The sequence below is a fragment of the Flaviramulus basaltis genome, assembly GCF_900114265.1.
GTDB lineage: Bacteria > Bacteroidota > Bacteroidia > Flavobacteriales > Flavobacteriaceae > Flaviramulus > Flaviramulus basaltis.
The window spans coordinates 461,370-519,040 of sequence record NZ_FPKV01000001.1; the positions used below are offsets into that span (position 1 = coordinate 461,370).

Consider the following 57,671-nt stretch of genomic DNA (forward strand, 5'->3'; position numbering starts at 1 on the left):
GCATTGGTTAATTTAAAAGCCGTTGTGTAATAAGCTTCATCATTATTCCAAGTTGCTCTTGGGCTTAAAACACTTGTAGGAACACCAGGGCATTCTCGTGGTTGTGCTACCCCAAAAACAGAGTGTATATGGTAATTATCATAATTATACAATCCTAAATCACCATTTAAAACAGCATTAATCATGGCGCGTGTATATTTTAATTTCATTCTTGTTCCAACACCATAAGGTCCACCTGTCCAACCTGTGTTTACCAACCAAACATTAACGCCTGCATCAATCATTTTCTTGCTTAACATTTCGGCATATTTAGATGGATGCAATGGCATAAAAGGGGCTCCAAAGCAAGCTGAAAACGACGGCACTGGCTCTACAACTCCTGCCTCGGTTCCTGCTACTTTTGCTGTATAACCAGAAATAAAATGGTATGCTGCTTGACTTGGTGTTAACTTAGAAATTGGAGGTAATACTCCAAAAGCATCAGCGGTTAAAAAGAAAATATTTTTTGGATTTTCACCTATAGATGGAACTTGAATATTTTCAATATGGTTAATAGGATAACTTACTCTTGTATTTTGTGTGATTGAAGTATCTTCAAAATTAACATGACCATTTTTATCTAAAACAACATTTTCGAGAATGGCACCTTTTTTAATAGCATCAAAAATTTCTGGTTCATTATCTCTTGATAAGTTTATTACTTTTGCATAACAACCTCCTTCAAAATTAAAAACCGTATTTTCATTGGTCCATCCATGTTCATCATCACCAATTAAACTTCTATTTGGGTCTGTAGATAAGGTTGTCTTTCCTGTACCTGATAATCCAAAAAATATGGCTGTATCTCCATCTTTACCAACATTGGCACTGCAATGCATAGGTAATGTGTTTTTATATACAGGAAGTATGAAGTTTAAAGCAGAAAAAATACCTTTTTTAATTTCACCTGTATAACCAGTTCCGCCTATTAGTGCTATTTTTTTTGTGAAATTTAAAATCGCAAAATTATGTTGGCGTGTTCCATCCTCTTCCGGATTAGCCATAAAACTTGGTGCATTTACAACAGTCCATTCAGGAGAAAAATTCTCTAATTCTTTTTCTGTTGGACGCAAAAACATATTATAAGCAAACTGGTTACTCCAAGGATATTCATTAATAATACGAATATTTAACTTATAGTTTTCATCTGCACAAGCATAACTGTCTCTTACAAAAAGTTCTTTATTTGATAAATAATCTACAACCTTATTGTAAAGCTTATCAAACTTATCGGCATCAAACGGAATGTTTATATTACCCCACCAAACTTTATCTTTGGTAATATCATCTTTAACTATAAACCTATCTTTTGGTGAACGACCAGTAAACTCTCCTGTATTAACTGCCAAAGCACCAGAAGACGCTTCTACACCTTGTCCTTTATTAATAGCGATTTCGTGTAACTCCTCTGGAGATAATTGGTAATTAATTTTTGCGTTTTTTATGCCATATTGCTCTAACGAAATCGTTTTCGTAATCTGGTCGTAATTTCCCATAACTTTTATATAATTTTAATTATTCTGCAAAATTAAGATTTATTTTAGGTAAAAGTAGAATTAATAACGAAAATAAAACAACACCAATTCACCCATCTTCTTAATACCAATTGAGAGGTTACTTATTTGTTTTCCTTCATTTTCAAAAAATCAATAAGTATAAATACCCAAGCTAAAATTAAGAGCAAACCTCCTATTGGTGTTATAAAACCAATAATTTTAAAATTAAAACTTGTTAACGAATTTGTAGCTAATCCATAAATTGATCCTGAAAAAAAAATAACCCCAATTAATGTTAAGTAATAAACCATCTTTTTAGTTTTTTCATTTATTAAAGCTGTACTACCTACAAAAAGTAAAAAAACAGCATGATACATTTGGTACCGAACTCCAGTTTCAAAAGTTTGTATAGCTTCCGCTGTAATTAACTGTTTTAAACCATGTGCACCAAAAGCACCTAAAACAATACTTATAATTCCCAAAAGGGCTGCTGTGATTAAAATTTTTTTATTCATTATTATAAATTATTCTCAATAAAAACTTTTATTTTTTATTAATTTCGTAAAATCAAATACTAATTAAACAATTTAGCTAGTATTACACAAAATTACTCAACAAAACCCAATATGCGAAAGATTTTAATCATTGGTTCTGGAAAATCAACATCTTATCTTTTAAAATACCTACTAGATAAATCTGTTTTAGAAAATCTATTTATCACTATTGGTGATTTAAATATTGAAAACACTAAAAAGCTAATTGAGAATTATAAAAACACTAAAGCTATAGTATTAGATGTTTTTGATGAAACATCACGTAAGGAAGCCATTAAGAATTCAGACATCGTTATATCAATGCTACCTGCACGTTTTCATATAGAAGTGGCCAAAGATTGTATTTTATATAAAAAACATATGGTAACCGCATCTTATGTAAGTCCAGAAATGCAAGCTTTAAATGATGATGCTATTGCCAATAACCTCATTTTAATGAACGAAATTGGTGTTGATCCTGGTATTGATCATATGAGTGCCATGCATGTTTTAGATAGAATTCGAGATAATGGAGGTAAAATTATTTTGTTCGAATCTTTTACTGGAGGATTAGTAGCTCCTGAAAGTGACAACAACCTGTGGAATTACAAATTTACATGGAACCCAAGAAATGTCGTAGTTGCCGGTCAAGGTGGAGCTGCAAAATTTTTGCAAGAAGGCACCTATAAATACATACCATACAATCGATTATTTAGACGTACCGAGTTTTTAGATATTGATGGTTTTGGACGTTTTGAAGTTTACGCTAATCGTGATTCTTTAAAATACCAAAGTGTTTATGGACTAGAAAACATTAAAACTTTATATCGTGGCACAATGCGTCGCGTTGGTTTTAGTAGAGCGTGGAATATTTTTGTAACCTTAGGCATGACAGACGATAGCTACACCATAGATGATAGCGAAAACATGAGTTATCGCGACTTCGTTAATGCCTTTCTACCTTATAGTCCATCAGATTCTGTAGAATTAAAATTAAGATATCAAATTAAAATAGATCAAGATGATATTGTTTGGGATAAGCTTGTAGAACTAGATATTTTTAGTTCCACAAAAAGAGTAGAACTTAAAAAAGCAACTCCAGCACAGATTCTTGAAAAAATATTAATGGATAGCTGGACACTTGCCAAAAACGATAAAGACATGATTGTTATGTATCATAAATTTGGTTACGAAAAAGATGGTAAAAAATACCAAATAGATGCTAACATGGTAACTCTAGGCGAAGATCAAACTTATACTGCTATGGCAAAAACCGTTGGCTTACCTGTTGCGATTGCAGCTCTCGCTATTTTAAATGGCAAGATTAAAACGTCAGGTGTACAAATTCCTATCACTAAAGAAGTTTACCAACCTATTTTAAAAGAGTTAGAAACTTTTGGCATTACATTTAACGAAAAAGAAGTGCCATATTTAGGCTATAATCCTTTAAATAATTAGTTTTTGGGCGTTACCACAAGGGTCGCGCTTTCCGTTCCAATCTTTTTAAAACTAATTATTCTCATTTATCGTCATTACGAGAAGCAAAGCGAGGTGGTAATCTTATTAAACAGATTACCACAACATTTTATAAATGTTTCGCAATGACGAAGAGTTTTAAAAAGGATTTCCTCTATAATCGCTAACGCAAGCATTATAGTTTCAATTTAAAAGTAAATAGTTACTTTTATGTTTTAGATTAAAATAATATGTCAAGCCAAGGAATATTCAAGATTGAATGGTTAATAGAATTAATTAAAGAACAAGAACCTGATAGGTTAGATTTAATAAATCATTTAAAAAAATCGGAAATAAAAGAATGGTATAAAAGGGCTTATGTAGGATTAGTAAATGCAATTAAACCAAATCAACCTGGGTCTGAATGGCAATTTGAAGAAAATATAGAATTACATCATCCAACCGAAGGAACCATTATTTTAGATATTCTAAAAGGTGGTAGAGTTGGTGGTATTGAATTTTTAAAATACATACCACATTATTAAAATATAGATGAAGCAAAAAACAAAAGCGATAACCATTGATGGTATTGATAAAAAAATACTACGTGCATTAACTACAGATGCTCGAACACCTATTTTAGAAATTGCTCGTAATGTTGGTATTTCAGGAGCAGCAATTCATCAACGGTTACGAAAGCTAGAAAAATCTAAACTCATTTCAGGTTCCATGTTTATTATTGATCCTAAAGTGTTAGGCTATTCAACTTTAGCATTTGTTGGCATTTACTTAGATAAAGTTGCGAACTCAGAAGATATTATTAGGGCTTTAAAAAAAATCCCTGAAGTTCTAGAGTGCCATTACACAACTGGTGTTTATAGTATTTTTATTAAGCTACTTTGTTTAGATAACGCACATTTAATGTATTTACTTAGCAATAATATTCAAACTATAACCGGTGTTTTAAGAACCGAATCTCTTATTTCTTTAGAACAACAAATTGATAGACAAGTACATATATAATTCAACGAAATTAAAGTAGTTTCTTGCGCAACATTTTAATATTATTGTATCTTATAATTAATACTACACCAATCAATCTTTAAACAAACTTTTATGAAGAGAACTTTATTATTTTTACTCATCCCCTTTTTTGTGTCATCATCTTTATTTTCACAAGAAGTATCCACAGACAATGCTACAGAAGACAAAAATGAATTAAAAATAAACATGACAAATCTTATTGGTTTTAAATGGCTTGATGTAGGTTACGAGTATATTTTAAATGAAGAGTCTTCAATTGGGATAGGAATATTAACAAAAATTGGATCAGACAGAGATGACAGTGATGGTCTTGATGAATACAGAACATTTTCGTTAACACCCTATTACAGACATTTTTTTTCAAAAAAATACGCTCAAGGCTTTTTTGTTGAAGGTTTTGCCATGTTACATTCTGGAGAAGACGAATTTTATAATAACAACTCTGGCTCGTATTATGACGAAAAATATACCGATTTAGCCATTGGTGTTTCTGGAGGAGCAAAATTTGTTACCAAAAGAGGTTTTATCGCTGAAATATACTTAGGAATTGGTAGAGATATGCTTGATCAAAGTGATATTGAAGTTGTTGGAAGAGGCGGTATTGCACTAGGTTTTAGATTTTAATAAACTAACAAAAAAAGAAAAACCCAAGCAATTACTTGGGTTTTTCTTTTTTTGTTAGTCATGTTTGAAATGAGGAACGATTGATATATCACACACTGGAATATCTATCAAATAATATAATTTCTCCTATCGTCGAAATGACTTTAAACCTTGTTTCTATTTCATTTTCATTAACCAAGTGCGTACATCTACTTCTTGCTTAATAATATTTCGCAAATCTTCTATTTTAACACGTTCTTGTTCCATAGAATCTCTATGACGAATAGTTACTGTGTTATCTTCTAAAGTATCATGATCTACAGTAATACAAAATGGTGTTCCGTTTGCATCTTGACGACGATAACGTCTACCAACAGCATCCTTTTCATCGTAATCTACATTAAAATCCCATTTTAAATCTTCTACAATTTGTCGTGCTACTTCTGGTAAACCATCCTTTTTTACTAAAGGTAAAATAGCCGCTTTTACTGGTGCTAAAACACTTGGTAATTTTAAAACTGTTCTAGTCGTTCCATTTTCTAATTCCTCTTCAACTAAAGCGTTTGAAAATACTGCTAAAAACATACGGTCTAAACCAATAGATGTTTCTAAAACATAAGGTGTATAACTCTTGTTTTCTTCATGATCAAAATATTGTAATTTCTTTCCTGAAAATTCTTCGTGTTGTTTTAAATCGAAATCTGTTCTTGAGTGAATTCCTTCTAATTCTTTAAAGCCAAACGGAAATTTAAACTCTATATCTGTTGCAGCATCTGCGTAATGCGCTAATTTTTCGTGGTCATGAAAACGGTAGTTATATTGTCCCATTCCTAAACTTAAATGCCATTTCATTCTAGTTTCTTTCCAATGTTCAAACCATTCTTTTTGTGTTCCTGGTTTAATAAAGAATTGCATTTCCATTTGTTCAAACTCACGCATTCTAAAAATAAATTGTCTTGCAACAATCTCGTTTCTAAATGCTTTTCCTGTTTGTGCAATTCCAAAAGGAATTTTCATTCGTCCAGTTTTCTGTACGTTTAAAAAATTCACAAAAATACCTTGTGCGGTTTCTGGTCTTAAATATAAATCCATCGCAGATTCGGCTGAAGCACCAAGCTTAGTTCCAAACATTAAGTTAAACTGCTTAACGTCTGTCCAGTTTCTGCTTCCTGTTAATGGGTCTGCAATTTCTAATTCTTCAATAAGTGCTTTTACATCTGCTAAATCTTCATTTTCTAAAGATTTTGCCATCCGCGAAAGCGTAGTATTTATTTTTTCTTGGTATCCTACAACTCGCCCGTTTGTAGACACAAATTCTTCTTTATTAAAAGCATCACCAAAACGTTTTTCAGCTTTAGCAACTTCTTTGTCAATTTTTGCTTCAATTTTAGCACAATAATCTTCAATTAAAACATCGGCTCTATAGCGTTTTTTAGAATCTTTATTATCAATTAAAGGATCGTTAAAAGCGTCAACGTGCCCTGAAGCTTTCCAAGTTGTTGGATGCATAAATATTGCAGCATCAATACCTACAATATTTTCATTCATTTGCACCATGGCTTTCCACCAATAGTCGCGTATATTTTTCTTTAATTCTGCTCCGTTTTGCGCATAGTCATAAACTGCACTTAAACCGTCATAAATTTCACTACTTTGAAATACGTATCCGTATTCCTTTGCATGCGAAACTACCTTCTTAAATTGATCATCTTGATTTGCCATGGTGCAAAAATAAAAAACCGCTTCAAACTAATAGCTAGTTTATTAAAAAATAAGTGTTCTATTCTTTTATTTTTTATTTAAGTTTACAAGACCACTATTTTTATATAAATGATTAAACCCTTAGTAAATTTATTTTTTCCTAAAGTATGTTATGCGTGTCACAACTTACTTGACGATAATGAAAATACTATTTGTATGGATTGTAGGCACGATTTGCCTGTTACCAACTTTCATTTTGATAATAATGATGCTGTTAAAAAAGTACTTTACGGACGTGCAAAAATTGAAAACGGAACTGCTCTTTTCCGGTTTGAAAAAGAAGGCATTGTACAACAACTCATTCATAACCTTAAATACAAAGAGCATGAAACTATTGGTTTTTTCTTGGGAAACTGGCTAGGTAATGAATTAAAAACTTTAGATGCATACAAAGATATAGATTTAGTAATTCCTGTACCTCTTCATAAAAAGAAACTCAAAAAAAGAGGTTTTAATCAAGTTACTAAGTTCGGACAACAAATTGCCGAAGCTTTAAATGCTGATTATAAAGATGATGTACTAGTTAAAATTACAAATACTAAATCTCAAACCAATAAAGGAAGATTTTCACGTTGGACTAATACTGATGAATTATTTGCACTTAAGAATATGGAAAATATTAATAACAAACACATTTTATTAGTAGATGATATTATTACTACCGGCGCAACCCTTGAGGCTTGTATTAATATTTTAAATAAAGCTAAAAACATAAAAATAAGTATTGCTACTATGGCAATAGCATAAACAGTTACTCGTTATATCTCTAAAATTATGTAGGTTTGTAAAAATTTAAAATTGTTGATGAACAAAACCCTTTCAAATTTTATTTTAGCCTTAGTTATTGGCTTAATTTTTATAAACTGTGCTAATCGCGGAACTCCAGATGGAGGACCAAAAGATGATACGCCACCAATAATAACAGCATCTGAACCTGAAAATTTTTCTACTAATTTTAAAGGTAATGAAATACGAATTTCCTTTAATGAATATATAAAAATTAAAGACATACAGAAGCAACTCATTATTTCGCCTCCAATGAAAACGCAACCGGAAATTAAACCCCTTGGTGGCGCCAGTAAATACTTAACTATTAAAATTTTTGACACACTCCAACCAAACACCACTTATGCTTTTAACTTTGGAAATAGCATAACTGATAATAATGAAGGAAATCCATATCCATATTACCGTTACGTATTTTCTACAGGCGATTATATAGATTCTCTTTCTGTTAAAGGGAATATTGTTGATGCCTTAAAAAAACAACCAGAAACATTTATAAATGTTGCTTTATACGAAGTAGATTCTACGTTTACAGATTCTATTGTTTATAAAGATGTTCCTAAATACATTACCAATACTTTAGATAGTGTAACCACTTTTTCAATTGAAAATATTAAAGCTGGAAAGTATATGTTAATGGCTTTAAAAGACAACAACGCCGACAATAAATTTCAGCAAAAAACAGATCAAATTGCATTTTACAAAAGCTTTATTGAAGCTCCTACAGATTCTATTTATACACTTCGTTTATTTTCTGAAGAACTAGATTTTAAAGCAACAAGACCTCGATTAATATCTGGTGAAAAAATAGCATTTGGTTACGAAGGTGATTATGAAAATATGGCTATAAAAATACTTTCTGAAACTCCAGAAGATTTTGAATACCGTATTACAAAGGATGAAAAAGCCGACTCATTATATTATTGGTACAAACCAAGAATGGAAGTAGATTCTCTTCTTTTTAAAGTATCTCACCCAAATTTTGATAAAGATTTTACAGTAAGAATTAGCGAACAAAAAAGAGACACATTAGTTATAGCTAAATCACCTTCTGGTGCTATTGGTCTAAATGAAGATTTCAAAATTAAAGGTACTACACCTTTTGTTAGTTTTGATGCTTCAAAAGTCAGCTTAATTGATAAAGATTCTCTAAATATAGATTTTACAACAAAGTTTGACACCATAACAAATACCTACGCTTTAAGTTTTAACAAAACCGAAGAGAATGGCTATAAAATGCAGATATTACCTGAAGCATTAGTTGATTTTTTTGGTGATAAAAATGATACGTTAAATTTTTCAGTTAGCACTAAAAAGAGTTCTGATTTTGGTTATGCAAGATTTACGTTAGTAAATGCTCAATATCCACTTATTATTCAATTAACTGATAAGAAAGGTGACGTTAAATTTGAAGAATATGCTACTACTAATGAACCTGTAGACTTTTTAAATTTACCACCAAGCACTTATTTTATTAGAGTTATTCACGACACTAATGCCAATAGAAAATTTGATACTGGTAATTATCTTAAAAAAATACAACCTGAACGTGTGAGTCACTTTGATGAAATTGAAATTAGAGCAGATTGGGGATATCCTGAAACGCTTCAGTTTAATTAATACTAAAAGTATCTCTGTCGTTTAAAAACTTAAGTTTATTTCTGTAAGCTTGAATATGCCTTTTTTCTAAAGTTACTATTTGGTTTTGTTCTTTATTTAGTTGAAAAGAAGTGATTTCGTTTCCCAAAACATCATAAACAGCAGAATGTCCTGAGTATTCACTATTTACCCCATCAATTCCTACTCTGTTAACACCAATACAATAACACATGTTTTCAATAGCTCGTGCTTTTAACAAAGCATCCCAAGCAGAAATTCTTGGTTTTGGCCAATTCGCAACATATATTAAAACATCATAATCTTCAATATTTCTTGCCCAAACAGGAAAGCGTAAATCGTAACAAATTAATGGGCAAATTTTCCAGCCTTTATACTCTAAAATAACTTTTTTATTACCTGCTTTATACGTTTTATCCTCACCAACTAAAGTGAACGTGTGTCTTTTATCATAATACCCAAGTATTCCGTTTGGTGCTACAAATAGAAGTCTATTATAAAAGTTGTTGTTTTCTGAAATAACAAGACTACCAACAATTGCTATATTTTTATTTGAAGCTAAATATTTCATCCATAAAACCGTTTTACCAGTCATGGTTTCTGCAACGTTTTCAGCATTCATAGTAAAACCTGTTGTAAACATTTCAGGTAGCACAACTATATCGACTTCTTCTGAAAGACTTTCTATTTTTTTGGTAAAATCAATTCGGTTTTGTTCTGGATTTTCCCAAACCAAATCTGCTTGTATTAATGCTATTTTAAGTTTTTCGCTCATTTAAAGACACTTTTAAACGCCTAATTTATTTAGTAATTCCTGCTTATAAGTTCTTCCTATCGGAATTTTATGATTACTCACAAAAATGGTATTACCAGAAATCTTATCTACAAATTTACTATTTATTATGAAGGATTTATGAACTTGGATAAATTGATTAGCAGGAAGTTTTACAATCCAGTTTTTTAAAGAATCTATATATGAAAGTTTTTGTGTTTGGGTTGTAACAGTTATATAATTTCTATCTGATTCTATATACAAAATAGTATTTAAAATTATTTTATGATGTGTTTTATCAACGTTTAAGAACAAAACATTTTCACTTTCTCCTAATGTGTTTTTTGATGTTTCTAATCTATCCTTTGCTTTATTAATAGCTTTAAAAAACCTATCAAATGAAAAAGGTTTTACCAAATAATCCAAAATGGTATCCAGTTCAAAACTATTCACAGCATATTCTGAATACGCTGTTGTCATAATAATTGCTGGTGGATTTTTAATGGTTTTAATAAAATCTAAACCAGACATATCTGGCAAGTTTATATCCAAAAACACAACATCAACATCATTACCATTTAAAAATGAATTGGCCTCAATAGCAGCTTTAAAAGTACCAAGCAATTTTAAGTCTGGAATTTTTGCAATAAAATTCTTTAAGATTTTTTGTGCTGGAATTTCATCTTCTAGAATAATACAATTCATTTTAAATCTATATTTAATGTCACTTTAAAACTATCTCCTTTTTCAATACTAAATTTATAAGCACTATTATAAATAAGTTCTAGCCGCTTTTCAAGGTTTTGTAAGCCAATTTTTAAATCGGTAGCTGTTACTTTATTCTTATCAAAATCATTTTCGCAGACAAACTTTAAAAGGCCTTTTTCAACTTCAATATCCACTAAAATATCACTATTTAGAGTGCTGTGTTTAAAGGCATTTTCAATAATAGTGATTAATAGCAAAGGTGCTATTTGGTGTTGAAATGAATCTATCTTTTTGGTATAATGAATTTGCTTGACACCTTCAGTTCTAATGGTTTGAAATTTAATGTAATTATCAATAAATTGAATTTCTTTTTCAAGTGAAATAGTTTTCTCATTACTTTCATATAAAACATGTTTCAAGTTATCTGAAAGCATTAAAATAAGCTCTGGTGTTTCATTAGGTTTTTCAAGTGAATAAGAATAAATAGTATTCAAATTGTTAAACAAAACATGCGGATTTATTTGAGATTTTAAAAACTTAAGTTCCATTTCGGCATGTTCTTTTTTAACCTTTACGACCTCTTCTTGCTCATCAATAAATCGATATAAAATCCATATAAATGAAAAGAAAATAAGCGGCACCAAAGTTTGCCACAAATAATCACTTAAACATTTAAAAACAGTACATCCACATTGTGCAAAAGTGTAACAATATAATTGTGTTGCTAAAAAAGATATAATAGCAAATACAAAAACATAAAGTACATATAGCTTCTTTTTAACAAAAAATGGTAGCAGGAAAAAATTATTGAGATATACAATGGCTACCAAAAGTGAAACATATTGCAAAAACGGGTTTTCTTTCCAATAGAAATTTGAAAACAGAAATAATGACACAAATACAAAAAGCATCCAAAAAAGGATGTGCACTAAAACTTGAGAAATATTTTTATTAATTACAGTCATTTAATCTTTGAAAATAATTAGAAAAACTAAAACAGTCAAAGATTATGTACAAAAAGGTAGTTTGTAATTGCAAACAGCAATTATTTAAACAATATTCATTTTCTTCAGTAAGAAAGATGCATTCATATTTTTACAAATACCTACTTTTAATGTGTAATCAAAATGAAGCTCGTCGTTTATAATTTCGGCATCAAAATAATAGTTTTTTACATCTTCCAGTTCTTTCTCAATTTCACACAAACTCAAATCGTGAGTTGCTATAATTCCTGTGGCGTTTGAAGCCACTAATTTCTCAACAAACTTTCTAGATCCTATAGCTTTATCGGTGCTATTTGTGCCTTTTAAAATTTCATCTAAAACAATAAAATAAGGTTCTTTTTGAATGGCATCTACAATGTATTTTAAACGTGTTAATTCTGAAAAGAAATACGAACTATCATCTGTTAAAGAATCTGATGTTCGCATACTTGTAATTAATTTTACTGGCGAATATTCACTTGATTTTGCACAAACAGGTAATCCAACATTAGCCATAACAATGTGTAAAGAAACGGTTCGTAAAAAGGTACTTTTACCAGCCATATTTGCGCCTGTTACAATAAAAAACTGCTCGTTATTAATAGTTAAATCGCTATCAACACGTTTTTCCTTTTTTAACAACGGATGTCCTAAATGTTCAGCTTTTATAACTGAACCATTATTTACTATTATTGGAAACACATAATCTGGATGATTGTAAGCATAATTTCCTAATGAATTGTATGCATCAAAAAATGACACGGTTTCAAACCAATCGGATACTTTATTGCCGTGTTGTTTAATCCATTGTTCAATTCTATAACTATTTTTTATATCGGCTAGAAAATAACCATTTCCAAAAATGGCTCCAATAAGATTATTTCGGTTATCTAAGGCATCTAAAGATTTTGAAAATTCCTTAAAAACGATTGAAGCTTTTTTATTGTGAGACTGTATTTTCTGTTGCTTTTGTTGTAATAATTCTGATGAAAACTGCTCGTTTTCAATTAAATCTAGCAATAAAGCATATTGCCTAAACGTGTCTCTAACTTTATCTGTATTTGAAGCTAAAACACTTATTTTTTTAATATAAGTTCCTGTAATTCCTAAGCCAATTAGTAACCAATAGCCTATAAATGCTTGATTTGATATTAGGTTTAAAACAGTAAGCGTAAATATTAATAAAGAAAGTATGGTGAAAACCATTGGTAACCATTGCATTGCTTTTGGTAAAAATGCTTTGTGATTTTGTAACCAATGTATAATTTGTTTTGCTGGAGTTTCAACATGTACCAAACTTGATGTTGCTGTGTAATGTTGCCTCCAATTTATTTTATCCTTTAATTCTTTAATAGCCTCTTGCCTTAAAACAATATCGTTTACATCATTTGCTTTTAAAGTATCGGCTAGTTTTTGTGTGCCTTCATTTATAGCTGTTCTATTTATAAATTGAAAAAAAGAACCTCTTCCAAATAAATCTATATCTAAACTGTAAAAGTGATTTGGGTCTTGAAATTCCGAACCTCCCAATCTATTATGAAAATCGCCAGAAGCTATTTTAACCTCATCTTCATTAATATTAACAAGCGCTTTGTTTAAAGCTTTTGTTCCTTTTAAATTGGTGTATTTTGAAAGTAAAATAACAAAAATTATAATTCCAACAACAGCAATAACAACAGAAACTTGCCATTTTGAGAAAGCCATATAAACCCCAAAAACGGTTAGCAAAAAAACCGCTATTCTATACATGCTTAAAAGTGTCATTTTGTTCGTTAACCTTTTTACTTCGGCAGTGTAAGTTTCTATGTGTTTGTTATAATAATCTAAGGGGTTTTTCATTTTAATTTTTAATTTGATTCCGATTTCACAAGAATGATAATTTTAAAGGAAACCTCGAAAACATTTTTTCTAAAAGTTAATCTCAAGTAAAGAAACAAAAAAGCCCTGAAATAATTCAGAGCTTTTAAGTTGTGTTTTTATAATTTTAGTCTCTAGACATAAAAATATTTAATACATACCAAAACAATAACATTAAGGATGCAAATAAACCTAAAGCTGCTGGAATATATTGATCGTTTGAATAATTATGAACTAAGTTTGACGTTTGATATAAAATAGATCCTGCTGCTAATAAGCACATCCCTACAGAAAACCAAAGCCCCAAATTAAAGCCGAAAAGACTTCCAGCTATTATTAAACCAAGGGCTATAAAAAAGCCAACTGTTAAACCCGCTTTTAAAAACGAAAAGTCCTTTTTTGTAACAAATACAATTGCAGATAATCCAGTAAATAAAGCTAATGTTACTATGGCTGCTTGATTTAACAAATCAAAACTCTGAGTATAAGCAATAGCCATATAAATTAAAGGCAGAAAAATAAATGCTTCTGCTAAAATATACAAACCAAATGCTAAATATTGCTTATTAGTATCTGGTGTTTTTAAAGCCATTTTTTCAGCATAATTAGTGATAAACATAAAACCTCCTAACATGATTAACCAACGAAAGCCTTGCGTCATTGATAAAGCAAAATTCACAATGGTCTCACTTTGTAATAGTAAATATTCAAAAAGAACAAATACTAAAACACCACCAGCAACATGAGAGTACGTTTTTTTGTAAAATGCCACTTTTTCAACATCAGACAAATCGTTAACTACTAGTTTATTTTGAATCATATTTTCCATAAATAAAATCGTTTTAATTCTAAATAAATGTAATAAAAAGAAACCGAATTCCTAAGTATCCCATAAGAATTCGGTTTATATAAAGTGAGTTTTTAATTTTAATCTCTTCCTCCAAATACTTGAAGCGCCCAATATAATAATGAAGCTAATGCGCCAATAGCTGCAACAACATATGTTCTAGCTGCCCATTTTAAAGCATCTTCAGATCCTGCATATTCTTCTTGAGACACCATGTTTTTATTTTTCAACCAAGCTAAAGCACGATTACTAGCATCATATTCTACTGGTAAAGTAATAAAACTAAATAAGGTTGCAAACCCCATAAAAGCTACTCCAGCTGCGGCAACCCACCAACCTAAGCCTAAACCAGCAGCTCCACCAAGTACTAAACCACCAATAATTAACCATTGTGACATTCCAGAAGTTACACTAACAACAGGAACCAAACTTGAACGCATTTGTAACCAACTGTAAGCTTGTGCATGTTGTACGGCATGACCACATTCGTGTGCTGCAACTGCTGCCGAAGCTGCGTTTCTTTGATTATAAACCGATTCACTTAAGTTAACAGTTTTATTTTTTGGGTTGTAATGATCTGTTAATTGACCTGGTGTTGAAATAACTTCAACATCAGTAATACCATGGTCTGCTAACATTTTTTCAGCAATTTCTGCGCCACTCATTCCATTACGTAATTGCACTTTTGAGTACTTTTCGAACTTACGCTTTAAAGTATTGCTTACTAACCAACTAACCAATGCAATAGCACCAATTAATATATAGTATCCCATCATTCCATTCATAATTCTTTTAATTTTAATTGTTTAATATAAAGATAGCAAAAATAGCGCCAATTATATATTATGAAAGTTTGTCAGTTTTTAAACCTACAAATTGAAGGTTTCGGCAATTTCTTTATAAACGACTTTTCCTTTAACAATATTTAATCCTTTGGATAATGGAACACTATTTTCACAAGCTTTTTCCCAACCATCATTTGCTAATTTAATAACATAAGGCAATGTTACATTGGTTAATGCTACAGTTGATGTATATGGAACCGCGCCTGGCATATTGGCAACACAATAATGCACAACATCATCAATAATATAAGTAGGATCTTCGTGTGTGGTTGCTCTTGTAGTTTCAAAACATCCGCCTTGATCTACTGCAACATCAACAATTACAGTGCCTGGACGCATATCTTTAAGCATATCTCTTGTAATAAGTTTTGGTGCTTTTGCCCCTTTTATTAAAACACCACCAATAATTAAATCGGATTCTTTAATGCGATTTCTTATATTATATTCACTTGAAAACTCGGTTATAACATGATTTGGCATCACATCATTTACATAACGTAATTGCTTCATGTTTATGTCCATTATTGTGACATGAGCTCCTAATCCTGCAGCCATTTTAGCCGCTTGAATTCCCACAATACCTGCTCCTAAAACTAAAACTTTACCTGGTGGTACTCCAGGAACGCCACCTAATAAAACACCTCGACCTTTAATTGGTTTTTCTAAATACTTAGCACCTTGTTGAATAGACATTCTACCAGCAACTTCAGACATTGGAATTAATAATGGTAAGGATCCATCTGCATCTTCAACGGTTTCGTAGGCAATGCATACAGATTTGCTTTTTATCATCGCTTTAGTAAGTGTTTCGCTAGACGCAAAATGAAAATATGTAAACACTACTTGGCTTGGCTTAATTAAATGGTATTCCTCTTGTATTGGCTCTTTAACCTTTACAATCATATCGCTAGAAGCGTAAACCTCTTCAATCGTTTTTAAAATAATTGCCCCTGCTTCTTGATAATCTTCATCAAAAAAACCACTTCCAAAACCAGCACTGGCTTGTACATAAACAGTATGATTTTTTTTAGCAAGTTCAAAAACACCAGCAGGCGTCATTCCTACTCTATTTTCGTTGTTTTTAATTTCTTTTGGAACACCAATTTTCATAAAGATTATTTTAGGTTACATTCAATGCACAAATTACAACGAATAAATAAAATATTGGCTTACAAAATTAGGTTTCTAGATTTTTACGAACTTCTAGAAAATGGAAATATTATTTTATGAAACAGGGAATTTAGACTAAGAATTAACCTCTATAATTATGAAGTTGATTTATTCTTTACTGTATTTAATTTTGAAATATACCAATATAAAAGAAGATACGACAGTTATGCTATTAGCAAAAATCATAGATGGGCTATTTATTAAAAAACCATAAGCCAACCATAAAATAATGCCTATAAAAAACATTAGGAGCATGGGTAAAGACAAACTTGAAACATCTTTGGTTTTCCAGGTTTTATAAACTTGCGGAAGAAATGCTGCTGTTGTTAAAATTGCTGCTGCAAAACCAATGAGTTCCATATGCTAAATTACTGATCTAACAATTTTACAGAACTTGCTTTAAATCTATTATCTATAATCTCTCCTGTAACTTCTGCTTTTCTAATAACTTCACAAAATCCTGAATGTTCATCATGAGCATCGCCAAAATCATCGATATCTGCGCCATCAACAAAGTAAGATTTGTCATTTATACGAACTGCTAAATCGCAACCTTTTTGAGAAGTCATATCAAATTGACATTGTCCGCAAGACAATTCTACAATTTGTTTTTTGCTGCTATTGCTTGCGCAAGAAACCGCAAAAAAGAAAACATAAACTAAAAATATATTTTTCATAGGCTTATAATTAATCAAACTCACCATAAGGATCATATTTTATACCAGTAAACTCTAATAAATCTTTGTCACCATCCTCATCATAATCAACTTCTACTTGATATGTAAATCTTGTTTCGTTTACTTCAATTATAGTGTAAACGAGTACTAATTGTTCTCCAAAATAGAGGTTTATTTTATTCCCAATTAACTCCCATTCTAAACCAGTTTGACTTACGGCACATTCAGCACAATTAGAACAATTTAACACAACTCTTTCTTCAAAATCAAATTCCTTTCCTTCTGAATTGTAAAACTGAAAAAGGTCTCTTTCACAACCTTCAGTATGTTGATATAAATACGTTTCGCCATCTACTCTTACAGTTTCATAAGACCATGAGCCTACAATAGCTTCAAGAAAATAGGCTTCACGCGGATCTGGAGAAGTATCATCACTTTTTGAACATGATATTAATCCAAGTATAACAAAACTTAAAAGCGCTTTTTTCATAACGAATTTATTAGCCTACAATATTAACAATTTTACCAGGAACTACAATCACTTTTTTAGGCGTGCGCCCTTGCAATTGTTCTTGGGTTTTTTCGTGAGCTAAAACCGTTTTTTCAATCTCATCTTTACTCATGTCTAACGGTAATTCTAGTGTGAAACGCATTTTACCATTAAATGAAATTGGGTAATTTTTGCTGCTTTCTACTAAATGACTTGCATCAAATTCTGGAAAAGGAGCCGTTGAAATAGACTCGCTATTTCCTAACTGATTCCATAATTCTTCTGAAACATGAGGTGCATAAGGCGACAGTAAAACCAATAAAGGTTCAAGTATTTGTTTACTTGTACACTTTTGAACTGTTAACTCGTTAACCGCAATCATAAAAGTAGACACCGATGTATTAAACGAGAAATTCTCGATATCTTCTTGTACTTTTTTAATGGTTTTATGTAATGTTTTTAAATTATCTTTAGTTGGTTCTGCATCATTTACATTTAATCCTTCCTCTCCAACATATAACTTCCAAAGTTTTTTAAGGAAGTTGTGTACACCTGTAATACCAGCCGTATTCCAAGGTTTGTATTGTTCTAAAGGACCAAGAAACATTTCGTAGAGACGTAAGCTGTCTGCACCGTAATCTGCAACAATATTGTCTGGATTTACAACGTTGTATTTAGATTTAGACATTTTTTCAACTTCGCGACCAACCTTGTAAACACCGTCTTCTAAAACAAACTCTGCATCTTTATACTCTTCTCTCCAATTTATAAAAGCTTCAATATCTAATTCATCTGAAGAATTAACAAATGAAACATTGGCATGAATAGGTCTTGCTGGAAAAACTCCATTCAACCAAGCTATGGATATAAAACCTAAATTTCCAGAAGCAACTAAAAGACTATTATATAAATCTTTAACCTTTATAAAAGTTTCTTCATCAATTCGATAATTAGTCAATATTTCTGCTTTTGTTTGAGGATTACTTTTCCACAAATCATGAAATAACTCAAGGTGCTTATAAATAAGCTCAAGAGCTCCTTTGCTTATGATTAAATTTTTTGATGAGTCACTTTCAGAATCCGCTTCTTTACTTGCAAAACCACCATCATATATGTAAACAAAAGCACTAGTCCCCAAAATCATACCTTGATTAATCAGTTTTTTTGCAAACTCATCAACGGGAACTTCACCTTTATCAAATAAGAATTTTTGCCAAAAACGTGAGTACAATAAATGTCCTGTCGCATGCTCGCTTCCACCTATGTATAAATCGACATCTTTCCAGTAGTTTAGTGCTTCTTTACTTGCAAATTCCTCGGTATTATGCGCATCCATATAACGATTAAAATACCACGAACTTCCAGCCCAACCTGGCATGGTGTTAAGTTCTAGAGGATGAATAGTGGTGTTATTTATTTTATCGTTAGAAACTACTTGATTGGTTTCAGTACACCAAGCCCAAACTGTGGCGTTTCCTAATGGTGGTTCGCCAGTTTCGGTTGGTAAATATTTTTCTACTTCTGGTAGTTTTATTGGCAAATGTTCTGCTTCAATCATTTGTGGCATGCCATTTACATAATACACAGGAAATGGTTCACCCCAATAACGTTGGCGACTAAAAACGGCATCTCTTAATCTATAATTGGTTTTTCCTTGGCCATGACCAATTTTCTCTAACTCAAAAATAGCGCGTTTGGTGGCTTTTTTATAGTTCATACCATCTAGGAAATCACTATTTGCAATAACGGTTTTCTCTTTATCAGAAAAAGCTTCTTCCGAAATATCTTCACCTTCAAAAATATTAGGTATTGAAATGTTGAAATGTTTTGCAAAATCGTAATCGCGTTGATCACCACAAGGCACAGACATTACTGCTCCTGTTCCGTAACCTGCTAAAACGTAATCGCCAATCCAAACAGGAATTGGTTCTTTTGTAAAAGGGTGTTCTGCATACGCCCCTGTAAATGCTCCTGAAATGGTTTTTACATCGGCCATTCTATCGCGCTCACTACGTTTTGCAGTGGCTAGAATATAAGCCTCGACCTCAGCTTTTTGTTCTGGAGTTGTTATTTGTGATACTAATTCGTGTTCTGGAGCTAAAGTCATAAAACTTACTCCAAAAATAGTGTCTGGTCTTGTTGTGAAGACTTCTATTTTATGAGATTGATTTGCTTTGTTCGCAATGACGTTGAAAGTCACTGAAGCTCCAACCGATTTTCCAATCCAGTTACGCTGACTTTCCTTTAAAGAATCTGTCCAATCTATTTTATCTAAACCTTGAAGTAAACGTTCTGCATACGCCGAAATTCGCATACTCCATTGTGTCATTTTTTTACGAATAACAGAATGTCCGCCACGTTCTGAAACGCCATTTACAATTTCATCATTCGCTAAAACGGTTCCTAACGCTGGACACCAATTAACTTCGGTTTCTGCTAAATAGGTTAATCTATATTGTAATAATATTTCTTGTTGTTTTACAGTATCAAAACCATTCCAATCATCAGCAGAAAATGCTTCTACATCATCATCGCAAACTGCGTTTACATTAGCATTTCCTTCAGCAGAAAACACTGAAACCAAAGTTGAAATATCTTCGGCTTTATTACTATCATTGTTATACCAAGAGTTGAAAAGCTGAATAAAAATCCATTGTGTCCATTTGTAATAACTTGGATCACTGGTACGAACTTCGCGAGACCAATCGAATGAAAAACCTATTTGATCTAATTGACGACGGTAGGTTTTAATGTTTTCGGCAGTGGTAATAGCAGGATGTTGCCCAGTCTGAATTGCATATTGCTCTGCAGGCAATCCAAAACTATCATAACCTTGCGGATGCAAAACATTAAACCCTTGATGGCGTTTGTAACGCGCATAAATATCGGAAGCTATATAACCTAACGGATGCCCCACATGTAAACCCGCGCCACTTGGGTAAGGAAACATATCCAGAACATAATATTTTGGTTTTTCACTATTGTTTTCGGCTTTAAACGTTTTGTTTTCTGCCCAATATTTTTGCCATTTGGCCTCTATTTCGTTGAAATTGTATGTCATTGTAATGATTTCCGCTTATAAAAGCGCAAATTTACGCTTTATATATAAACTTAAAAACCTTTTGTATTTATTAGTTTATTAAGTAAAAAACCATGCTGTTTTAATAATATAAATTTACTTTTGATGCCTTAAAAACACAGTATTGAATTCAAATATTTACAAAGCTCATTTTGCGCTTCTTGGAGCTAATTTAATTTACGGTGCAAATTACATTATTGCGAAAGGCATTATGCCAGATAAAATTAGTCCGTCGGCTTTTGTTTTTATTCGTTTAGTTTGTTCTACAGCACTTTTTTGGGGTATTAAATTTTTATTTGTTAAAGAAAAAGTTGAACGAAAAGATTTTTTAAGATTAATACTTTGTGGCTTACTTGGTGCAGCGGCAAACATGATGTTTTTCTTTCATGGTATAAATTTAACATCGCCTGTAGATGCTTCAATAATTATGACAGCAACACCTGTTATTGTTCTTATTTTTAGTTTTTTCATCTTAAAAGAACGCTTAACCAAAAACAAATTAATTGGTATTACCATTGCTGGTATTGGAGCAGTATTTCTTATTGTTTACGGAAATAAAGCTGCAGGAAACAGTTCCTTACTAGGTAATTTGTTTGTTTTTTTTAATGCTAGCTGTTATGGACTTTACCTCGTTATAGCAAAAACATTAATGAGAAAATATAATGCTATAACTGTAATTAGCTGGATGTTTTTATTTGGACTCATTTTTATTTTTCCTTTTGGATTTAACGATTTCACCAATACCAATTTTGATGCTTTTACCACTAACACCTATTTGGTTGTAGGCTATGTTATACTTTTTACAACCTTTTTAACTTACTTATTTAATGTTTATGCGCTTAACTTTGTATCGCCATCTGTAGCTAGTAGCTATGTTTATTTACAGCCTGTAATTAGCTTTTTAATGGTAAGTATTTATGCTTATGTTTTAATGAAAGATGAATATGCTCAAGATATTGATAGTGTTAAAATATTAAGCTGCTTAATGGTTGTTATTGGTGTGTATATTATTAGCAAACGACCTAAAAAACTAGCTTAAAGCGATTAAAACACAACAATTTTAATATGTTTTAGTTAATATAAATGCAGATTGCAGATACTTTATTATTTTTACATTCGTTAATCCACATTATATGAGTTCATCATTTGAAAAGCACCAAAAACGCAGACTTATTTCTTCCTATTTTTCAGTTGTTTTAAGTATTGCTTTGGTATTATTTTTATTAGGATTATTGGGTATGCTTGTGCTAAATGCTAAAAAAGTGTCTGATCATTTTAAAGAGCAAGTAGTCGTAACTATCTATTTAAAAGATTCGGCTAAAGAAGTTGAAACTAAACAACTTGAAAAAAGTTTAGCTATGGCAGATTATGTAAAGTCTACCGAATATGTTTCAAAAGAACAAGCTGCCGAATTTATGAAGGCTGAAAACGGTGAGGATTTTATGGATTTTGTGGGTTACAATCCGTTACAAAACTCAATAGATGTTCATTTAAAAGCCGATTTCGTAACCTCCGAGCATCTTGAAAAAATTTCTACGGAAGCGTTAAATAAAAACTTTGTAGATGAAGTGACTTATGATAACGATTTGGTAAACCTTATGAATGATAACGTTAAAAAGATAAGTTTTTGGGTATTGGTTATAAGCGGCATTTTTACTTTAATTGCTGTTTTATTAATAAATAGCTCAATTAGATTATCGGTATATTCTAAACGATTTACCATAAAAACCATGCAAATGGTTGGTGCTACAAAGCAGTTTATTCGAAGACCATTTGTTTGGAAAAGTGTACGACTTGGTATGTTAGGCGCTTTTTTAGCACTTATTGGAATGGCTATTGTTTTATATTATTTAAATAAAACATTTTCAGATTTACAATTATTAAGCAACCCCGTTTTAGTGACTTTATTATTTGTTTTAATTTTTGCTTTAGGGATTGTTATTACTTGGATTAGCACCCACTTTGCAACACAACGTTTTTTAAATTTAAAAACAGACGAGTTGTATTATTGATTTTTTTAAATAAATCTTAAGAGTCATTTTTCAATAAATGTTTTACTTTGCACAATATTACTAGTAGTTATGGGAGAAAAAAAACGAAAAGAAGAATCAAAACCTGTGTTTGTATTTGGAAAGAAAAACTATAAATTCATGTTTATAGGTTTAGCTATTATTGCTCTAGGTTTTATTTTAATGTCTGGCGGTGGTAGCGACGACCCTAATGTTTTTAATCCTGATATTTTTAGTTGGAGACGCATTCGTTTAGCACCAATGTTAATCCTTATTGGGTTTGGTATTCAAGTCTATGCTATTCTTTTAAATCCTGATAAAAAATAGTTCTCAAAACTATTTCTCATACTTCAAAATCACTTGAATTCACATTTATTGGAGCATTAATAAGGTTTCAGCAAACTTTGTTGTCATTTTAGAAAGATATTTGCTACTGTTTTTCATGGCATCATCTAGATTTTTAGCTTGATTTATTACTGCATCTGAATACGAAATCCCTAGTTTTTTTGCATCTTCATTTAAAAGTGACACACTGCCACATAGAGCTGCTACAGGTATTTGATACTTTTTAGCAGAAGTTAACACACCTTGAATCGTTTTTCCTGAAAGTGTTTGATTATCTAATTTTCCTTCGCCAGTTATAATCCAATTAGCACCTTGAATTCTTTTATCAAAACCAATTAAATCCTTTACCAAATCGATGCCCGATTTTAACTCTGCATTTAAAAACACCATAGCGCCTGCTCCCATTCCGCCAGCTGCTCCAGAACCTTTTATATTTTGAACATCTTTACCAAACTGCTCTATAAACACATTAGAAATATTTTTTAAGCCTACATCTAATTGCTTTATTTCATTCTCTGAAGCACCTTTTTGTGGCCCGTAAATATATGCAGCGCCTTGTTCTCCATATAACGGATTAGTAACATCGCAAGCGACTTTAAAATCTATATCATTTAAATCTTCAATGACATTATCTGTATTTATATAATGAATTTTTGATAAATTTTCACCTATTGGACTCAGTTCAATTCCATTCTCATCTTCAAACTTATACCCTAAAGCAGTAGCCATACCAATACCACAATCGTTAGTTGCACTTCCTCCAATACCAAGAATAATGGTTTTAGCACCTTTTTTTATAGCATTCAAAATAACTTCGCCAGTCCCCAAAGTTGTGGTATGAAAGCAATTCTGTTCTTCTGGTTTTAAAAGAGCCATTCCAGAAGCTCCTGCCATTTCAACAAAAGCCGTTTTAATAGCTTCCATATAAAGATACGATGTATTAATTGGTCTAAATAACGGGTCGTTAACTTTTACATTTAAAAGTTGCCCGTTTAAATGGTATTCTAAAACTTCAATTGTACCATCACCACCATCAGAAAGTGGCAAGTTTATTATTTCAACATTTTGCAGCACTTTTCTTAAACTATCCTCAACAATATCACAAAATTGCATGCCTGTTAAAGAGCCTTTAAATTTATCTGGCGCGAGTACAATCTTCATAAATAAAATTTATTAGTACTTTTAGTTCTATCAAATATAAGCATTATGGAGATTTTAATTGCATTAGTAGTTGTTGTTGTATTAATGGTTATTGCGGCTTCAAAATATAAATTTCATCCTTTTTTATCTTTATTAATGGCTGGTATTGTTATGGGATTTGTTGGTGGGCTAACTGAAGAAGAAATCACAGCAACCCTAACTTCTGGTTTTGGAAAAACCCTTGGAAGCATAGGAATAATAATTGCTTTTGGGACCATAATTGGTGCTTATTTAGAAAAAAGTGGTGGCGCTAAAACCATGGCAAATTGGGCTTTAAATACTATAGGAAAAAGTAGGTCGGTTTTAGCTATGAATATTACTGGTTTTATTGTTTCTATACCTGTGTATTGCGATTCTGGTTTTATTATTTTATCTCCTTTAAATAAAGCAATTAGCAAAAGTACCAAAATACCATTAACGGTTTTAGCCGTTTCGTTGGCCGCTGGATTATATACTGCACATGTATTTGTGCCACCAACTCCTGGTCCTTTAGCCGCAACGGCTGCTTTGGATGCAGATTTAGGACTGGTTATTCTTTTGGGTCTTGCCGTAGCTTTTCCTGTATCTTTAGTTGGTTATTTTTGGGCAAAATACCTTCAGCGTCGCTATAAAAATATTGAAACTTCTACTGAGAATAAGGATGAAGTTTCTGAAACCGATTCACAACATCAAACTATTCCAAAAACGTCAAATACATTTATGCCAATCATTATTCCGATTGTATTAATTGCATTAAAATCTATTTCCGATTATCCAACACATCCTTTTGGAGAAGGTGTTTTTTCAAGAATAACTAACTTTATAGGAAACCCTATAATTGCTTTATTAATTGGTGTTTTTCTGGCTTTTAAATTGAAAAAAAACGTTAAAGAAGCGACGCATTTTAATTGGGTAACTAGCGGATTAAAAGAAGCTGGTATTATTATTTTAATTACAGGTGCTGGTGGTGCTTTTGGTTCTATTTTACAAGCAACAGGTATTGGAGATATTATTGGAAGTAAGTTTTCAAATTTAAACCTTGGTTTGTTTTTACCATTTATTATTGCGGCTGTTTTAAAAACTGCTCAAGGCTCATCAACAGTTTCTATAATCACAACTGCCGCTATAATTGCACCAATTTTAGAATCGTTTGGCTTAGATTCTTCTTTAGGTAGAGCATTAACTGTACTTGCAATTGGCGCTGGTGCCATGACAGTTTCACATTTAAACGATAGTTTCTTTTGGGTTGTGGCACAATTCTCGGGAATGGATACACCAACTGCACTTAAAACACAAACCGTTTCCACCTTAATTCAAGGCTTTTTTGGTATAATTTTAATTATGATTATTGGTTGGATTTTTATTTAATCGATTTAACATACTTTTTATACCTACTGTTATGTTTACTTTATGTTATTAGCTATTTTTGACGCATGGATATAATCGACTCAATCATTCTTGGTATCATTCAAGGTCTTACAGAATTCTTACCTGTTTCATCAAGCGGACATTTAGAACTAGGAAAAGCCATTTTAGGCGATAATTTAGTAGCAGAAGAAAGTTTATTGTTTACAGTAGTTTTGCACTTTGCAACAGCTTTAAGTACTATTGTGGTTTTTAGAAAAGATATTTTAGATTTGATAAAAGGCGCTTTAAAATTTAAGTGGAATGATGATTTACAATTCATTACTAAAATTGTAATATCCATGATTCCTGCTGTTTTAGTTGGTCTCTTTTTTGAAAAACAATTAGAACAACTTTTTGGAGGTAGCGTTTTGCTTGTAGGTTGTATGCTTATTGTGACTGCAATTTTATTGTTTATGGCAGATAAAGCTAAAGACACCAATAAAAAAGTATCCTTTAAGAATGCTTTTATTATCGGAATTTCTCAAGCTATTGCTATGTTACCAGGGATTTCACGCTCTGGTGCAACAATTTCTACATCGGTATTATTAGGAAACGACAAAACTAAAGCAGCTCGTTTTTCATTTTTAATGGTTGTGCCGCTAATTTTTGGAAAAATTGCTAAAGATGTTTTAAGTGGTGATTTAACTTACGATAGTGGAAATTTCACTTCGCTTTCTATAGGTTTTATAGCTGCATTTGTTGCTGGTTTATTTGCTTGTACTTGGATGATTGCCTTGGTTAAAAAAAGTAAACTTTCTTATTTTGCTATTTACTGCGTTATTGTTGGTTTAATTGCTATCGCATTTGCTTTATTAAATAAATAATATGCTTAGTAAAGACGATTATCTTTCTGGTCAGGTTTTATTAATAGACAAGCCTTTAAATTGGACATCTTTCCAAGTTATAAACAAATTGCGTTGGGAAATACGACAAGCATTTCAAATAAAAAAAATAAAGGTTGGTCACGCTGGCACTTTAGATCCTTTAGCAACTGGTTTACTAGTTATTTGTACAGGTAAAATGACGAAGCAAATAGATACCTTTCAAGGACAAATAAAAGAATACACTGGTACTATAACTTTAGGAGGCACTACGCCTTCTTTTGATTTAGAAACTGAAATAAACGAAACCTTCCCTACTGAGCATATTACAGAAGCCTTAATTAAAGAAACCACAAAACAATTTATAGGTGATATTCAACAATTCCCACCTGTATTTTCAGCTTTAAAAAAAGACGGAAAACGTTTATATGAATTTGCTAGAGCTGGCGAAGAGGTTGAAATAAAATCAAGATTAGTAAGTATTTCAGAATTTGAAATTACAAATATTGATGTGCTTAACGTAAGTTTTAGAGTAGTTTGCAGCAAGGGAACCTATATTCGATCATTAGCTAACGATTTTGGCAAAGCTTTACAATCTGGAGCGCATTTATCAGCTTTAAGACGTACAAAAATTGGTGATTTTCATGTTGATAATGCACCTTCAATTGATGACTTTATCAAGGACCTTAACATCTCTTAACAACTAAATTCCTTTATTTTACGTATATTTCATAAACCCAAACGATAATTAAAAAGATTTGAACTTCACAAATCAACATAAAGCCCTACTTATTACCTTCTTCCTTTCGGGAACCGTAGTACTATCTGTTTTTAATTTTGGACTTAAAAAGCAGAGCGAAATTGCATCTGAGAGTTACTACGAAATTGAGCCTGAAAAGGAACTCACTAAAGAAGAAATAAAGGTTCTTGAAGCTTTAGAAAGTTTAAATAACGCTAAGGCAGAAACTAATGATGCTTTTAATGAGACTCAAAAAAGCAAACAGTTTGCTCAAGCTTATAAAACCATTGCGCCACCAGAAGATTATGTTCCAAAATCGAGTAGTGTCTCAGATGGTCCAAATACTGCAAAACGAAATTATGACGATACTGAAGACTCTAAACTAAACGACGACGAGTTAACTAAATTCAGTAAAGTAAATGAGCTTTTAAAAAAACAACGCTCTGGTGGTAATAACTCTAAAAGTACAATTAGTTTTTCATTAAAAAATAGAACAAAAGTTTACATTCCTATTCCTGTTTATCTTTGTGAATTTGATGGCAAAATAACTGTAAATATAACGGTTAATTCTGATGGAAATGTTACTGATGCTTACGTAAACTCCTCATCAACATCAGATAACGAGTGTTTAATTGAACATGCTTTAGAATATGCAAAACAGTCGCTATTTAGCACAGATGCATCTAAAGAAACTCAAATAGGAACCATTACATTTTATTTTATAGGCAAACAGTAGGTTGTAATTGGCATAGTATTTTTGTAATATCTTCAATTATATTTTGCCCTTTGTTATCATTATACCAATGCTGTAAATCTTCTTTAAATTCTGGTGTTAATTGACCGTATTGTGCTTTAAACTTATTTACATAATTAGTTGCTTCACTAGGTCTTGGTCCGTATGTATTTGCAACTTCTCCTGTTTCATCATCAATCATAATTACCTTAGGAATTGCTCTAGCTCCTTGTGTTAAAAAAGCATCCATAAGTTCAGGATTTTCATCACGAAGCACCACTTTAAAATTAATAGATGAATTTAACTCTGCTATTTTATTTAAAACGGGCATAACATGAGCTGCATCTCCACACCAGCTTTCTGTAATCACTAACCAAGTTGTTTTTTGATTAAATTCTGAAATTTTTTGTTGAGCATCTCCATATATTTTTAAAGTTTTATCCCAACGTTTCATGCGTTTGTCATTGAGCTTGGTGTAATTGGCTAAAGCATCTGTTTTTTCTAATCCTGTATTCGAATTATCTAGAGCTAATTGTTTTACTAAATTACGATAAGCATCATAAGACATACTTTTTTCTATAGCAGATTTTATTATAACGTTCATTATAAATTTTTTTAAATGATAACACAAAATTAGTATCTTGTTTGTTTATTTATGATGACTTTTGTCATGTTTCACTATAAAAACTTACAACTCACAATAAGAGCAATTAATTATTAATTAGTACTTAAAAAAATTCCAAATGAAAAAACATAGATGTGGTTGGTGTGAAGGTGATGATTTATATGAAGCTTATCATGACCAAGAATGGGGCGTTCCTGTTTATGATGATGATACTCTTTTTGAATTTTTAATTTTAGAAACTTTTCAAGCGGGTTTAAGTTGGATTACCATTTTACGTAAACGTGAAAATTTTAGAGCTGCTTTTGATAATTTTGACTACAAAAAAATAGCAAACTACAAACAAGATAAAATAGACACTTTGCTTTTAGATGCTGGCATTATAAGAAATAAATTAAAAGTAAATGCTACCGTGACTAATGCTCAAAATTTCATGAAAATTCAAGAAGAATTTGGGAGTTTTAGTAAATACATTTGGGAGTTTGTTAATGGAAAACCAATTAAAAACAACCTTAAAAACTACAAGAACGCACCTGCTACTACAAATATTAGTGATGCTTTAAGTAAAGATTTAAAAAAACGAGGTTTTAAATTTGTTGGCCCTACAGTTGTTTATGCACATATGCAAGCTACAGGTATGGTTAACGACCATGAAGCTGAATGTTTTAGATATAAAGAAGTTTAATTGACTGGATTAACTAAAGTAGCAGAAATTTTCACAAAGTCAAACTGTTTGATTCTTCCAAATATTTTAAAAATAAATCTCTAGAAATCTCCTCTGCACCTAAACTCTCAAGATGACTGGTATACACTTGGCAATCTATAAGCTTATAATTCGTGTTTTGTATAAATGATATAAAACCCGCTTTACTTGCGTTACTTTCTTTAGTAAACATACTTTCTCCAGAAAAGACGTTGTTTCCTAAATCTACACCATAAAGTCCAGCAACCAACATATTATCACGCCAAACCTCAACAGACCTTGCATAACCTAGTTCGTGAAGTTTTATATAGGCATCAATCATACTTTGAGTTATCCAAGTTCCAGCTTGTCCTTCTCTTTTTGCTTTAGAACATTCAGTAATTACAGCTTTAAAATCTTTATTTACAGTAACGACATAATCCTTATTTCTCAAAACCTGTTTCATGCTTTTTGAGACTTTCAACTTTTCTGGAAACAACACAAAACGTGGGTTTGGAGACCACCACAAAATAGGCTCTTCATTTTCAAACCAAGGAAAAATACCCGATTTATAAGCAAGCAATAATCGCTTAACCGATAAATCGCCACCAATAGCTAATAACCCATCTGATGAAGCTTCGTTTACATTTGGAAAGGATATGTTTTGTGTTAGATATTTCATTTAACTAAATTTCTATAAAATTCAAATTTAAAGCGTTATTAGAAATAATTATTAGCAATCATGTAAAATAAAAAAACCTCAATGTTGTAGTAAACATTGAGGTTTTTTTATAAGATTTCTGCCATCGCAGTAATAACAATATTATTTAAAAATTTAAAAAGGAAGATCGTCGTGATCATCTTCATTTAAATCTCCTGCTGGTTCAAAAGCATCAGCAGGTGGCACTGGTGGCAAGTTTTCACCTCCAGCTTCACTTTGTGCAGCTTCTATTCTCCAACCTTGGATAGAATTAAAATATTTAGTTTCTCCTTGTGGATTTACCCACTCTCTACCACGTAAATTTATGCTAATTTTTACCTGTTGTCCTTCTTTGTAACTGTTTAACAAATCTGTTTTATCCTGCACAAACTCAACCATAATATGTTGTGGATATTGCTCCTCAGTCGTTACAACAATTTCTCTTTTCCTAAACCCATTACTTCCAAAAGTTTGAGTTTCTCCTACCATTTTTATTCTTCCTTGAACTTCCATGTTTACTATTTATATCTAAATTAATTACTATTCTATTTTAACTTAATAAAACTTTCCAAGCGCTTTCAATATCTCCAAAACTCAAATAATTACGAGCCAATTTATGTTTTTGCCTGTGAGTTACTGTTTTTATATTAGGATGACGCTCTCCAATATCAGCTATAAAATCTTCAACCATTTTCTTGGTTGGTAACGCCTCAATATTAGCAAGCATACCTAAATCGTTTCCTGTTAAAACCATACTGTTTTTAACATAATCTGGAAAACTATCTACACCTATCCCTAATGTGGAAAGTGGTTTTGGTATTTCAAAAAAACCTTTTTTCGCTCTACTATAATAACTACCTCCTGCTCTGGCTACTAAATCTAATTTTTTCTGATCTATAGAACCATCTTCATTTAAAACGTCATCATCAATATGAAATTTCACAACTTCGCAAATAATTAAATTTCCTGCACCGCCTTCAGTTCCAAGCTTTATAATATCATTCACCTTACATTCAAATTGTACTGGTGCTTCAGCTACTCGAAACGGTTTTACAATATCAGATTTTAACATTGTTAATCCTGCTTTTTCAAACTCATTAACCTTTTCTGGATATTCTGTACTGGTTAAAGACATTTGGTGAACCATATCATAATTCACCACATTAATAACCACTTCCTTTGTTGCCTCAACATTTTGCAAGGTGTGTTTTTCTGTATTGTCTCTAACACGTCTTGAAGGTGAAAAAATCAATATTGGCGGGTTAGCGCTAAACACATTAAAAAAACTAAATGGTGATATATTTGGATTCCCATCTACATCAACTGTACTTGCAAAAGCAATTGGTCTTGGTGCAACAGCACTTAGCAAATAACTATGTAATTTACTAGTTGATAATGTTTTTGGATCTATTGACGCCATTAAGCTTTTTTTAATTTCAACAAATGTAGCCATTATGTTGTTCATCTAAAAACAGATTTACTAACAACTTACGCAATAATATTAACAGTTTTGCATTATATTACAAGTCAAATTTAATTGTTAATGATTTTTACAAAGTATAGCAATGCATTTCGTTGGATTATTATTATTGCTTCGTTTGCTATTGTATCTCTTATTTTATGGAAAACATATGAGTTTTTTCAGCATTTTAAAGATGAAGAAAGAACAAAAATGGAAAATTGGTCTTTTGCACAAACCGATTTACTAAAAACTGATAATCTTAATTTTGATTTAGGAAATTTACCATTAAAGGTCATTACAAGCAATAAAACTACCCCAATGATTAAAGTAAATCAAGATGGTAGTTATGAGTATAATAATATAGAGGACAACAAAGTAAAGGATTCAATATCCCTAAATAAGCTAATCTTAAAATTTAAACAAGAAAATGTTCCTATTAAGGTGAAGCTTGACGGAAAAGTAATTAGCACAATTTACTATGGCAATTCTCCTTTATTAAATAAGTTAAAATACTATCCTCTAGCGTTATTTCTTATCATTTTTCTTTTTGGTGCTGTTATTTATTTCTTTTACAGAAGCAACAAAAACGCTACTCAAAATAAGCTTTGGTCTGGTATGGCAAAGGAAACTGCACATCAAATTGGCACGCCCTTATCTTCCTTAATTGGATGGACAGAAATATTAAAAAGTGAAGATATAAACCCAGACTATATTGTTGAAATTGAAAAAGATATAGACAGACTACAAACTATTACAGAGCGTTTTAGCAAAATAGGCTCAGTTCCAAAATTAGAAGTTCTAGATATTATTGAAGAAACCGTAAACTCTTATGATTACTTAAAAACACGCTCTTCAAAACTTATTGATTTTGAAATAAAAGTCCCAAATGATGAAATTCTCGTAAATTTAAATAAACAACTTTACAGTTGGACTATTGAAAATTTAGTCAAGAATGCTATTGATGCCATGAAAGGTAGAGGTAAATTAACTATTGAAATTTCACAATTAGAAAATAATGTAAAAGTTAGTGTGACCGATACAGGAAAAGGAATTCCTAAAAAGGATTTTAACAAAATATTCGACCCTGGTTTTACAACCAAAAAACGTGGTTGGGGATTAGGCTTATCGCTAACAAAACGTATTATTGAAGATTTTCATAATGGCAAAATAAAGGTTTTACAATCTGAAATAGGAAAAGGCAGTACCATACAAATAAATTTAACCCGAGCTTTCTAATTTATGCCAGATAAACTAATACACATAAAAGGAGTTGACTTAAAAAATAACTGTCCAGAATGTTACAGTACAGATGGTTTGCACTTAACTTTTAAGCAAAAAATAGTTGAAACCAAATTTTATAAATCCATTACCTCTGAAATTAATCATGAATTAGCATGTAAAAATTGTAATTCGATTATTTATCCTGAACAATGGACTGATGATATTGACCGTGTAGTTGAATATCAAAACAAAGCTTTTGCTCCAAAAAAGCCTTCAACTTATTTAAAAAAATTATCTTGGATTGTTATTATAACTATTGCTATAGTTGTTGCTGCAATAATATTCACAATACTTTACAACCAATTATAACTCTGCTTTTATAGCGTTGGCTACTTGCTGCAGCTCTTCCGAAGTTAATTTTTCTTTTTTAATAAAACGCGCATCTTCCATAGTGTGTAAAGGAATTAAATGCACATGAGCATGAGGCACTTCTAATCCAATTACTGTTAAACCAATACGTTTACATGGTATTGCTTTTTCTATGGCTAAAGCAACACGTCTAGAAAAACTCATTAAACCATTATAAGAAGTCTCATCCAAATCAAAAATTTTATCAACTTCTTTTTTAGGAATACAAAGCGTATGCCCTTTAGCGTTTGGATTAATATCTAAAAAGGCTAAAAACTCATCCGTTTCTGCCACTTTATAGCAAGGAATTTCTCCGTTAATTATTTTAGTGAAAATTGAAGCCATAGTTTTTGAGAGTTTTGAATAGTTGTAAATATAAAAAAGATTCCTAATCATATTTAATTAGAAATCTTTTTTATCCTTTTTTTAATGAACTAGATTATCTTGAAATTTCGATAATATCAAATTTCATAACGCCATTTGGCACTTGAATTTCTGCTACATCTCCAACAGATTTACCTAACAAACCTTTACCAATTGGTGAATTAACCGAAATTTTTCCTGAAGCCAAATCTGCTTCACCATCAGCTACCAAAGTGTATAGCATTTCCATACCATTGGTTTGGTTTTTTATTTTTACTTTAGATAACACTAATGCTTTAGTAATATCTAATTGCGATTCATCAATAAGCCTTGCTCCAGCTAAAGCATCTTCCAATTTAGCAATTCGCATTTCTAACATGCCTTGTGCTTCTTTAGCCGCATCGTATTCTGCATTTTCACTTAAATCGCCTTTATCTCTAGCTTCTGCAATTGCTCTAGAAGCTTTTACGCGCTCTACATCTTTTAATTGTTTAAGCTCGTCTCTTAATTTTTTTAATCCCTCAGGTGTATAGTATGATACTTTACTCATAACTTCATCGTTTTACTTAATAAAAGATGCTGAAAAAAATTCAGCATATAAAAAAATCCCGCATACACGAGATTGTACTACAAATATACAAAATATTTAACTCAATTTACTTTTTGTTGTAAATTGCCCATTAAATTCAAAAGTGCTATGAAATACGTTTTCAGTTTTTTATGTTTTATTTTTCTATACTCTTGCAGCAGTAATTCTATAGATAATAAAAACTGTAAATTTTTACTAGATATTGGTGTTAATCTTAATATAGACCTTAGTTTACCGCAATATAGCCAGTTAGCTTTTGCAGGAAATTCGATATATATTGCTAATGCAGGAAATGCAGGTATTATTGTAGCGAGTATTGGTGCAGATTTTTATGCTTGGGATGCTAGCGACCCAAACCATGTGCCTAATTCTTGTTCTGCATTAATTCCAAATGGTTTGTTTGGAACCTGTGGTTGTGATGATGGTAACACTTATAATTTTGTAACTGGAACACCCGAAGGAAATGATGGTTTAAGATGTGCTTTAAAAAATTATAGAGTTGAAAAAGCTGGCAATAATCTTTTAATTTACAACTAAAAAAAAGCCTCAACATAATGCCGAGGCTTTTAATATTGTTTCTATTCTTCTTAAAACTTAAGAGTAACTCCAACTAAAAAGTTAGTAGTTGCTTGCGGATAATAACCTGAATAATACCCAGTAGTTGTTCCAGTTGGACTTGATGTATCATCATAATCATATGAGCCAAAAAACCCATTAGACACATATTCTTTGTTAAATACATTGTTAACTAACCCAGATATAACAATTGACTTGAATGTTTTATTAGGTTTAATTTCATAATTGATATTGAAATCGTTTACAAAATAGCTGTCCAATTTAGAATCTTCATTATCTACATTTCCCATATATTGTTCACCAACATATTTGCTTAAAAAAGACAATTGTAGATTTTTTAAAGGATTAAAATTAAGTGCATTACCAATGACTAAATCTGGTGAAAAAGAAATATTTGTATTTCCTAAATCTACCAGTTCACCATTAATAGGTGAATTAAAATCTTGGTTTTTATTACTGCTTATTGCAATATTAGTTGAGATGTTAAATAGTTTATTAAACTGAATATTTGCATCAACCTCTAAACCTAATCTGTAACTTTTACCACTTGTTGCTCTTATAGGGCTTCCTACATCATCCAACTCGCCAGTTAATACCAATTGATTTTGGTAAAACATATAATACAAATTCGTATTTACACTTACTTTGTTTTTATGGTGTCTCCAACCTAATTCAATATCATTTAGCGTTTCGTTTTCTGTTACACCTGCTTTAAAATCATCACGATTTGGCTCTCTATTTGCTCGTCCGTAAGATGCGTAAAAGCTGTTAAAATCAGAATTTTTAAAAGTGAAACCTAATTTTGGATTAAAAAAACTAAAGTTTGCATCGGTTACAAAACTTACTAAATCTGAATTTATTCCATTAGTTTTATAGCTTACAAAACGCCCTTGTAAGTCCACAAAACCTGTTACTTTTTCAGCAAGTTTAAATGTTGCTTTAGAAAAAACACTAAAATCATTTTTAGTAGCGTCACCTTCATAATATCTATCTCTAATATTCGTATTTGGTGCTAAATCGCTTCCCCAAATAACTTCTCCAAAATGATCACCATCATAAGTACTGTAAGAGATACCCGAAATAATTTCTAAAGTATTTTTCTTATAAGAAACATTAGCATTTAGGACGTAAAAATTATTATCTAACCAACGGCGTACAATAACATCGGAATCATCTTCAATTAAATTATCAAAATCTGCAGCAGATTCTTCAGGTTTATATTGCTCATAATAGCCTTTTCCTTTGGTATAGTTTAAACCTAAATTAGTTGACCAGTTGTTATTGAAACGTTCATTCCAATGCAATTGATAATGGTCTTGCCAATAATTATCGGTTTCATTTTCATAAGTATATGGGTTTTGACGGCGGTTTTCCTGTAATTCATCTGCTGTTAATCCATACCATGCTTGATAAGTTTGCTCTTTTGCTCCAAATGTTAAGGCTTTAATTAAAGTATTTTCATCTTTGTAAATACCTTGTAAAAAGTATGAACCTAAATCTGTATAGGCACGGTCTATATAACCATCAGAATCAATTTTAGAGAAACGTCCAGAGATTTCAAAATGGTCATTTAGTAATCCTGTGCTAAGTTTTACGGTATGTTTTCTTGTATTATAGCTTCCAAAGCTATTAGAAATCTCCCCTGAAGCCTCATCTGAAAGCACATCTGTTAACACATTTAAACTTGCGCCAAAAGCACCTGAGCCATTTGTAGATGTTCCAACACCACGTTGTAATTGTAAACTCTCAATTGATGAAGCAAAATCACCTAAGTTTACCCAAAACGTTCCTTGACTTTCTGGGTCGTTATAAGGAATTCCATTTATGGTTACATTTACTCGAGTAGCATCTGTACCACGCACTCTAATACCCGTATAACCAATACCTGCTCCGGCATCACTTGTGGTTACTACCGATGGCAAATAATTTAAAAGCGCAGGAATATCCTGCCCTAAATTGCGTTTTTCCAATTGCTCTTTTGAAACGTTGGAATGTGTAATTGGAGAATCTGCATTTACACGAACTGCTTTTACTAAAACTTCGTCTAGTTTTTCGGTTTTAGTTGAATCTTGTTTTACTTGATTTTGTTGCGCATTGGCGCTGACTGATAACACGAGAAGTGTTAAAAAAAGAAAAATGTTTTTCATTACGATTATGTTTATAATCGAATAAAAAGAGGTAATTATTCTTAATTGTTAATAAATTAGTTTGTGTCATTACGAGGAGTTTTTACGACGCAGTAATCTATTCCTTTTAACAGATTGCCACAGTAATTAAAAATTACTTCGCAATGACGATAAAATTTAAATTCCTAAACAGCATTACCTGTTCTAGGTTCAATGGGTATGATCTCAGCCGATAATAGGCACCCCTTTTTTGAGAACGCTGCAAAGATATAAACAATTGATATTTACCAAATGATATTTGGCAATTTTTTTAATCGATATCTGGTTTTTTTCTATTTGCCTTTTTATCAGATAGGTTACGTTTATTTTTTAAACGTTTTTTAATAACTGATTTAGGCACTTTAGTAGGAATTCGTTTTTTAGGAACAATTAACGATACTTTAATTAGCTCTATAAATCGTTTTATAACGAGCTCTTTATTTTTATGCTGACTTCTACTTTCGCCACACTGCAAAATTAAAACACCTTCATTAGTTAGTCGGCTTTTAAGTTTTCTTTGAATGCGTTGCTTTTGAAAATCAGTTAAACCTTCTGATGCATTTAAATTAAAAGATAACTCAACTTTTGAAGACACTTTATTAACGTGTTGCCCACCAGCACCCGAGCTTCTAATGGCTTTAAAAGTTAGTTCTTGTATTACAGCATCTACGTTAAATCTCACTATGCTTGATGAACGGGTTTAAGTAAATCGTTAACCGTTTTTACAGGATTAAAAGTTTCTAATGGAATTTCAACAAAAATAGAATTCCAATACGCCATACTACCATTCCATAATCCTGGAAGTTCTAAGGCTTGAATATCTATACCGTTTTGTGTTTTCATGGTTATAAAAGCAGCTTCAGGATCTACATAATTCATTAAATCGAATTTTTCACCTTTATAATTCTTTACGCCACAAACCAAATCTGTTGGGTTAAAATGTGTGGCATTTTTTACAATATCCGCTTGTGCTGAATTATCAATATCTATTTGGGCAAACTCAACTATTTGAAGTGATGTATTGCCTTCTTCGTCTTTTACCCAAAATGGTCCGCCTCCAGGTTCTCCTTCATTTTTCACCATACCACAAACACGAATTGGCCTGTTTAACTTATCTTTTAAATACACTCTTTTTTCTGGTTGTGTAAAATCATCAAAACCATCATCAATAACAACATTCATTTTACTTGACAAAAATGAAGCTATTTCTAAAAGTTTAACTTCTTCAATCGCTTTATTATCTAATTCTCGTAAATAACCAAAAGCTTGTTCTTGAGCATTTACAAGTACGCCTGCAATAAGTTTTTTATAATTAGACACTTTTTTGTTTAATTCTAAAACCACAATATTATCCACATTTTTTATAAAAATAATGTCATTATTTAAGTCGTTTAAATTTTCTAATAACGCGCCATGACCTGCTGGTCTAAATAGAATTGAGCCATCTTCATTTCTAAAAATTTCATTATTGGTGGTTAAAGCTAAAGTTTCTGTCGCTTCATTTTGATATGAGTATGAAACATCAAAAACAGTATTGGTTTCTTTTTCTACAGCATCTTTAACCTTCTTCAATTCTGCATCAAAATAGCTGTGATGTTTTTCTGAAACTGTAAAATGTAAATTAGCTTTACCTTTAGATGAAGCATATAAAGTTGATTCTATTAAATGCTCTTGAAAAGGTGTGTTTGCTCCCGATGGATATTTGTGAAATGGCAATAACCCTTTTGGCAAAAAACTATAATTTAAACCATCTTCATTTAGAATGGTTTTAACTAGCTCATAATACGCTTCGCTTTCACTTAAACTGTCAAAATTTGGATTTATAGCTTGCGCTTTTGATAGAACTTCTTCATAAAACGGAAATTTTTCTAATCCAGAAATAAATATTTTTATAAGCTTATCATTTTGTCTTTCTGCATAACTCTCAATAGTATCTTTTTCAGGATTAAAATTATTTAAAAACTGAAATAAAAATTTAAACATTCGAGTAGCTGCACCAGATGCTGGAACAAATTTCACAATATTTAATTGGTTTTGTTTCGCTTCAAAACTTTTAATTAAATCTTCTGTTTCGCTTTCATTGTAGCTTTCAATACCACTTCCAATAGTAGCTGCAGATATTAAATTGGAATAAGACATTCCGTTTTTAATACGAGAAACTTGGGCTTCAACTTGCTTTAAAGTAATTCCTTTATTTTCTATTTGCTGAATATCTTTTTCTGTAAACATAATTACTTGTTTTTTAATAATTCATCAATGTGCTTCACAGCCGTTTCTAATCGTATTTTTTTATCTCCTTTTAACAAAACATAAGGGCGATTATTTTCAATCAAAGCCTTTTGAAAAGCATCAAACATCTCTTCCCTGTTTTCTGGTTTATCTCGCAAATCATCTGCTTCCCAAGGTGTATCAATATATGTTAGAAAATATAAATCGTAAGTGTTTTCTAAAGCATATTTTTCAAGAATTGGATCGCAACTTCCTAAATAGTACGTTTCGGAATAAACTTTAGTTTCTAATAAATCGGTATCGCAAATTAAAACAGTATCTGTTTTTTTAGCCAATTTATTTTCAAGTTTCATTTGCCCTTTTGCAATAGGCAACAAATCGTCTGGTTCGCATGTATTACGCTCGTTATTCCATTTATTTTGGAGATATTCTCGCGCATATTCTGGTACCCAAACTGAATTGTAATATCGAGCCAATTGTCGTGACAATGTTGTTTTTCCTGTAGATTCAGGCCCAAACAAAACTATTTTTACGCAGTTTGAAGGTTCTTGCTTAAATTTTTCTTCCATGCTAAATAACCAAAAATGGCAATAAATGTAAATCCTAAATATTGAAAACTCGTAAATGTAAATCCTTTATAAAAATACAATGGCACTGAAATTATATCTCCAATAATCCAGAATATCCAATTCTCAATTTTTCGCTTTGCCATAAGCCACATACCAACAAAAAATATTGCTGTTGTTATGGTGTCTACATAAGCAACCCAACTAGTCCATTTTTCAAAGGCATTGTAAACTAAATAAACAAATAATAGAGTAGCGAAAAATATAGCTATACTTATCTTTTTTTCGTTGAACGTTATTTTTGAAATGGGAGTAACATGTGTTTCATCAACTTTTCTAGTCCAAATATACCAACCATAAACGCTCATTATGAAGTAATAAGCATTTATCATCATATCTCCTAACAACCCCCATTTTAGTAATAAGTAAACAAAAATAACAGTACTAATCATACCTGTTGGGAATACTAAAATGTTATTCTTTTTTGAGTACCAAACCGATAAAAATCCAAAAATGACAGCAACAATTTCTAGAATAATATCTACAGTTTCATAATCTGAATATTGCCCGAATAAAAAATCAAAAATGAGGTTCATAATCGTGTCTGTCGGATTTTACAATTTTCATATAAAGCAAACCTCTTTCAATAAGTTCAAAAGCTTCCTTTATTTCTGTAGTTAGCAATTGCATAACGGCATCATAATCACCATAAACTTGAGTACTTAACGGATTTTCAAGAACCTTTAAATCTGAAGCTCTTAACTTTTTTATAAAATGAATAATTGCCGGTTCGTAATTGTCTTGTAATGGTGTTAAGGTTAATTCTACTGATATTTTCATTTCAAAATTTGGTTTCTTTTCCGCAAAAGCGAAAATATTTATTTTTTTATGTGATGCTAAAAACAATCTTTTCAACTTCGCTCAAGGTAGCATTTTTAGTACGACAATTATTTTCTTATATCATCAAAAAATGATTCATTTTCCTCAAAAGCTGTACCAATAACAACGAGATCTGCTCCAGAATTATAGGTGTTTTCTAACTCATTCTTACTTCTAATACCACCACCAACTATTAATGGAATTTTCAATTCTTTTTTTACTAATGAAATTATCTCGTGTGTTAATGGCTCCTTTGCTCCGCTACCAGCTTCTAAATACATAAATTGCATACCTAATAATTCCCCAGCTTTAGCCGAATCAATTATGAGTTGAATCTCATTTCTTGGCAAAGGCTTGGTTTCTGTAACTTCTTCAACCGCTGTTACTTTTCCGCTTTCAATTAACAAATATCCTGTTGGAATAACTTCAAGATTAGAATTTCTTAATTTTGAAACAGCATCAATATGCTTACCAATTAAATAGTCTGGATTTCGTCCTGAAATTAGTGATAAAAACAATATTGCATCTGCTTTATTTGTGATTTGCGACACATCTCCCGGAAACAATATTACGAGTAAGTTTGTGTGCTTTTTTATTTCAACAACTAAAGCTTCGGTTACATTTTCTTCAACAATACTTCCACCAACAAAAATATGAGTTGCTACAGAAGCATTTACCTTTTTAATAAAACTAGCTGTATTTTCAACATGAAATTTGTCTGGATCAATTAAAATAGCCAATAGTTTTTCACCATTTGAAACAGCTTCTAATATGTTTTCACAAACTCCTTTCATTTAAGCAATGGCGTAAGCACAGGTAAAGCCCTCAAATTCTAAAAAATGAATATTATATCGGTATTTTTTATTTTCATAATCTATCCAAGCTACAGTTTCATCTTTATGATCTGAAACAGGAATAACTAAACAATGCTGTTTAAAACTCAACACTGGTGTTGCAAAAAGTTTGTATAATGACTCTTTAACACACCAAATAGTTGTTAGTTTTTTAATATAAATTGAATCATTTTCATTTAAATAATCAAACTCATAATCAATAAATTTATGAGCTATAACAGTTATTTTATCACGTTGTTTTTCAATATCGATTCCAACAATACAATCGCTTACAATAACTGCCGAAAAATTAAACGAATGTGTAATTGATATTTGTTTACCATCTTTTAAATGAGGCTTACCGTTTTCGTCATAAAACAAATCGTTATCCTCATAACCAAAGGCAGCTAATAAATGCCTCACACTTAAAAAACCGCGCTGATGCAATTCACTTTTCATACCTAAAACCCGCTTTAAACTTCCTGATTTTAAGTTTATAGGCAACATTAAATCATCATAAGATTCTGAAATCTTCCAGATTTTAACAGTAGTTTGTGAATTTGGAGCAAGGGTTTTATAAAGTGGCATTTAATATTCTGAAAGTTATTGATTATCTTTGCACTGCTTAAAACAAATTAAACGTTTTGGTAAGCGAATTTAAGTATTTTAAGCGCTAATCACAACGAAGTTTGGTTATTAAAACAAAAAGAAAAATTGATATGAGTATAAAAACAATTCCTTACGTAGAGAGCAAAGTAAAAGATATATCTCTTGCAGATTGGGGACGAAAAGAAATAGAATTAGCCGAGGCAGAAATGCCTGGACTTATGAGTTTACGTGAAGAATACGGAAATTCTCAACCACTTAAAGGTGCGCGTATTGCAGGTTGTTTACATATGACTATTCAAACAGCAGTTTTAATTGAAACTTTACAAGCTTTAGGTGCAGAAGTAACTTGGAGTTCTTGTAACATTTTCTCAACACAAGATCAAGCTGCTGCTGCTATTGCTGCTGCTGGAACTTCGGTTTATGCTTGGAAAGATATGACTGAAGAAGAATTTGATTGGTGTATTGAGCAAACACTTTTCTTTGGTGAAGACAGACAACCACTTAACATGATTCTTGATGATGGTGGCGATTTAACCAATATGGTTTTAGATAAATATCCAGAATTGGTTTCTGGAATTAAAGGTTTAAGTGAAGAAACTACAACTGGAGTTCACAGACTTTACGAGCGTGTAAAAAATGGCACATTACCAATGCCTGCTATTAATGTAAACGATTCGGTTACAAAAAGTAAATTCGATAACAAATACGGATGTAAAGAAAGTGCTGTAGATGCGATTCGTCGTGCTACCGATATTATGCTTGCAGGAAAACGTGTTGTTGTTTGTGGTTATGGCGATGTTGGTAAAGGTACAGCAGCATCTTTTAAAGGAGCAGGAAGTATTGTTACAGTAACGGAAATTGACCCGATTTGTGCTTTACAAGCGGCTATGGATGGTTTTGAAGTTAAAAAACTAGAAACAATTGCTCCAAATGCAGATATTATAATCACTACAACAGGAAATAAAGATATTGTTCAAGCTAAACATTTTGAAGCTGTAAAAGACAAAACGATTATTTGTAACATTGGGCATTTTGATAATGAAATTGATATGGCTTGGTTAAACAAAAATCACGGTCATACAAAAAACACAATTAAACCACAGGTTGATAAATATACCGTTAACGGAAAAGATATTATTATACTTGCTGAAGGTCGTTTAGTAAACTTAGGTTGTGCTACAGGTCACCCAAGTTTTGTAATGAGTAACTCGTTCACAAACCAAACTTTAGCACAATTAGAGCTTTGGACAAATACTGATGCTTACAAAAACGATGTATATATGTTACCTAAACATCTTGATGAAAAAGTAGCAAAATTACACTTAGCTAAAATTGGAGTGGAGTTAACAGAACTTCGTGAAGACCAAGCAAAATACATTGGTGTAAAACAAGAAGGTCCTTTTAAACCTGAGTATTACAGATATTAAAACCTAAACGTCATGCTGAACTTGTTTCAGCATCTTATCAAATATTTAAATCCCAAGCAGTTTCTGTTTGGGATTTTTTTTATCATTTCAACAAAAGAGCAATCGCTCTAATTATTCTACTTGTGTGATTTCTCCTTTGTCGAAATGACTAAATTATTTTTGTACAGCATTAATATTACAATCAATCCACCATATCCTCCTCAAAATACCACCACAAACTAGAATCTATAGAATTTTTCATTTTAACAATATCCACATTTTCTTTTAAAAAAACAGTGATACTTTCATTAGCTCTATTTTGCTCAACACAATCACATATTTCTATAGTCTCAATTTCATTAAAATGTTCTAAATGATTTTTAATCTTAACGTCTAAAGACTCATCACTTAAGTAAATCTTAATGCTTGGTTGCGATGGGGAATTTCTAATTTCTGATCTAAATGGTAGCATACTATCTAATTTTACGTTAGACAATTTTTTATTGCAGATGCAATTCATTAAAGTTACGGATTTAATTAATATCTTTTACAATTAAATTTTGTAATGAACAGCAAACGCATAGCCATTTTAAATAAGCAAATATCTAAACTAGAAGCGTATATACCTCTATTTGATGAAGAAAACACTACAGTTTCTAAATCCACAATAGGTTGGCAATTAGACCATGCTTTAAAAGTTTTTAATATGACTAGCGAATGGACTGAAAACTCCAACCCAAAGAATTATAAACGAAAATTCAATTTTTGGCGCAGTGTTTTATTCCCTATAAATTATTTTCCAAGAGGTAAAGTACGAGCTCCAAAAGTTGTACAGCCACCACAAATTATTTTAATTGAAGATATAAAAAGCCAAATACATGCAGCTAGAACTCACATTGAAAATTTAAACAAACTACCTAAAACTGCTTATTTTAAGCATTTTATTTTTGGTGATTTATCAAAAAAACAAACCTTGAGGTTTTTGCAAATGCACACCCATCATCATTTAAAAATTATAAGTGATATTTTAAAAAAATAAAAAACACTTCTATTAAACTTATTTTTTGATTTTTTTATTATTAATAAAGCTAACAATTTAATAATATGGATTACACTTGGCATTATACTATTAGTAACTTTGCTTTTAAAGTAAAAACTTGAGTAATACTAAACCCATACAAGAAAATAAAATTTCAATAAATAAAAAGAATCGAGCTATAAAAATAGTAGGTCGAATTGTATTGGCATTTGTAATACTTTTTATTCTATTAGTCTTATTTATAAGAAGTCCGTGGGGGCAAAGTCTTATAAAAGATCAAGTTGTTTCTTATATTTCTGACAAAACTAAGACCGAAGTATCAATAGACAAATTATTTCTAACTTTTAGTGGTTCTCTTCAGTTAGATGGCCTTTATTTGGAAGACAAAAAAGGTGATACCCTTATATATTCTAAAACGTTAGAAGCCAATATTGCTCTTTTAAATATAATTAGAGGCAATAGTGTTGGTGTGGATGCATTATACTGGGAAGGTGTTGTCGCTAAAATAAAGAGAAAGGACACCATTTCTAGTTTTAATTTCAACTTTTTAATTGATGCTTTTACTTCTCCACAAGAGAAAAATATTGCGATTGATAGCACAGAAACCGCAATGCAATTCATTTTAAAAAATCTAGATTTTAAAAATTTTGATGTTGTTTATAACGATGACGTTACAGGTATAGATAGCCATTTTGTTTTTGAGAATTTAAAGCTAGATATGGAAACCACTAATCTTGAAAGCATGGAGTTTTACGCTTCAAATTTAGAATTGAAAAATGCTAAAATTAAATATATACAGAAACCGGTAACTAAAATTCTTGATGAAGAAAGCTCTCTTTTACCTTCAATTTCTGCTGAAACATTTTCACTTAACAATGTTAAAGTGAATTATCAATCGTTGGCAGATGATGTCGCTATGGATGCTAATATTGTTAATCTTTATGCTGAAATCCCTACAGCAAAGCTATCTGAAAACACGATAAATATTGATGCTTTTAAACTTTCAAATTCATCTATTCTACTTTACACACAAACTAAAAATAATGTTGTAACAGAATCTGTAAACAATGTTAGTAAAGACATTGAAAAGGATATTATTAAATTTGAATGGCCAAACCTAAGAGTCGCATTAAAAAATTTAGATTTAGAGAACAACAAATTAGGCTACTTTGTAAATAATGAAAAGTCTAACAAAAACATATTTAATGCTAACACCATTGAACTGAACAATTTTAGTTTAAAAGGAGAATCTGTTTTTATTAAAGATAAATCTGCTGGCTTAATTATAAAAAGTGGAAGCTTCAAAGAAACCTCTGGTTATCAACTTAAAGAGTTTGAACTAGATGTAAATGTTACCGATACAGATTTTATTATTAATCAGTTTAGTTTAGCAGTAAACCAAAATTATGTTACTGGTAAAATGGAGATGCAATATCCAACACTTTCTGCTCTTTTTGAAGCTCCAGAAAAATCAAAAGTTAGCCTCAACCTTTCAGATTTTAGATTTGATCTTCATGATGTATTTCCCTTTCAACCAGACTTAAGCAATAACCCTACTTTTGTTACTTTAAGTAACAAAGCCATTTCTGGCAATATAAAAGGTTTAGGAAATTTATCTGAAATTAAATTTCCAAAACTAAATGTCCTTTGGGGAAAATCAACACAGATTTCTGCAAACGGAACTATTTTCAACATAACAAATCCAGACAAACTAAGATATAATATTCCAAGCTTTAAAGCCATCACGATATATGAGGATGTAGCTAAGTTTATTGAAGTAGATTCGCAATCTATAAATCTTCCCAAAAACATATCGCTTATAGGCTCTATAAATGGTAATGAAAATTCTATAGAAACAAATAGTGAACTAAAAACCGAACAAGGTATTGTTGCAATTAATGGTGATTTTACAAGTTCAGAAAATCTAGTTTTTAATACAGAAATTAGTATTAACAATTATCAAATAGGACAACTTCTTAAAAACCCAAAACTAGGTAATTTAACAACCTCTATTAAAGCTAGTGGTAAAGGGGAAAACTTAAATTCGCTAAATGCAGATTTGGAGACTACCGTTAATAGCTTTAATTTTAATAATTACGCCATAAATAACCTTAAACTAAATGGCCACATTGAAAATGGTGAAGGAAAAGTGACTTCAAAATATAAAGATGAAAACATCAACTTAAACCTTATTGCTAATGTTTTATTAGATTCTATAGCTCCAAAAGTTAATTTAGAACTTGATTTGATAGGTGCAAATTTACAAGCACTTGGTTTAATGAATCGAGATATTAGGACTGGCTTAAAACTTTATGCAGATTTTAAAGGTAATGCTACCAGTTATGATGTCTCTGCTAATGTTAATGATGGTGTTGTGGTTTATGATAATAAGAGCTATTTAATTGGTGATTTGGATGCCAAAGCCCATATACGAAGTGATACCACTTCGGTATCTGTATCAAATAAAATATTGAATATGCAATTAGAATCTAACACAGATCCTAAAACTTTTAGTGAATCATTAAAAAATCATATTCTGAGTTATTTTTATAGAGAAAACAAGTTACCAGATTCACTTAACAAATCAGTAAAATTAAAATTCAAAGGAGATATTGTGGATGCTCCTTTACTAACTGATGTCTTTCTGGTAAATATTAAAGATCTAGATACTGTTAATATTTCGGTAGATTTTGATGAAGCTGAAAGAAAATTAAAGGGTAACATTACAGCTCCCAAAATTAATTATAGCGATTATATTATGGATGGTCTTGCCCTGTCCATAGACACAAATAAAGATAAATTTATTTTCGATTTAGGTTTTAATCAAATCAAAGCAGGCCCATTATTTATTCCTCGTTCCATTATAAAAGGGGAACAATTGAATAATGAATTATCACTTGATTTTATCGCTTATGATAAAGAAGAGGAAATGATGAATGTAAAGGCTGAAATTACGGGAGATAGTGAACGTCTTCGTTTTCATGTAATACCAGAAAATCTGACTTTAAATAAATCTAAATGGATAATTCCTTCTGATAACGAAATAATAATTACGGAAAAGAAATTAGCTTTTAATAATTTCAAAATCAACAAGAACAATCAATCCATTCAAATAACCGACAAAGATCCCTCAATAGAGAAAAATCATATTGCTTTAAATTATGCTAATTTTAAAATAAGTGAGTTTTTTAATTATTTAAATCCAGAAAAAAAATTAGCTACAGGAAATTTAAATGGGAATTTTATTCTAGAAGAACCTTTCAATAATACAGGTTTCCTTGCAAACCTTACTATTTCTAAATTATCATTAATGGATGTTGATATGGGAATATTAAGCGTCGATGGAAAATCGCTTGGTGGCAATAGCTATAACCTAAATGCTTCTTTAAAAGATGGTGATGTTAATCTAGATCTTAAAGGCAATTATACAAGTGATACAAAAGATGCCAAATTAAATTTAGACTTAATCATTAATGAGTTTAAAATGAAAGCTTTAACAGGATTTTCGCAAGGACTTATCACAGGAACTGATGGAAACTTTAGTGGGAAATTTGGAGTAAATGGCACAACAGTGAATCCCATATATAATGGAAATATAAATTTCAATAATGCTCATTTTGAAGTACCCATGTTAAATAGTGCATTTACATTGAAAAATGAAAAATTAAATATAGATAATGATGGTCTTAAACTAAACAACTTTACTATTCTTGACGAAAGTAATAATACGTTTGTAGCATCTGGGAATGTAGGCACTGAAACATTTTTAAACCCTACTTTCGATTTAAGTTTAAAAGCTGATAATTTCAGTTTTATAAACGCCTCCAAAGAGGATAATGAATTTCTTTACGGAAAAGGTGTATTTGATGCCGATGCTAAAATAACTGGAGACTTACAAATACCAAAAATCGATATGACCCTTAATGTAGGGTCACAAACAGATTTAACATACGTTTTACCATCAGCGCAAGTAAATGTAGAAGAGCGAGATGGTGTTGTTATTTTTGTAAATCGAGAAAACCCAAATGCCATTCTAACAAAAACAGAAGAGCAGACAGCTACTTTAAAAGGATTTGATATTACAGCAAATCTCAATATTGGTAAAGAAGCAGCCGTAACAATAATTATAGATGAGCAAACAGGTGATAATTTTAAAATTTCGGGTGAAGGTGAATTAAATTTTGCTATGAATCCAAACGGACAAATGAATCTTGTTGGAGTATATAATGTTTCAAGTGGCCACTACGAAATGAATTTATACAACCTTGTTAATCGTCGTTTTGAGATAGCAGAAGGCAGTCGTGTAAGTTGGTCTGGCAATCCGTTTGATGCAAAATTAGATGTGAGAGCTACATATAAGATAGAAACTTCAGCATCAGGACTCATGGCTCCTGCTTCTTCTGGTATTGATGCATCAGCTAAAAACAAGTACAAACAAGTATTACCTTTTTACGTATATCTAAATATAGATGGCGAGCTTATGGCTCCAAAAATTTCCTTCAATCTTGATATGCCAGAAGACGAACAAGGCTCTATAGGTGGTCAAGTTTATGGTCGTGTACAACAAATAAATCAACAAGATGATGAATTAAACAAACAAGTGTTTTCATTATTAGTCTTAAATCGTTTTTATCCAGATTCAGGAAGTGATGGTAGTTCTGGAGGTTTTGCTTCTATGGCAAGAGATAATTTAAATGATGCAGTTTCAGATCAACTTAATACGTTTTCTGATAAATTATTAGGAAAAACAGGTTTTGAATTAGATTTTGGTTTAGATAGTTATACAGACTATCAAGGTAATGCTCCACAGGACAGAACGCAATTGGATATTGCTGCACAAAAAAAATTGTTTAATGACCGTTTGGTTGTTCGTGTAGGTAGTGAAGTAGATATACAAGGCAGTAGCTCAACTAACGAACCTACTCCTTTAATTGGGAATGTGAGTTTGGAATACCTTCTTACAGAAGATGGTCGTTATAAAATTAGAGGTTTTAGAAGAAATGAATTTGAAAATGTAATAGACGGACAAACCATTGCTACGGGTATTGCATTAATATTTACTCAAGAGTTTAATAAATTTAATGAACTCTGGGATGCTATGTTTAAAGGCAAAACTCTTAAAGAAGAACAACAAGAGGAAAAAGCAAAATCAGTCGAAGAATCACAAGAACAGAAAGAAGAGAACGTAAGCAAAAGCTTAGATAAAAAGAAAACTAATTAAATAGAATTTTTACCTTGAGATATAAATTGAAGCATATAGTTTTAATATTTTTTTGTGTTAGTCTTTTTTTTGGATGTAGTATAAATAAATACATACCAGAAAACGACCGCCTTTACACAGGTGCAAAAGTGTCTTTAGAAATGGACTCTATTCTAAAAAACAAAAGCCTTTTAAAAGACGAACTTGAAAACGTATTACAACCAGAACCAAATAGTAAATTTTTAGGCATGTATCCTGGTTTATATTTTTACTATAAAAATCAGAAAGAAAAACCAGGTTTTATTAATAAATGGCTGTACAAGCGCTTTAATGAAAAACCTGTTTATCAAAGTGATGTTGAACCATCCCAAGTAGAAGAAATTTTAATAAACAGATTAGAAAATAGAGGCTTTTTTTACAGTAAAGCAAATTCAGAATTTATTGAAAAAGACAAAAAAGCTTCCATAACTTATACCGTAAAAGCGTCAAAGCCTTACACGATGGCAAGCTATAATTTAGACACACTATCCTATCCAATTTATAACGATATTAAAGAAAGTGTTGCCTCTACAAAATTTAAAGAAGGTATGCGATTTGATCTCTCTAATATGAAATTAGAGCGATTACGTATTGATAATAATCTTAAAAAAAAGGGCTATTATAATTTCAATGAAAGCTTTCTAATTTTTGAAGCAGACACCAATCAATACAAAAATAAACGCTTCGATTTATTTTTAAAATTAAAAAAAGAGGTTCCCGAGCGTGCTGTAGTGCCGTATAAATTATCTAAAGTTAATATTTATGCAAACTATAGTGTAGAAACAGATTCTATAAATACGAGCATAACACAATTTGAAAATAAAAATTTTATACAGAAAGAGCTTTTCTTTAAACCTAAACATTTGTCTCCTTTTGTTACGCTTGAAAAAGGACAATATTATAATGCTGAAACTTCAAGAAATACAGCAAGGCGATTATCTACCATAGGAGCTTATAAATTTGTTAATATAAAATATAAAGAAATAGACTCATTACTTACAGATAGTTTAGGGTATTTGGAAACCAATATTTATTTATCGCCACTCAATAAACGTGCTATTAAATTTGAATTACAAGGCATTACAAAATCCAATAATTTTGCTGGCCCTGTATTGGCATTAACCTTTTCTAATAGGAATTTATTTAAAGGCGGAGAAACTTTAAATATAAGTGCAAAAGTTGGTTATGAAACACAATTAGCTAGTGGTGCGAATGCTGGATTAAGTAGTACTGAATTAGGATTAAAAGGTGAGCTTATTTTTCCTAGAATGATTTTTCCTTTTAAAATTAATGAAGATTTTTTTAAATATGCTATTCCTAAAACAAAAACGTCTTTAAGTTTAGATTATTTAAACAGAAGTAAACTCTACCAATTAATCTCTGCAACAGCTCTTTTTGGTTATAGATGGGATGCCAATAGATTTATCACACATGAAATAAACCCTATATCTGTTAACTACACACAACTTTCTAATACCACAGCAGAATTTGAACAGATACTGAATGAAAATCCCTTTTTAAGAAGTAGTTTTGACCAGAAATTTATTTCCGGACTTACCTACTCTTTTACTTATAACGGTATGGTTGATACACAGTCTAAGCATCAACTGTTTTTTAATAGCACCATAGATATTGCTGGTAATAGTATTAGTCTTTTAGATAAAGAAGAAGCACCTAATGAACCTAATACTTTTTTAGGATTGCAATATGCTCAATATGCTAAAGCAGATATTGATGTGCGTTATCACTTAAAATTAACTAAAAACCAAATATTAGCAACGCGATTGTTTGCTGGTTATGGTTTGGCGTATGGCAACTCGGAAGTTATACCCTATGTTAAACAATATTTTTCTGGCGGTCCTTATAGTGTACGTGCATTTAAAACACGCTCTTTAGGCCCAGGTACTTATAATGCAGATGATGATAACAATGGTGCTTTTTTCGATCAGACTGGGAATATTAGGTTAGAAGCAAATATTGAATATAGGTTTCCATTGTTTGGTTTTGTTAATGGTGCTTTATTTGCTGATGCTGGTAACGTTTGGAATTCCAAAGAAAACACATCTTTACCAGGTAGTAAGTTTTCTGGAGATTTTTTAAATGAATTAGGTATGGGCGCAGGGTTTGGTGTTCGTTTAGACTTACAAGGTTTTGTAATACGTCTAGATCTTGCAGCTCCATTTCATGACCCTTCAAAAGATGAGGGTTATAATTTTGATGTTACTTCCCCCATCTTGAATTTTGCTATAGGATATCCATTTTAAAAAATTTCTTTACTCTAACAATTTAAGCTTTGATAAATCATGAAAAAAGAAATCTTTTTCATCATTCATGGATACAAATAATCCGTTGGGAAACTTAACGCCTAAAGCTATAGTAGTAACATCACAACCATCGGTTTCCAGAGTTCCTAAATTAATTTCTTTTATAAAAGCATTTGTATCTACATCAAAAACATTAAAGGTATGTTGCTGTTGATTGGAGACTATTAAAAAAGCTTTATCTTGATATCTAGCAATAGCCATACCCTCTATATCATCTCTAAAATATTCACCTCCAAAACAATAAATTTCTTTATCTCCCTTTGATGGATCTGCGTGATATTTTCGTATACAATGGCCTTCATCTGCATAATAAACAACACCTGTTTCATCATCAACAGCAATGGCTTCTATTTCTTTGTTTCCGCTAAAAACGCCTAATTTTCTTAGTAAATTTGTATGTACTCCCAAAGAATCTGAAACCAATTCATATTGATATAAATAGCCTTGTGTTGGTCCAAATTTTCTACTTACAAAAACCGAAATACCACCAGTTTCTGGATTTTTATAAAATGAAACGCCCATTGGACGTTTCATTTCTAAATCAGTTTCATCAGTAAAAACTTTAAAACCACCATTGTCTAATGGCTTCATATCTGGAACAGAAAATAATCGTATTTGGTTTTTTTCTCTTTCAGAAAACACCATAATATCCGTTGAAGTAGAATCGGTTAAAGCAAAATTATATCCAACATCAACATTATTTGGATAGCTAATATTGGTAATACTTTTTTCCTTTATAATTTTTCCATCTAAATCAAACGCATACACTCCGCCATTTACCTCATCTTTATCGGTACCAAAAACAATACTTGCTTCTGGATTGTTATTATTAATCCAAATAGCAGGATCATCTGTATCGTGTGGTGTTTTTTCTGTAACAACATCTGCAACTATTTCTGGCAATTTGGTAGCACAGGCTAATAACAAAACGGTAATTCCAAAAACAATATTTACTTTAAGTTTATTCATGTTTTATTTTTAATTCTTTTTAAATAAATCATACTTTAAACCAAAAGTAAGACGCCTTCCGTAGTATTCTCTTTGCATGGTTCTGCTTTTAACACCTTGGTAATAACGCAAAGGTTGATCGGTAATATTATTTAAATCTAAATAAATACTCAAACCTTTATTAAAAGCAAACGAGGCATTAAAATCTAAGAAAAATTGCTCATCATAATATCTATCTTCAAAAGCGCGTCCTCCAATTTCATCAACATAAGCATCAGAGAAATTACTTGACAAACGTAAACTTAATCTTTTGCTTGCATAGCCTAAAGAGGCATTAAACATGTTTGGGGCTGTATTTGGCAAATCTAAATCTGTACGCTCATCACCATCTTCATTTCTAATACCGTTAGCATCAGATTTTAAATGTGTATAATTTAAATAAATACTGAAGTTTTTAGCAAAACCAGGTAAGAAATCTAACTTACGTTGAAAAGCAAATTCAAAGCCTAATACAGAAGCATCATCTCCATTTAATGGTTGAAATAAATCAAACCCTGTAGTACCTGTACCAAAAGAATCATCAGTGGTTTCTGTTTGAAATGTGTAAACAAAGTCATTTATTTTTTTATAAAATACACCTCCCGAAATGATTCCTATACTTTTAAAATAATGCTCTGCCATTAAATCAAAATTCATAGATGTTGTTGGATCTAAACCTGCATTTCCAACAAAAATTTCTTCGTCTCCTAAAACAACATCTAATGTAGGAACTAAATCTGCATAATTTGGCCTTGCTAAAGTGTTTGTCCAAGCAAATCTTAAAACTGTGGCATCTGTTAAGTCATATTTAAAATGAACACCCGGAAGCACATTTGTATAAGAACTCTCTTCTGTAATTTCTCCAATAATATTCTCTTCATCTTCTATTTGGTTCCCGGTTGCTGTAATTTTAGTTGTTTCAATTCTTAGTCCAAAAAGTGCACTAAGCTTATCTGATAATTTTTGATTAGCCATTATATAACCAGCAAAAACATTTTCTTCTACATCAAAATTTGCTCTTAAATACTCGTCTGGCACATCTTCGCCTTCAAACTGTGAAGCATCATTTAAATTAAGACTTCCAATAAATTCTGGAGTTGCAAAAGAACCAACTAAGTATTGGCTTCCTGCTAAAAAATCTGAATCTGAATAATCACGAGTAGGAACAGTTCCTAAAAGATTAAAAGCAGAGGTTTCTGGAGAATACTCCATAAAATTATTATCTCTATTTTTATTTTTAAATCTGGCACGAGCACCAAATTTTAAGAATCCTTCCTCTTGGTTAAATAAGTTTAATGGTAATTTAAAATTCACAAATACATTAAAATCTTCTTCTTCTGTATATTGATTTTCTTCAGTTAATTCTCCAAATTCAAAATCATTATAAGCAGCATCTGTTGCACTTACTGGTGTGTATAAAGGATATTCAGAATCATTATTATAAGAAATAGCGTACTCACTTTCATATTCTAAATAACGCTCGTTTAAACGCTCTTCTGATGCTTTTGCAAAAGATGCCATCCAGTCTATTTGTAAAGCATTAACCAAGTGCTCACCACCTAAACTGAAATTAAACATACGTTGATCTTCTAAACGCCTGTTTTTGTTACGGTTATTATCAACACCTCCTTTTGATTGTCTTTTTACTTCTACAGGAAATGAGGTTAAATTTCCATTTTCATCCACAGTAAAATCTCCTGGCTCAATATCTTCTCCATCTAAAATTTCATGTTCTAAACGAAATCGGTTTTCACGGTCATCTCTCCAGTTATAGATAGATTTGAAATAAATATTATTATTGTCGTTAAACTTATAGTCAAAATTAGCTGAAAAACTGCGACGTATACGCTGCACTAAATACTCTCTAATTTCAAATGTTTTTGCATATGGATTTACGTCTACTTCCTCTAAGTTATCTTCATCATCATTAGCATTATATTCAAATTCATCTTCCCATTCTGCTTCAATATTATCACTTCCAAAATCTTTATCATTAAATGACACTGAAAGCATCCATCCAAATTTTCCGTCATTAGATCTATCGCCTACTAAAAGCGATCCGTTAATAATTCTCTTATCTGTAATGTAATTAACTCCAGAACCTGCAGTTGCAGATAACCTAAAACCTTGTGGAGAGGTTCTTGTTATTAAGTTTACAGAACCACCAAGAGCATCGGCATCCATATCTGGAGTTACTGCCTTATTAACCTCAATAGTTTGAATCATATCTGATGGAATTAAATCCATTTGAACATTTCTATTATCGCCTTCGGCTGAGGGAATTCTACTCCCATTTAATGTTACAGAGTTTAGTTGTGGAGACAAACCTCTAACAATAATGTTTCTAGCTTCTCCTTGATCTACTTGCATTGTAATTCCTGGAATACGTTTTACAGCATCTCCAATATTTGCATCAGGAAATTTACCAATTTGATCTGTAGACACAATGTTGGTTATGTTCGTTTTGTTTTTTTGAGTATTTAAGGCTCGTGCTTGCCCGCCAATACTATATGCTGTTATTTGAACTTCATTTAACTCTGTGCTTTGAGAAGCTAAGACAATATTAACAAATGCTGTTTGAGAAGCAGATAAAGTAACCTCTTCTTCATAATCGGAATAACCCAAATACTGAATTAAAAGCGTATAAGTTCCTTCTGGAATATCTACAATGGTGAATTTTCCATCAAAATCTGATACTGCTCCTTTTTTAAGTTGTTCAATTAAAACTGTTGCTCCAGGAACGGTGATACCATTATTATCGGTTATAATACCTTGAATATTTCCGTTTTGTGAGAATACAAAAGATGAAAACATTAAGGCAAAGAATAAAATTACGTAGTGGTTTTTCATTGTTATTTTGTTGATTAGTTATGTAAACACTAAATAACAAAACGTATAAATGAAGCGTTTTAAGTACTTTTTAAATTAAGGTTATCTATTAACTAAAAATACTTAGATTTTAAACTTACTTAACATTAAATAAAACTTTAGATCACATTTTATTTAATTCCATAAAAAAACCCTTTCTGGAAACAGAAAGGGTTTTTATTCTTGTTAAGAAAATTATTTCTTAAGCCTCAAAAGGCTCAATAGAAACATAAGATTTGTTATCTTTTTTCTTTGTGAATTTTACAACACCATCAACATAAGCGTGTAAAGTGTGATCTTTTGAAGAATATACATTCTCACCTGGGTGATGTGTATTACCTCTTTGTCTTACGATGATATTTCCAGCTAAGGCAGCTTGTCCACCAAAAATCTTAACGCCTAAACGTTTTGATTCTGATTCTCTACCATTCTTAGAACTACCTACTCCTTTTTTGTGAGCCATTGTCTTAAGTTTTTATATTGTTAATATTAAGTGTTGTAGAATTATTTTTCTACGCCACCATCTAATCTGTCTTGTAATTCTTTTAACTCATCCCATTTACCATCAGCAGCTAATTGCGCTTGCTTTGGCCAAGTATCAGTTACTAAGTGTGCTAATCTAGAGCTTGCTTCTGTTAAGATTTCACTTAACTTAGCAGCATCTGTTTTTGCAACTTTAGCGAAAGTATCTATACCTGCAGCTACTAATGCTTCAGCAGCTTTTGGTCCAGCACCTTCAATTTTTTTTAAATCATCTGCTTTTGCAGCTGATTTTTTTGGAGCAGCTTTCTTTGCTTCAGCTTTAGGAGCTTCAACTTTTGGTTCTGCTTTTTTCTCTGCTTTTACTGGGGCAGCTTTTTTAGCTCCAGAAGCAGCAATACTTTCAATTACAATTTCCGTTAAAGATTGACGGTGACCATTTTTAACACGGTAACCTTTACGTCTTTTCTTTTTGAAAACTATAACTTTATCACCTTTAAGGTGCTTTAAGACTTTTGCTCCTACTTGAGCTCCGTCTATAGCTGGGGCGCCAACAGTTATTGTATCACCATCTCCTAAAAGAAGAACGTTATCGAAAGAAACTTTCTTACCTTCTTCAGTTTGTAAACGGTTAACAAAAACTCTTTGATCTTTAACAACTTTAAATTGTTGCCCTGCTATCTCTACAATTGCGTACATAGCGTAACGTTTTTATTAATTAATTTGTTCAAAAAATGAGTGCAAATATACTGCTAATTAATTAATCTACAAACGTTTTATTGTTTTTGAGGAATATTTCCGCTTTTTTTAAAAAGTTGCATTACTGTTAGTGTTGAAACCACTGTTGTTGCAAACCCCATTATAGCCACTACAAAAGTTACCAAACCTACATCTGCACCCAAACCACCATTCATTAATTTAAGTAATTCTGGCAAAAAATTTGGATTAAATTCGGTAGCATAAAACAAAAAGAAAATAGTAAATAACAAAGTAGCAACAGTACCTGTAATGAGTCCTGTTTTAAAACCTTCACCATAAGAGAAATCATCAGAATTTTCAAGCTTTTTAAAACGTATGGCTTCATAAATCCCAAAAGCTGTTATTAAGGCATTAAAAAAACTAAATGCTGGATTAGTGTGTTTATGGAATAGTGCTAAAACTAAAAAATAGGCTATTAAAACGGCGCTAGTAACCAAACCAAAACGAATAGGAAGAGATATTTTATTCATAATAATAGGTTGAATTAATTCATTTAAATTTCGTAAAAAAAAATGACTTAAAATAATTAAATCATAAATTTCCGACAAACAAGCTAAAAAAAGCCATATGATTTATTATTTTTGAGAAACTGTAACTTTTTTTAAAAATACAGACATACTTTACTATAAGAAACAATACAAACAAAAACTCAAAATGAAAAAAAGACTAT

General features: G+C 31.2%; 57 protein-coding genes (2 of these 57 cut by a window edge). 22 read left to right on the forward strand and 35 right to left on the reverse strand.

What is annotated here, in order from left to right:
• Both pckA and BT151_RS02150 read right to left on the reverse strand, forming a co-directional pair.
• Positions 1-1,535 carry the 5' portion of a phosphoenolpyruvate carboxykinase (ATP) gene (gene pckA, locus BT151_RS02145; protein WP_072400118.1) on the reverse strand. 82 nt of this gene lie to the left of the window's left edge, so the window shows 1,535 of its 1,617 coding nt (coding positions 1-1,535); the start codon lies at positions 1,533-1,535; the stop codon falls past the left edge of the window.
• Between the two features lie 122 nt (positions 1,536-1,657).
• Positions 1,658-2,050, reverse strand: a complete 393-nt coding sequence (locus BT151_RS02150; RefSeq protein WP_072400119.1) for a DUF423 domain-containing protein — start codon at positions 2,048-2,050, stop codon at positions 1,658-1,660.
• A gap of 111 nt (positions 2,051-2,161) precedes the next feature.
• Between BT151_RS02150 and BT151_RS02155 the strand changes: the two genes are divergently transcribed.
• The 4 genes from BT151_RS02155 to BT151_RS02170 all read left to right on the forward strand — a co-directional run bounded on the left by BT151_RS02155 (position 2,162) and on the right by BT151_RS02170 (position 5,191).
• Positions 2,162-3,526 (forward strand): saccharopine dehydrogenase family protein, encoded by a 1,365-nt coding sequence (locus tag BT151_RS02155; RefSeq protein ID WP_072400120.1) that lies wholly within the window; start codon positions 2,162-2,164, stop codon positions 3,524-3,526.
• Between the two features lie 248 nt (positions 3,527-3,774).
• Positions 3,775-4,068, forward strand: coding sequence for a hypothetical protein (locus tag BT151_RS02160; protein ID WP_072400121.1), 294 nt, complete (start codon positions 3,775-3,777; stop codon positions 4,066-4,068).
• A gap of 7 nt (positions 4,069-4,075) precedes the next feature.
• Positions 4,076-4,546 carry an Lrp/AsnC family transcriptional regulator gene (locus tag BT151_RS02165; protein WP_072400122.1) on the forward strand — a complete coding sequence of 157 codons (471 nt, stop codon included), beginning with the start codon at positions 4,076-4,078 and terminating at the stop codon, positions 4,544-4,546.
• Between the two features lie 93 nt (positions 4,547-4,639).
• Positions 4,640-5,191, forward strand: a complete 552-nt coding sequence (locus BT151_RS02170) for a DUF3575 domain-containing protein (protein WP_072400123.1) — start codon at positions 4,640-4,642, stop codon at positions 5,189-5,191.
• Positions 5,192-5,347: 156 nt separating this feature from the next.
• On the opposite strand, the gene BT151_RS02175 is transcribed toward BT151_RS02170, so the two are convergent.
• Positions 5,348-6,892 carry a glycine--tRNA ligase gene (locus tag BT151_RS02175; protein ID WP_072400124.1) on the reverse strand — a complete coding sequence of 515 codons (1,545 nt, stop codon included), beginning with the start codon at positions 6,890-6,892 and terminating at the stop codon, positions 5,348-5,350.
• Between the two features lie 108 nt (positions 6,893-7,000).
• On the opposite strand from BT151_RS02175, the gene BT151_RS02180 reads away from it, so the two are divergent.
• Complete coding sequence (locus tag BT151_RS02180) at positions 7,001-7,678, forward strand: ComF family protein (RefSeq protein WP_072400125.1); 678 nt, start codon at positions 7,001-7,003, stop codon at positions 7,676-7,678.
• Positions 7,679-7,735: 57 nt separating this feature from the next.
• Entirely contained in the window at positions 7,736-9,337 is a 1,602-nt protein-coding gene (locus BT151_RS02185) for an Ig-like domain-containing protein (RefSeq protein WP_072400126.1), read from the forward strand.
• Here BT151_RS02185 and BT151_RS02190 read toward each other — a convergent pair.
• The 11 genes from BT151_RS02190 to BT151_RS02240 all read right to left on the reverse strand — a co-directional run bounded on the left by BT151_RS02190 (position 9,330) and on the right by BT151_RS02240 (position 20,744).
• Positions 9,330-10,109: an amidohydrolase gene (locus tag BT151_RS02190; RefSeq protein WP_072400127.1), complete on the reverse strand. Its 780-nt coding sequence runs from the start codon at positions 10,107-10,109 to the stop codon at positions 9,330-9,332. The two genes, BT151_RS02185 and BT151_RS02190, sit on opposite strands and share 8 nt — an antisense overlap.
• A 12-nt stretch (positions 10,110-10,121) precedes the next feature.
• Positions 10,122-10,811, reverse strand: a complete 690-nt coding sequence (locus tag BT151_RS02195; RefSeq protein WP_072400128.1) for a LytR/AlgR family response regulator transcription factor — start codon at positions 10,809-10,811, stop codon at positions 10,122-10,124.
• Complete coding sequence (locus BT151_RS02200; protein ID WP_072400129.1) at positions 10,808-11,779, reverse strand: sensor histidine kinase; 972 nt, start codon at positions 11,777-11,779, stop codon at positions 10,808-10,810. The genes BT151_RS02195 and BT151_RS02200 overlap by 4 nt, the downstream gene beginning before the upstream one ends.
• An 84-nt stretch (positions 11,780-11,863) precedes the next feature.
• Entirely contained in the window at positions 11,864-13,636 is a 1,773-nt protein-coding gene (locus BT151_RS02205) for a MutS-related protein (RefSeq protein WP_072400130.1), read from the reverse strand.
• A 145-nt stretch (positions 13,637-13,781) separates the two neighbouring features.
• The gene (locus BT151_RS02210) at positions 13,782-14,483 is read right to left on the reverse strand and encodes a Bax inhibitor-1/YccA family protein (protein WP_072400131.1); all 702 of its coding nucleotides are present in this window, start codon (positions 14,481-14,483) and stop codon (positions 13,782-13,784) included.
• A 98-nt stretch (positions 14,484-14,581) separates the two neighbouring features.
• Positions 14,582-15,277, reverse strand: coding sequence for a zinc metallopeptidase (locus tag BT151_RS02215; RefSeq protein ID WP_072400965.1), 696 nt, complete (start codon positions 15,275-15,277; stop codon positions 14,582-14,584).
• 93 nt (positions 15,278-15,370) lie between these two features.
• On the reverse strand, positions 15,371-16,456 hold the full coding sequence (gene ald / locus BT151_RS02220) for an alanine dehydrogenase (protein WP_072400132.1): 1,086 nt from the start codon (positions 16,454-16,456) through the stop codon (positions 15,371-15,373).
• A 168-nt stretch (positions 16,457-16,624) separates the two neighbouring features.
• Entirely contained in the window at positions 16,625-16,876 is a 252-nt protein-coding gene (locus BT151_RS02225; protein ID WP_072400133.1) for a SemiSWEET family sugar transporter, read from the reverse strand.
• Between the two features lie 8 nt (positions 16,877-16,884).
• Positions 16,885-17,193, reverse strand: coding sequence for a DUF6370 family protein (locus tag BT151_RS02230; protein WP_072400966.1), 309 nt, complete (start codon positions 17,191-17,193; stop codon positions 16,885-16,887).
• Between the two features lie 10 nt (positions 17,194-17,203).
• The gene (locus tag BT151_RS02235; protein WP_072400134.1) at positions 17,204-17,683 is read right to left on the reverse strand and encodes a lipocalin family protein; all 480 of its coding nucleotides are present in this window, start codon (positions 17,681-17,683) and stop codon (positions 17,204-17,206) included.
• Between the two features lie 10 nt (positions 17,684-17,693).
• Positions 17,694-20,744 carry a leucine--tRNA ligase gene (locus BT151_RS02240; protein ID WP_072400135.1) on the reverse strand — a complete coding sequence of 1,017 codons (3,051 nt, stop codon included), beginning with the start codon at positions 20,742-20,744 and terminating at the stop codon, positions 17,694-17,696.
• Between the two features lie 142 nt (positions 20,745-20,886).
• Between BT151_RS02240 and BT151_RS02245 the strand changes: the two genes are divergently transcribed.
• The 3 genes from BT151_RS02245 to BT151_RS02255 all read left to right on the forward strand — a co-directional run bounded on the left by BT151_RS02245 (position 20,887) and on the right by BT151_RS02255 (position 23,098).
• On the forward strand, positions 20,887-21,801 hold the full coding sequence (locus BT151_RS02245) for a DMT family transporter (protein WP_072400136.1): 915 nt from the start codon (positions 20,887-20,889) through the stop codon (positions 21,799-21,801).
• A 94-nt stretch (positions 21,802-21,895) separates the two neighbouring features.
• Positions 21,896-22,774: a cell division protein FtsX gene (locus BT151_RS02250; RefSeq protein WP_072400137.1), complete on the forward strand. Its 879-nt coding sequence runs from the start codon at positions 21,896-21,898 to the stop codon at positions 22,772-22,774.
• Positions 22,775-22,843: 69 nt separating this feature from the next.
• Positions 22,844-23,098 (forward strand): DUF3098 domain-containing protein, encoded by a 255-nt coding sequence (locus BT151_RS02255; protein WP_072400138.1) that lies wholly within the window; start codon positions 22,844-22,846, stop codon positions 23,096-23,098.
• A gap of 45 nt (positions 23,099-23,143) precedes the next feature.
• Here BT151_RS02255 and BT151_RS02260 read toward each other — a convergent pair whose 3' ends face one another.
• A complete protein-coding gene (locus tag BT151_RS02260) occupies positions 23,144-24,277 on the reverse strand; it encodes a glycerate kinase (RefSeq protein ID WP_072400139.1) in 1,134 nt (377 codons plus the stop codon).
• Between the two features lie 45 nt (positions 24,278-24,322).
• Here BT151_RS02260 and BT151_RS02265 point away from each other — a divergent pair, with 45 nt between their 5' ends.
• The 4 genes from BT151_RS02265 (at position 24,323) to BT151_RS02280 (ending at position 27,998) form a co-directional block, all read left to right on the forward strand.
• Positions 24,323-25,663 carry a GntP family permease gene (locus BT151_RS02265; protein WP_216231064.1) on the forward strand — a complete coding sequence of 447 codons (1,341 nt, stop codon included), beginning with the start codon at positions 24,323-24,325 and terminating at the stop codon, positions 25,661-25,663.
• A 65-nt stretch (positions 25,664-25,728) separates the two neighbouring features.
• Positions 25,729-26,526, forward strand: a complete 798-nt coding sequence (locus BT151_RS02270; RefSeq protein ID WP_072400141.1) for an undecaprenyl-diphosphate phosphatase — start codon at positions 25,729-25,731, stop codon at positions 26,524-26,526.
• 1 nt (position 26,527) lies between these two features.
• A complete protein-coding gene (gene truB / locus BT151_RS02275; RefSeq protein ID WP_072400142.1) occupies positions 26,528-27,223 on the forward strand; it encodes a tRNA pseudouridine(55) synthase TruB in 696 nt (231 codons plus the stop codon).
• Positions 27,224-27,281: 58 nt separating this feature from the next.
• A complete protein-coding gene (locus BT151_RS02280; protein ID WP_072400143.1) occupies positions 27,282-27,998 on the forward strand; it encodes an energy transducer TonB in 717 nt (238 codons plus the stop codon).
• On the opposite strand, the gene BT151_RS02285 is transcribed toward BT151_RS02280, so the two are convergent.
• Positions 27,982-28,599: a thioredoxin family protein gene (locus tag BT151_RS02285; protein ID WP_072400144.1), complete on the reverse strand. Its 618-nt coding sequence runs from the start codon at positions 28,597-28,599 to the stop codon at positions 27,982-27,984. The two genes, BT151_RS02280 and BT151_RS02285, sit on opposite strands and share 17 nt — an antisense overlap.
• 139 nt (positions 28,600-28,738) lie before the next feature.
• On the opposite strand from BT151_RS02285, the gene BT151_RS02290 reads away from it, so the two are divergent.
• Positions 28,739-29,302 (forward strand): DNA-3-methyladenine glycosylase I, encoded by a 564-nt coding sequence (locus BT151_RS02290; RefSeq protein WP_072400145.1) that lies wholly within the window; start codon positions 28,739-28,741, stop codon positions 29,300-29,302.
• A gap of 31 nt (positions 29,303-29,333) precedes the next feature.
• Here BT151_RS02290 and aat read toward each other — a convergent pair whose 3' ends face one another.
• From aat to BT151_RS02305, 3 genes are all read right to left on the reverse strand, one after another.
• On the reverse strand, positions 29,334-29,981 hold the full coding sequence (gene aat, locus BT151_RS02295) for a leucyl/phenylalanyl-tRNA--protein transferase (protein WP_072400146.1): 648 nt from the start codon (positions 29,979-29,981) through the stop codon (positions 29,334-29,336).
• Positions 29,982-30,134: 153 nt separating this feature from the next.
• On the reverse strand, positions 30,135-30,512 hold the full coding sequence (locus tag BT151_RS02300; RefSeq protein ID WP_072400147.1) for a DUF3127 domain-containing protein: 378 nt from the start codon (positions 30,510-30,512) through the stop codon (positions 30,135-30,137).
• Between the two features lie 37 nt (positions 30,513-30,549).
• Positions 30,550-31,419 carry a flavin reductase family protein gene (locus BT151_RS02305; RefSeq protein ID WP_072400967.1) on the reverse strand — a complete coding sequence of 290 codons (870 nt, stop codon included), beginning with the start codon at positions 31,417-31,419 and terminating at the stop codon, positions 30,550-30,552.
• Positions 31,420-31,542: 123 nt separating this feature from the next.
• Here BT151_RS02305 and BT151_RS02310 point away from each other — a divergent pair, with 123 nt between their 5' ends.
• Together BT151_RS02310 and BT151_RS02315 are read left to right on the forward strand one after the other, a co-directional pair.
• Positions 31,543-32,697 carry a sensor histidine kinase gene (locus tag BT151_RS02310; RefSeq protein ID WP_072400148.1) on the forward strand — a complete coding sequence of 385 codons (1,155 nt, stop codon included), beginning with the start codon at positions 31,543-31,545 and terminating at the stop codon, positions 32,695-32,697.
• A 3-nt stretch (positions 32,698-32,700) separates the two neighbouring features.
• Positions 32,701-33,051: a hypothetical protein gene (locus tag BT151_RS02315; protein WP_072400149.1), complete on the forward strand. Its 351-nt coding sequence runs from the start codon at positions 32,701-32,703 to the stop codon at positions 33,049-33,051.
• On the opposite strand, the gene BT151_RS02320 is transcribed toward BT151_RS02315, so the two are convergent.
• A complete protein-coding gene (locus BT151_RS02320; RefSeq protein WP_072400150.1) occupies positions 33,046-33,435 on the reverse strand; it encodes an HIT family protein in 390 nt (129 codons plus the stop codon). The two genes, BT151_RS02315 and BT151_RS02320, sit on opposite strands and share 6 nt — an antisense overlap.
• A gap of 94 nt (positions 33,436-33,529) precedes the next feature.
• Positions 33,530-34,003 carry a transcription elongation factor GreA gene (gene greA / locus BT151_RS02325; RefSeq protein ID WP_072400151.1) on the reverse strand — a complete coding sequence of 158 codons (474 nt, stop codon included), beginning with the start codon at positions 34,001-34,003 and terminating at the stop codon, positions 33,530-33,532.
• 147 nt (positions 34,004-34,150) lie between these two features.
• On the opposite strand from greA, the gene BT151_RS02330 reads away from it, so the two are divergent.
• Positions 34,151-34,579: a hypothetical protein gene (locus tag BT151_RS02330; RefSeq protein WP_072400152.1), complete on the forward strand. Its 429-nt coding sequence runs from the start codon at positions 34,151-34,153 to the stop codon at positions 34,577-34,579.
• A 50-nt stretch (positions 34,580-34,629) separates the two neighbouring features.
• Here the strand turns inward: BT151_RS02330 and BT151_RS02335 are convergent, their stop codons facing one another.
• The 8 genes from BT151_RS02335 to BT151_RS02370 all read right to left on the reverse strand — a co-directional run bounded on the left by BT151_RS02335 (position 34,630) and on the right by BT151_RS02370 (position 41,878).
• A complete protein-coding gene (locus BT151_RS02335) occupies positions 34,630-36,765 on the reverse strand; it encodes a TonB-dependent receptor (protein ID WP_072400153.1) in 2,136 nt (711 codons plus the stop codon).
• A 289-nt stretch (positions 36,766-37,054) separates the two neighbouring features.
• Positions 37,055-37,465, reverse strand: coding sequence for an alternative ribosome rescue aminoacyl-tRNA hydrolase ArfB (arfB, locus tag BT151_RS02340; RefSeq protein WP_072400154.1), 411 nt, complete (start codon positions 37,463-37,465; stop codon positions 37,055-37,057).
• Entirely contained in the window at positions 37,465-39,012 is a 1,548-nt protein-coding gene (locus BT151_RS02345) for a DUF4301 family protein (protein ID WP_072400155.1), read from the reverse strand. Before BT151_RS02345 ends, arfB begins: the two co-directional genes overlap by 1 nt.
• 2 nt (positions 39,013-39,014) lie before the next feature.
• A complete protein-coding gene (locus BT151_RS02350; RefSeq protein WP_072400156.1) occupies positions 39,015-39,581 on the reverse strand; it encodes an AAA family ATPase in 567 nt (188 codons plus the stop codon).
• Positions 39,542-40,174, reverse strand: coding sequence for a nicotinamide riboside transporter PnuC (gene pnuC, locus BT151_RS02355; RefSeq protein WP_072400157.1), 633 nt, complete (start codon positions 40,172-40,174; stop codon positions 39,542-39,544). Before pnuC ends, BT151_RS02350 begins: the two co-directional genes overlap by 40 nt.
• Positions 40,158-40,418 (reverse strand): thiamine-binding protein, encoded by a 261-nt coding sequence (locus BT151_RS02360; protein ID WP_072400968.1) that lies wholly within the window; start codon positions 40,416-40,418, stop codon positions 40,158-40,160. The genes pnuC and BT151_RS02360 overlap by 17 nt, the downstream gene beginning before the upstream one ends.
• A gap of 107 nt (positions 40,419-40,525) precedes the next feature.
• Positions 40,526-41,251 (reverse strand): phosphoglycerol geranylgeranyltransferase, encoded by a 726-nt coding sequence (locus BT151_RS02365; RefSeq protein WP_072400158.1) that lies wholly within the window; start codon positions 41,249-41,251, stop codon positions 40,526-40,528.
• On the reverse strand, positions 41,252-41,878 hold the full coding sequence (locus tag BT151_RS02370) for a 4'-phosphopantetheinyl transferase family protein (protein WP_072400159.1): 627 nt from the start codon (positions 41,876-41,878) through the stop codon (positions 41,252-41,254).
• Positions 41,879-42,009: 131 nt separating this feature from the next.
• On the opposite strand from BT151_RS02370, the gene ahcY reads away from it, so the two are divergent.
• Complete coding sequence (ahcY, locus tag BT151_RS02375) at positions 42,010-43,326, forward strand: adenosylhomocysteinase (RefSeq protein WP_072400969.1); 1,317 nt, start codon at positions 42,010-42,012, stop codon at positions 43,324-43,326.
• Positions 43,327-43,507: 181 nt separating this feature from the next.
• Here ahcY and BT151_RS02380 read toward each other — a convergent pair whose 3' ends face one another.
• A complete protein-coding gene (locus BT151_RS02380; protein WP_143144239.1) occupies positions 43,508-43,777 on the reverse strand; it encodes a hypothetical protein in 270 nt (89 codons plus the stop codon).
• Between the two features lie 93 nt (positions 43,778-43,870).
• Between BT151_RS02380 and BT151_RS02385 the strand changes: the two genes are divergently transcribed.
• The 3 genes from BT151_RS02385 (at position 43,871) to tamL (ending at position 51,847) form a co-directional block, all read left to right on the forward strand.
• On the forward strand, positions 43,871-44,344 hold the full coding sequence (locus BT151_RS02385) for a DUF1569 domain-containing protein (RefSeq protein ID WP_072400161.1): 474 nt from the start codon (positions 43,871-43,873) through the stop codon (positions 44,342-44,344).
• Between the two features lie 118 nt (positions 44,345-44,462).
• A complete protein-coding gene (locus BT151_RS02390; RefSeq protein ID WP_245794695.1) occupies positions 44,463-49,565 on the forward strand; it encodes a translocation/assembly module TamB domain-containing protein in 5,103 nt (1,700 codons plus the stop codon).
• Between the two features lie 14 nt (positions 49,566-49,579).
• Positions 49,580-51,847 (forward strand): translocation and assembly module lipoprotein TamL, encoded by a 2,268-nt coding sequence (gene tamL, locus BT151_RS02395; RefSeq protein ID WP_072400162.1) that lies wholly within the window; start codon positions 49,580-49,582, stop codon positions 51,845-51,847.
• Between the two features lie 9 nt (positions 51,848-51,856).
• Here tamL and BT151_RS02400 read toward each other — a convergent pair whose 3' ends face one another.
• The 5 genes from BT151_RS02400 to BT151_RS02420 form a co-directional block, all read right to left on the reverse strand.
• Positions 51,857-52,876, reverse strand: coding sequence for a phytase (locus BT151_RS02400; RefSeq protein ID WP_072400163.1), 1,020 nt, complete (start codon positions 52,874-52,876; stop codon positions 51,857-51,859).
• 9 nt (positions 52,877-52,885) lie between these two features.
• The gene (locus tag BT151_RS02405; protein ID WP_084647843.1) at positions 52,886-55,744 is read right to left on the reverse strand and encodes a TonB-dependent receptor; all 2,859 of its coding nucleotides are present in this window, start codon (positions 55,742-55,744) and stop codon (positions 52,886-52,888) included.
• 220 nt (positions 55,745-55,964) lie between these two features.
• The gene (gene rpmA / locus BT151_RS02410; protein ID WP_072400165.1) at positions 55,965-56,225 is read right to left on the reverse strand and encodes a 50S ribosomal protein L27; all 261 of its coding nucleotides are present in this window, start codon (positions 56,223-56,225) and stop codon (positions 55,965-55,967) included.
• A 41-nt stretch (positions 56,226-56,266) separates the two neighbouring features.
• Positions 56,267-56,941 (reverse strand): 50S ribosomal protein L21, encoded by a 675-nt coding sequence (gene rplU, locus BT151_RS02415; protein WP_072400166.1) that lies wholly within the window; start codon positions 56,939-56,941, stop codon positions 56,267-56,269.
• Positions 56,942-57,018: 77 nt separating this feature from the next.
• Complete coding sequence (locus tag BT151_RS02420) at positions 57,019-57,471, reverse strand: DUF4199 domain-containing protein (RefSeq protein WP_072400971.1); 453 nt, start codon at positions 57,469-57,471, stop codon at positions 57,019-57,021.
• Between the two features lie 184 nt (positions 57,472-57,655).
• On the opposite strand from BT151_RS02420, the gene BT151_RS02425 reads away from it, so the two are divergent.
• Positions 57,656-57,671, forward strand: the beginning of a protein-coding gene (locus tag BT151_RS02425; RefSeq protein WP_072400167.1) for a M16 family metallopeptidase. The gene runs 1,301 nt beyond the window's last position; only the first 16 of its 1,317 coding nucleotides appear in the window; it begins with the start codon at positions 57,656-57,658; the stop codon falls past the right edge of the window.

What these genes read in the sequence shown, in the direction of transcription:
- aat (WP_072400146.1), bottom strand. Translation starts at nt 29,981, where the DNA reads ATGAAATATCTAACACAAAACATATCCTTTCCAAATGTAAACGAAGCT.
- BT151_RS02385 (WP_072400161.1), top strand. Translation starts at nt 43,871, where the DNA reads ATGAACAGCAAACGCATAGCCATTTTAAATAAGCAAATATCTAAACTA.
- BT151_RS02270 (WP_072400141.1), top strand. Translation starts at nt 25,729, where the DNA reads ATGGATATAATCGACTCAATCATTCTTGGTATCATTCAAGGTCTTACA.
- BT151_RS02320 (WP_072400150.1), bottom strand. Translation starts at nt 33,435, where the DNA reads ATGGCTTCAATTTTCACTAAAATAATTAACGGAGAAATTCCTTGCTAT.
- BT151_RS02180 (WP_072400125.1), top strand. Translation starts at nt 7,001, where the DNA reads ATGATTAAACCCTTAGTAAATTTATTTTTTCCTAAAGTATGTTATGCG.
- BT151_RS02350 (WP_072400156.1), bottom strand. Translation starts at nt 39,581, where the DNA reads ATGGAAGAAAAATTTAAGCAAGAACCTTCAAACTGCGTAAAAATAGTT.
- rpmA (WP_072400165.1), bottom strand. Translation starts at nt 56,225, where the DNA reads ATGGCTCACAAAAAAGGAGTAGGTAGTTCTAAGAATGGTAGAGAATCA.
- BT151_RS02175 (WP_072400124.1), bottom strand. Translation starts at nt 6,892, where the DNA reads ATGGCAAATCAAGATGATCAATTTAAGAAGGTAGTTTCGCATGCAAAG.
- greA (WP_072400151.1), bottom strand. Translation starts at nt 34,003, where the DNA reads ATGAGTAAAGTATCATACTATACACCTGAGGGATTAAAAAAATTAAGA.
- BT151_RS02345 (WP_072400155.1), bottom strand. Translation starts at nt 39,012, where the DNA reads ATGTTTACAGAAAAAGATATTCAGCAAATAGAAAATAAAGGAATTACT.
- ahcY (WP_072400969.1), top strand. Translation starts at nt 42,010, where the DNA reads ATGAGTATAAAAACAATTCCTTACGTAGAGAGCAAAGTAAAAGATATA.
- BT151_RS02260 (WP_072400139.1), bottom strand. Translation starts at nt 24,277, where the DNA reads ATGAAGATTGTACTCGCGCCAGATAAATTTAAAGGCTCTTTAACAGGC.
- BT151_RS02215 (WP_072400965.1), bottom strand. Translation starts at nt 15,277, where the DNA reads ATGATGGGATACTATATATTAATTGGTGCTATTGCATTGGTTAGTTGG.
- BT151_RS02360 (WP_072400968.1), bottom strand. Translation starts at nt 40,418, where the DNA reads ATGAAAATATCAGTAGAATTAACCTTAACACCATTACAAGACAATTAC.
- BT151_RS02170 (WP_072400123.1), top strand. Translation starts at nt 4,640, where the DNA reads ATGAAGAGAACTTTATTATTTTTACTCATCCCCTTTTTTGTGTCATCA.
- BT151_RS02165 (WP_072400122.1), top strand. Translation starts at nt 4,076, where the DNA reads ATGAAGCAAAAAACAAAAGCGATAACCATTGATGGTATTGATAAAAAA.
- BT151_RS02330 (WP_072400152.1), top strand. Translation starts at nt 34,151, where the DNA reads ATGAAATACGTTTTCAGTTTTTTATGTTTTATTTTTCTATACTCTTGC.
- BT151_RS02150 (WP_072400119.1), bottom strand. Translation starts at nt 2,050, where the DNA reads ATGAATAAAAAAATTTTAATCACAGCAGCCCTTTTGGGAATTATAAGT.
- BT151_RS02405 (WP_084647843.1), bottom strand. Translation starts at nt 55,744, where the DNA reads ATGAAAAACCACTACGTAATTTTATTCTTTGCCTTAATGTTTTCATCT.
- BT151_RS02290 (WP_072400145.1), top strand. Translation starts at nt 28,739, where the DNA reads ATGAAAAAACATAGATGTGGTTGGTGTGAAGGTGATGATTTATATGAA.
- pnuC (WP_072400157.1), bottom strand. Translation starts at nt 40,174, where the DNA reads ATGAACCTCATTTTTGATTTTTTATTCGGGCAATATTCAGATTATGAA.
- BT151_RS02160 (WP_072400121.1), top strand. Translation starts at nt 3,775, where the DNA reads ATGTCAAGCCAAGGAATATTCAAGATTGAATGGTTAATAGAATTAATT.
- BT151_RS02380 (WP_143144239.1), bottom strand. Translation starts at nt 43,777, where the DNA reads ATGCTACCATTTAGATCAGAAATTAGAAATTCCCCATCGCAACCAAGC.
- BT151_RS02255 (WP_072400138.1), top strand. Translation starts at nt 22,844, where the DNA reads ATGGGAGAAAAAAAACGAAAAGAAGAATCAAAACCTGTGTTTGTATTT.
- BT151_RS02300 (WP_072400147.1), bottom strand. Translation starts at nt 30,512, where the DNA reads ATGGAAGTTCAAGGAAGAATAAAAATGGTAGGAGAAACTCAAACTTTT.
- BT151_RS02265 (WP_216231064.1), top strand. Translation starts at nt 24,323, where the DNA reads ATGGAGATTTTAATTGCATTAGTAGTTGTTGTTGTATTAATGGTTATT.
- BT151_RS02230 (WP_072400966.1), bottom strand. Translation starts at nt 17,193, where the DNA reads ATGAAAAATATATTTTTAGTTTATGTTTTCTTTTTTGCGGTTTCTTGC.
- BT151_RS02190 (WP_072400127.1), bottom strand. Translation starts at nt 10,109, where the DNA reads ATGAGCGAAAAACTTAAAATAGCATTAATACAAGCAGATTTGGTTTGG.
- BT151_RS02420 (WP_072400971.1), bottom strand. Translation starts at nt 57,471, where the DNA reads ATGAATAAAATATCTCTTCCTATTCGTTTTGGTTTGGTTACTAGCGCC.
- BT151_RS02310 (WP_072400148.1), top strand. Translation starts at nt 31,543, where the DNA reads ATGATTTTTACAAAGTATAGCAATGCATTTCGTTGGATTATTATTATT.
- BT151_RS02195 (WP_072400128.1), bottom strand. Translation starts at nt 10,811, where the DNA reads ATGAATTGTATTATTCTAGAAGATGAAATTCCAGCACAAAAAATCTTA.
- BT151_RS02185 (WP_072400126.1), top strand. Translation starts at nt 7,736, where the DNA reads ATGAACAAAACCCTTTCAAATTTTATTTTAGCCTTAGTTATTGGCTTA.
- BT151_RS02365 (WP_072400158.1), bottom strand. Translation starts at nt 41,251, where the DNA reads ATGAAAGGAGTTTGTGAAAACATATTAGAAGCTGTTTCAAATGGTGAA.
- truB (WP_072400142.1), top strand. Translation starts at nt 26,528, where the DNA reads ATGCTTAGTAAAGACGATTATCTTTCTGGTCAGGTTTTATTAATAGAC.
- ald (WP_072400132.1), bottom strand. Translation starts at nt 16,456, where the DNA reads ATGAAAATTGGTGTTCCAAAAGAAATTAAAAACAACGAAAATAGAGTA.
- rplU (WP_072400166.1), bottom strand. Translation starts at nt 56,941, where the DNA reads ATGTACGCAATTGTAGAGATAGCAGGGCAACAATTTAAAGTTGTTAAA.
- BT151_RS02335 (WP_072400153.1), bottom strand. Translation starts at nt 36,765, where the DNA reads ATGAAAAACATTTTTCTTTTTTTAACACTTCTCGTGTTATCAGTCAGC.
- BT151_RS02305 (WP_072400967.1), bottom strand. Translation starts at nt 31,419, where the DNA reads ATGGCGTCAATAGATCCAAAAACATTATCAACTAGTAAATTACATAGT.
- BT151_RS02250 (WP_072400137.1), top strand. Translation starts at nt 21,896, where the DNA reads ATGAGTTCATCATTTGAAAAGCACCAAAAACGCAGACTTATTTCTTCC.
- BT151_RS02285 (WP_072400144.1), bottom strand. Translation starts at nt 28,599, where the DNA reads ATGAACGTTATAATAAAATCTGCTATAGAAAAAAGTATGTCTTATGAT.
- BT151_RS02240 (WP_072400135.1), bottom strand. Translation starts at nt 20,744, where the DNA reads ATGACATACAATTTCAACGAAATAGAGGCCAAATGGCAAAAATATTGG.
- BT151_RS02200 (WP_072400129.1), bottom strand. Translation starts at nt 11,779, where the DNA reads ATGACTGTAATTAATAAAAATATTTCTCAAGTTTTAGTGCACATCCTT.
- BT151_RS02210 (WP_072400131.1), bottom strand. Translation starts at nt 14,483, where the DNA reads ATGGAAAATATGATTCAAAATAAACTAGTAGTTAACGATTTGTCTGAT.
- BT151_RS02235 (WP_072400134.1), bottom strand. Translation starts at nt 17,683, where the DNA reads ATGAAAAAAGCGCTTTTAAGTTTTGTTATACTTGGATTAATATCATGT.
- BT151_RS02370 (WP_072400159.1), bottom strand. Translation starts at nt 41,878, where the DNA reads ATGCCACTTTATAAAACCCTTGCTCCAAATTCACAAACTACTGTTAAA.
- BT151_RS02155 (WP_072400120.1), top strand. Translation starts at nt 2,162, where the DNA reads ATGCGAAAGATTTTAATCATTGGTTCTGGAAAATCAACATCTTATCTT.
- BT151_RS02225 (WP_072400133.1), bottom strand. Translation starts at nt 16,876, where the DNA reads ATGGAACTCATTGGTTTTGCAGCAGCAATTTTAACAACAGCAGCATTT.
- BT151_RS02315 (WP_072400149.1), top strand. Translation starts at nt 32,701, where the DNA reads ATGCCAGATAAACTAATACACATAAAAGGAGTTGACTTAAAAAATAAC.
- BT151_RS02400 (WP_072400163.1), bottom strand. Translation starts at nt 52,876, where the DNA reads ATGAATAAACTTAAAGTAAATATTGTTTTTGGAATTACCGTTTTGTTA.
- BT151_RS02205 (WP_072400130.1), bottom strand. Translation starts at nt 13,636, where the DNA reads ATGAAAAACCCCTTAGATTATTATAACAAACACATAGAAACTTACACT.